The sequence below is a fragment of the Streptomyces sp. NBC_00258 genome (genome assembly GCF_036182465.1).
Taxonomy (GTDB): domain Bacteria; phylum Actinomycetota; class Actinomycetes; order Streptomycetales; family Streptomycetaceae; genus Streptomyces.
The window spans coordinates 8,841,269-8,898,939 of the sequence record NZ_CP108081.1 but is presented as its reverse complement, the minus strand read 5'-3'; the positions used below and the strand labels follow the sequence as shown (position 1 = coordinate 8,898,939).

Here is a 57,671-nt window from a genome sequence, read left to right as displayed (position 1 = left end):
ACGCGCCCGGTGCACTCGGGCCGACGCCCCGGGATCTGAACCAGATCCGTATTGACGGGTACGCCGCAGTAGGTAGGGAGTACTCCCCTCCGCACGGACGACAGTACCCCAATCACCAAGGAAAGGTAAAGAGATTAGTAAAAGAAGGACCAAAAGTGCTGGTCAGGCGACTTGAAGAACTCTTGGTAAAGCGTGTGCAGGGGCCTCAGCGGTTCCACGAGCGGCGGGCCGCCGCGACCTGGGTGAGGACGTGCTGGAGCACCTGGCTGCCCGGAGGCACGCGCGAGGGGTCGTAGGTCCACGCGTGCCCGACCCACGGGTCGGCGAGGTGGTCGTCGGGCACGGGTGTGAGCCGGAGCAGCGAGCGCCACAGCGGGTCGAGCAGCGGTCCGTAGGCGGTGGCGTCCTCCCGGTCGGCGACCAGCATGAGGTGGACGCCGACGGCCGGGCCCTCGTCCGCGAGATAGCGCAGCTGGGTCACCGCGCGGTCGTCGAAGCCGTGCGGGAAGTCGTTGACGATCAGCAGCTGCTCGGCCGGGTCGAGGTCGGGCGGCAAGGAGTCGGCCGCACCGCCGCGGATCGCCATCTGTACGAGATCGACGCGTTGCGTGAGCCGGCCCAGTACGTCGGTCACCCCTGCCGCGCCGACGGCGGGCGGGCCGTTGAGCACGCCGGTCTGTACGAGGGGCGCGAGGGACGAGGCGCCGGAGCCCGCCGGGTCGATGACATGCAGCGTGTACTCGCCCGCCGGATAGACGGCGAGGAGCCGGGCCGCGATCGCCACCGCGGTGTCCATGCCGAGGCGGCGCAGTTCGTCGGAGTCGGCGATCGAAGCGTCGGAGGATCCGGAGCGTCCGCTGTCGATCCACAGACCGCGCTCCAGCGGCAGCCGCACCAGCATCGGAATACTCAGGCCCGCGCTCTCGGGCAGGTGGAGGTCGCCCAGGCGCAGGGCCATGGGGATCTCCATCGGGACCCGGTAGCCGTGCCAGACAGGGTTGTCCCAGCGCGCGAAGGCGGGCGGCAGCGCGGGCTCGACGACCTCTGCCTCGGCGGTGAGCTGGGCGAGGTCGCGGTCGAGGGCCTCCCTGGCCCGGTCGATCAACTGGGAATGCTTGGCGCGGGCGGCCTCACGCGCCGCGTCGCCCTGTCCGCCGATGCGGCTGCGCGGGTCGGACAGGACCTTGTCGAGTTCCTGCTCCATACGCGACTCGGCGAAGTCGACCGCGCTGCGGTACGCGGCCGTGGCGCGGGCCAGGTCCTCGAACATGCCCCACACCTGGTTGTACAGGCGCTCCTCCATGGACCAGCCGGTCGCGTCGCCCGCGACGGGCTGCGCGGGCTGTCCCGGCCGGGCCGGGGGCGCTGTCGGCGGGGGCGGCGGAGGCGCGGCGGCCTGCCGTCCCGGGTGGCTGTAGTCGACGGGTCCGCCGGCTGCGGCACCGGCGGGCTGGGTGACGGCGGACGGGTCCGGCTGCGCGGGCCCTCCGGGGTGGCCGCCCTGCGGCGTCGTGTGTCCGGGAGCGCCGGACGCCGTGTGTCCCTGCCCTCCCGGGTGTCCGTGCTGCGGTGATACGTGGCCGGGGGCGCCCTGGGGCGTGGCTCCGCCCTGGTTCTGACCCAGCGCCGGGGTCGCGGCGTGCCGTGAGCGGTCGCCCTCCGAGGTCCGCGGCGGGGGTGCGGCGACCGAACGGGCGAGGCCCTGGGCGACCGCTTCGTTGATGCTGCCCGCGAGTTGGTGGGCCTGGGGCAGGCCCTGGTCGGCGAGGAGTTCGGCGAGGCCGCCCGCGTATCCCTGGCCGACGGCTCGGACCTTCCAGGCACCCTGCCTGCGGTAGAGCTCCAGTGCGACGACGGCCGACTCGGCGTCGAGCCCCGTGATCGTGTAGCTGGCGACCTCGGAGCCGTCGAGTCCGGTGACCGCGACGAAGGGCGCGGCGACGGAGCCGAACCTGACCGGCCCGCTGCCTCCGGACGGCAGCGCGAGCAGCACGCTGACCCGGTGCACGGACTCGGGCAGGGCGTCCAGGTCGCACGCGAGGCGGTGGTCGGCCGCCGCCTGCTTGGAGACCTCCAGGCCGGGCAGAGTGGGTGAGCCCGGATGGGCCACCCACTCGACACCGTGCACCGTGCCCTGTTCGTCGCTGAGCGTGGCCCCGGCCACGATCGGTTTTCCGGCCGACACCCGGATCTCAAGTCGGGCCTGGGGCAGCGGGTGGTTCTGCCCCCGGACCAGCTCAGCCGTCATCGCCTTCGTTCCCCCTATGTGCTCGTGCGCCGGGTGCCGGGTTGCCTACAGGTGCGGCAGGATCGCCGGCATCAGGTCCTGGAAGGTGCGGCCGTTGGCCGGCGTACCGAGAGCGGTCATCTGCCAGCCCGCGCCCGCGCGGTGGACCTTCGCCATGATCTGCGCCGTGTACTGGCCGCCGCCGGCCAGGGTGTAGCGGGCCAGCTCCTGGCCGTTGGTCTCGTCGACCAGACGGCAGAACGCGTCCTGCACCTCCTGGAAGGTCTGGCCCGTGAACGAGTTCACGGTGAAGACGATCTGGTCGATGTGGACCGGGATGCGCGCGAGGTCGACGAGGATCGCCTCGTCGTCGCCGCCCTGGCCCACGCCGCCGACGAGGTTGTCACCGGTGTGGCGCACGGAGCCGTCGTCGCTGACGAGGTGGCGGAAGAACACCACGTCGACCGGCTGCTTGTCCGCGAACAGCACGGCGGACGCGTCGAGGTCGATCTCACGGGTGCGAGAGCCGAACAGGCCACGTCGCGGAGCGGCCTGCCAGCCGAGCCCCATGCGGACCGCGGTCAGCGTGCCTCCGTCGTTCTTCTGCAGACTGATGGCCTGACCCTTGGTCATGTTGACCGTCACGCGCTGTTCCCCTCTCGAACTGTCCCCTGTTGCCGCAGAGTCCTGCGGTTGACCAGCAACCCTACGCAGAGCCACTGACAGCGCCGAACCCTGGTGCACACTTTGTGTCGGTCTTGCAACACAGCGCGCCACTCCGGGCGTCAGGCGATGCCCGCTTCCTTCATTTGTCGCAGCTCCTTCTTCATCTCCGAGACCTCGTCACGCAACCTCGCGGCGATCTCGAACTGCAGGTTCGCGGCGGCCGCGCGCATCCGCTGCGTCATCTCCTCGATCTGCTCGGCGAGTTCCGCCGCGGGCCGGTCGGTCGGGACGGACTCCTTGGCCTTGCCCTTGGCGGACTTGGCCCCCTTGGCGGCCTTCCCGCCGAGCGCGGGCACGGGTGCCTTGGCGCCCTTGCCGTCCGACGACTTGCGATAGCCCGAGCCGAGCAGTTGTTCCGTGTCGACGTCCTCGCGGGCGATCTGCGCCACGATGTCGTTGATCTTCTTGCGGAGCGGCTGCGGGTCGATGCCCCGCTCCGTGTTGTACGCGACCTGCTTCTCCCGGCGGCGGTTGGTCTCCTCGATGGCCTTCTCCATCGCCGGGGTGATCTTGTCGGCGTACATGTGGACCTGGCCGGACACGTTGCGGGCGGCGCGGCCGATGGTCTGGATCAGGGAGGTGCCGGAGCGCAGGAAGCCCTCCTTGTCGGCGTCGAGGATCGACACCAGGGAGACCTCGGGCAGGTCGAGGCCCTCCCTGAGGAGGTTGATGCCGACGAGGACGTCGAACTCGCCGGCCCGCAGCTCGCGCAGCAGCTCGACGCGGCGCAGGGTGTCGACGTCACTGTGCAGATAGCGGACCTGGATGCCCAGCTCGAGGAAGTAGTCGGTGAGGTCCTCGGCCATCTTCTTGGTGAGGGTGGTGACCAGGACGCGCTCGTCCTTCTCGGTGCGCTTGCGGATCTCGTGCACCAGGTCGTCGATCTGGCCCTCGGTGGGCTTGACGACGACCTCGGGGTCGATGAGGCCGGTGGGGCGGATGATCTGCTCGACGAAGCCGTCGCCGCGCGAGAGCTCGTACTTGCCCGGCGTCGCCGACAGGTAGACGGCCTGGTCGATGCGCTCCTGGAACTCCTCCCACTTCAGGGGGCGGTTGTCCAGGGCGGACGGCAGCCGGAAGCCGTGGTCGACGAGGGTGCGCTTGCGGGAGGCGTCGCCCTCGTACATCGCGCCGATCTGCGGGACCGTGACGTGCGACTCGTCGATGACGAGCAGGAAGTCGTCCGGGAAGTAGTCGATCAGCGTGTTCGGCGGGGAGCCGGGCTCGCGGCCGTCGAAGTGCATCGAGTAGTTCTCGACGCCCGAGCAGGAGCCGATCTGGCGGAGCATCTCCAGGTCGTACGTCGTGCGCATCCGCAGCCGCTGGGCCTCCAGGAGCTTGCCCTGCTTCTCCAGCTCCGAGAGGCGCTCGCCCAGTTCCTTCTCGATGTCGTTGGCGGCGCGCTCCAGGCGCTCGGGCCCCGCGACGTAGTGGGAGGCCGGGAAGACGTACAGCTGCTGGTCGTCGCTGATGATCTCGCCGGTGAGGGGGTGCAGCGTGGAGAGGGCCTCGATCTCGTCACCGAACATCTCGATGCGGACGGCCAGCTCTTCGTAGACCGGGAAGATCTCGATGGTGTCGCCACGGACGCGGAACGTGCCGCGGGTGAAGGCCAGGTCGTTGCGCGTGTACTGGATGTCGACGAAGCGGCGCAGGAGGTCGTCCCGGTCGATCTCGTCGCCGATCTTGAGGTTGACCATGCGGTCCACGTACTCCTGCGGCGTGCCCAGGCCGTAGATGCAGGAGACCGAGGCGACCACGACGACGTCCCGGCGGGTGAGCAGCGAGTTGGTCGCGGAGTGGCGCAGGCGCTCCACCTCCTCGTTGATCGAGGAGTCCTTCTCGATGTAGGTGTCCGACTGCGGGACGTACGCCTCGGGCTGGTAGTAGTCGTAGTACGAGACGAAGTACTCGACGGCGTTGTTCGGCAGCAGCTCGCGGAACTCGTTGGCCAGCTGGGCGGCCAGAGTCTTGTTCGGCGCCATCACGAGGGTGGGGCGCTGGAGCTTCTCGATCATCCACGCGGTGGTGGCGGACTTGCCGGTGCCGGTCGCGCCGAGGAGGACCACGTCCTTCTCACCTGCGCGGATACGCCGTTCGAGGTCGGCGATGGCAGCGGGCTGGTCGCCGCTGGGCTGGTAGGGGCTGACGACCTCGAAGGGCGCCACCGTGCGTTCGATCTTGGATACGGGCCGCATGGGTTCCACCGTACGACCCCGCACTGACAACGGGGTCGCGTCACCAGTTCTGCGGGGTGCGGGAACCGGGGCGCCTGGAGTTCCGGCGCTGGCCGGGCACGGGCCGACGGCCGGTGTGGCGGACGGTGTGGGCCGGGATGCCGGGCTTCTGCTCCGCGGGGCTCCAGTCGGGCTTGCCCATGACCATCAGTGGGTCGAACATCACGACGACACCGGCCAGCAGCAGGAAGGCCAGCGGGCCGATCATCAGGGGGGCCAGCAGGGCCGCGGGTGAGTCCCCGGGCGGGGTGCTGGCGGCGCTGTGCAGATGGACGTCGAGGGCGGCCATGCCGGTGTAGTGCATACCGCTGACGGCGAGGCCCATGACGAGACTCGCGCCCACGCTCCACAGGAAGCCGCGGACCTGACCCGCCGCCCACAGGGCCGCGATCGCGGCGACGACGGCTATGACGACCGAGGCGGAAACGGTGAAGGTGTTGTACTCGAGCTTCCCGTTGAGTCGCATTCCGGCCATACCCAGGTAGTGCATCGAGGCGATGCCGAGGCCGGTGATGGTGCCCCCGGTGAACAGGGCCGTTCCGGAGGCTCCCTTGTAGCCGACGATGAAGATCCCTATGCCGACCATGACGATCGCGACGCCGAGACTCGCGAACGTCGTCAGTTTGTCGTAGCGGACCGGGGTTTCCTGGACGGAGAAACCCATCATCGCGATGAAGTGCATGGTCCATATGCCGGAACCGATCGCCGCCGAACCGAGGGCGAGCCAGCCTGGCCGCCAGGAGCGGGTGACGAGCATCGATCTCGTGGTGCAGCGCAGGCCCAGCGCTCCACCGAGGCAGGCCATCAGGTACGCCGCCAGCGGCGTGACGAGTCCGTAGCTGAATCCGTCGACCGTGCCCTGCATGCGCGGTTGCCCTTCCGCCCTGTTGAGTCCCGGAAATTCGTGAGATGCCCCCGTCCCAGGACCGCCACGGCGGTCAGGGTTGACGGAGAGAGTATGACTCGCCCCGGAACGCTCGAACGATTTTCCGGCAAAGAATCACGGCCTTGCCCCACTTGTGCGGCACGCGTGATCGGACATGGGCAACTCCATTCAATCTGTGGCCATCCTGCACCCCCCTACTGTTGACCCTCTGCTGTCACTCTAGGACGGTCCGTGAACACAGACGCAAGGAGTACGCATGCACGCGCGCGCTGCCGCCGCCACGACCACCGCGCTCCTGGGAGCCGCTGTCCTTGTTCTTCCCGCATCCACCGCCCACGCCGCGCCGGACACCGACCGGACTGAGGTCATCGCCCACCGCGGCGCCTCGGCCTACGCTCCCGAGAACACCCTGGCCGCCATCGACAAGGCCGCCGACCTCGGGTTCCGCTGGGTCGAGAACGACGTCCAGCGCACCAAGGACGGCCAACTCGTGGTCATCCACGACGACAGCCTGAACCGCACGACCAACGTCGAGGAGGTCTTCCCCGGGCGGGCCCCCTGGAAGGTCAAGGACTTCACCGCCAAGGAGATCGCGCGCCTGGACGCGGGCAGCTGGTTCAGCTCCCGGTACGCGGGCGCGCGCGTACCGACCCTCAAGCAGTACATGAACCGGGTTTCACGCAATCACCAGAAACTCGTCCTGGAGATCAAGAATCCCGCGCTCTACCCGGGCATCGAGCGACAGACCCTCAAGGTCCTCAGCAACGAGGGCTGGCTGGGTCCGACCCACGTACGGAGCAAGCTGGTCGTGCAGAGTTTCAGCGCGGACAGCATTCGGGCCGTGCACACGCTGCGGCCCGACATCAAGACGGGCTTCCTGGGTACGCCGTCGATCGCGGAGCTGCCCGCGTACGCGCAGTTCGCCGACCAGATCAACTCGTCGCACACGACGATCTCCCTCAGCTACGTCACCGCGATCCACGCGCTCGCCGGACCGCACGGCAGGCCACTGGAGATCTTCACCTGGACCGTCGACACCGCGGAGGACACCCGGCGCGTCGCGGGCTTCGGTGTGGACGGCGTCATCACGAACAAGCCTGACGTGGTGCGCAAGGCGCTGAACGAGGGCTGACCCCGCCTTCACCAGCTCTCGCCGGTGGCACGGACGCTCGCATGCGTCCGTGCCACCGGCGTTGTCAGTGGTGCGCCGTACCGTGGAGCGCATGGACAGCCATGGGCAGAACGAGCAGCAGGTGGTGTGGGCCGTCGTCGACAGCGACATCGGTCCGCTGCTGCTGGCAGCGACCGGCGAAGGCCTGGTCAGCGTCGGTTTCCACGCCACGGACGCGGTGCGCGACAAGGCGCTCGACCGGCTCGCGTCCCGATTCGGCACCGAGCCCGTCGAGGCACCGGAGTCCCCGCTCCTGGCCGAGGCGATACGTCAGATGGCGGCGTACTTCGCGGGCGGGCGCAAGGACTTCGAGCTGCCGCTGGACTGGTCCCTGATCTCCGGCTTCAACCGCCAGGTGCTGCGCGAGCTGGCATCCGGCGTTCCGTTCGGGTCTGTGGTCGGGTACGGCGACCTGGCCCGGCGGGTCGGCCAGCCGGGTGCGGCCCAGGCCGTGGGCATGGCCATGGGCGCCAATCCGCTGCCGGTCGTCGTGCCGTGCCACCGGGTGGTGGAGAGTGACGGCGGCATCGGCGGGTTCGGGGGCGGCCTGGAGACCAAGCGGAAGCTGCTGGCGCTGGAAGGGGTGCTGCCGGAGCCGTTGTTCTGAGGGTGCCTCGGTGCTGATGATGCCTTCGGGCTGAAGCTGCCTCCGTGCCGAGGGGTGCCTCGAAGCGCTCGGCCGTGGGGTCGCTGTTGTCGTGAAGGTGTCCTGAGCTCAGGACCAGGGGGAGGATGCGCCGGTGACCACATCGATCACGCACGGGGATGTGTCCGAAACGGTGCGGTTCGCAGCGGCGGGCTGGGTAGGCGCGTTCAGTTGTACTGCCGCTGGGCGCTGCCGGTGACGGCCGTCGAGCGACCGGTCGCCGGACCTGTCGACGCGGAGGCACTGCCGGCCCTGCGTCGCCGGATATCCGCCGTTCTCGTCGCCAGTCAGATCCTCGGCGGGCTGGGTGTGGCCACCGGTATCGCGCTCGCGGTCGTACTGGCCCAGGAGGTCGCCGGCACCGAGTCGCTGGCCGGGCTGGCACCCACCGCGACGGTCACGGGGACGGCCGTGCTCTCCGTGCCGCTCGCCGCACTGATGACCGCGCGCGGCCGCCGGCCGGGGCTCGTGCTGGCGTACCTCATCGGAGCATTGGGCGCGGGGACCGTCATGGTCGGCGCGGCGATGAACAACTTTCCGCTGCTGCTGCTCGGCATGGCGGGCTTCGGCGCGGCCTCGTCCGCGAATCTGCAGGCGCGCTTCGCGGCAGCGGACCTGGCCGAGCCGGAGCGGCGGGCCCGCGCCATCTCGAACGTCGTGTGGGCCACGACGATCGGCGCGGTCCTCGGCCCCAACATCGCCGCGCCCGCCGGTCGCAGCGTCTCCGGACTCGGCATACCGGAGGCGGCGGGCCCCTTCCTCTGGGCGGCCGGAGTCTTCCTCATATCGGCGCTCCTGGTCGCGGTGCTGCTGCGGCCCGACCCGCTGCTCACCGCGCGTGCGCTGGCGCCGGTCGAGGATCAGGCCCCCGCCGCACGTTCCATACGGGCGGGGGCGGCCGCCGTCCGGGCGTCGCCGCGGGCCCGGCTGGCCCTCGTGACCGTGGCCGTCTCGCACACGGCGATGGTGTCGGTCATGTCGATGACACCGGTCGATCTCGGTCACCACGGCGCGAGCATCGATCTGATCGGGCTGGTCATCAGCATCCACATCGCGGGCATGTACGCGTTCTCGCCCGTCATGGGCCGGCTTTCCGACCGGCTCGGGCGGCCGGCGGTGATCGGCATCGCCGTGGGGCTGCTGGCCTGCGCGGCGCTGCTGGCCGGCACCGCGGGCGCCAGTCACACGCAGACCGCCGCCGGGCTCTTCCTGCTGGGTCTCGGCTGGTCGGCCGGTCTGGTCTCCGGCTCCGCGCTCCTGACGGACTCCGTGCCGCAACCCGCACGTGCCGCCGCACAGGGCCTGTCCGACCTGACCATGAACACCGCGGCGGGTCTCGGCGGGGCGGCGGCCGGCCTCGTCGTCGCCCAGGCGAGCTACGGCTGGCTGAATCTCGTGGCCGCCTGTCTGCTGCTGCCGCTCGGCGCGCTGGCGCTGTTCACCCGAGGCCGGCCCGCCACATCCTGACGAACCCACAGAGACCCGCGCGAAGGCTGGCCGGAACGGTGCGGCGGTAGCAGACTCCGCCATGCGCACAGCCACTGGCATCCGAAATCACGGGGCCGAAGGGACGGCGATCACGTATGAGCGGGAACAGGGCAGTCGCGTATCTCAAGCCGGGCGCGGTGGAAGTCAGGACCATCGACTACCCGACGCTCGAACTGCAGGACGGGCCAGGGGTGGCATCCGCGAACATCGGCCGCAAGTGCCGGCACGGAGTCATCCTCAAAGTGCTCGCCAGCAACATCTGTGGCAGCGACCAGCACATGGTGCGCGGCCGTACGACAGCGCCCGAAGGGCTCGTTCTCGGGCACGAAATCACCGGGGAGGTCGTGGAGCGAGGCCCGGACGTCGAGTTCGTCGAGGTCGGGGACATCGTCTCGGTGCCGTTCAACATCGCATGCGGACGGTGCCGCAACTGCAAGGAACGCAAGACCGGCATCTGTCTGAACGTCAACCCGGCCCGCCCCGGGGCGGCCTACGGCTATGTCGACATGGGCGGCTGGGTCGGCGGCCAGGCGGAGTACGCCATGGTCCCGTACGCGGACTTCAACCTGCTGCGGTTCCCGGACCGGGACCAGGCGCGCGAGAAGCTCCTCGATCTGACCATGCTGTCGGACATCTTCCCGACCGGGTTCCACGGCGCGGTGACCGCGGGTGCCGGGGTCGGCTCGACGGTGTACGTCGCCGGGGCGGGGCCGGTCGGTCTCGCGGCCGCGGCGTCGGCGCAGTTGCTGGGCGCCGCCGTCGTCATCGTCGGCGACCTGAACGACGAACGTCTCGCGCAGGCCAGGAGTTTCGGCTGCGAGACGGTCGACGTCAGCCGGGGCGACGTGGGCGAGCAGATCGACCAGCTCCTGGGTGAACCGGAGGTGGACGTGGCCGTGGACGCGGTCGGTTTCGAGGCGCGGGCCCACGGTCCCGACGCCCCTGAGGCTCCCGCCACGGTCCTCAACTCGCTGATGGGCATCACGCGCGCGGGTGGCGCGCTCGGCATTCCGGGCCTGTACGTAACGGACGACCCCGGCGGGATCGACCAGGACGCGCGTACCGGGACGCTGAAGGTACGGCTCGGTCTGGGGTGGGCGAAGAGCCACCGCTTCACGACCGGTCAGTGTCCGGTGATGCAGTACCACCGGGGGCTGATGAAGGCGATCCTTCACGAGCGGGTGCACATCGCCAAGGCCGTCAACGCGACGGTGATCGGTCTGGAGGACGCTCCGCGCGGTTACGCCGAGTTCGATCAGGGCGCCAGCCGCAAGTACGTTCTCGATCCGCATGGGGCACTGAACGGAGCGAGGCCTGTCTGAGCCCCGGAGGCCAAAAGGGTGTCCACGCGCGCGTGGACACCCTTGCTCGTGCCTGGAAGCTACTCGTACCTGAGAGCTAGTCGTAGTGCCGCGCCTCGAAGACGTTCCCGTCCGGGTCCCGGAAGTAGAAGCTCCGCCTGGCCTTTCCGCGGGCGCCGTACGCGTCGTGGGTGAAGTCCGAGAGGGGGACGGCACGCTCCTCCAGGCGGGCGCGGAGCGCGTCGAAGTCCTCGCCCGGGAGGGACAGGCATACGTGGTTGACCGGGTGACCCGCGCTGGCGGCCGCGTCGCGGACGACGTCCATGCGGGGGGCCATCGTCAGGGGCGCGAGGTCGAAGATGGTCTCCTCGTTGAGGCGCACGGAGGGGAAGGACACCTTCCCCGCGGCGAACTCGGTGACCCTGATGGGCTCAAGGCCCAGCGCCTTCTCGTAGAAGTCGGCCGAGGCCACGGGGTCGCGTACCCAGAGGACGACATGGTCGAGACGTGTCGAGTTGTCCGTCATGGCCCCAGGCTGCTGCCCCGTTGTGCTGGTCGCAAGGGTTTGGCCGGGCGCGTCACCCGCCAGGGATGAGGGAGAACCGACAGACAGGAGGCACGCGCGTGCTGGTGGTTTCCGAAGAGGTACGGGAGGCGCTCGCCGCGGGGCGGCCCGTGGTGGCACTGGAGTCCACGATCATCGCGCACGGGCTGCCGCGTCCGCGCAATCTCCAGGTGGCACTGGAGCTGGAGGACGCCGTACGCCGGGAGGGTGCCGTTCCCGCGACGATCGCCGTGCTCGACGGGAAGCCCCGCGTGGGTCTCGACAAGGAGCAGCTGGAGCGGGTCGCCAACGAGGACGGCATCCGCAAGCTCGGGCATCGCGATCTGCCGCTCGCGGTCGCCGCGGGGGTCAGCGGCGCGACCACGGTGTCGGCGACCGCGCTGCTGGCCGCGCAGGCGGGCGTACGGGTGTTCGCGACGGGCGGGCTCGGCGGCGTACACCGGGAGTGGACGGTGACGCAGGACGAGTCCGCCGATCTGGGGCTCCTGGCACGGACCCGGATCACGGTGGTGTGCGCGGGGGTGAAGTCGATCCTGGATGTGCCGGCGACCCTGCAGCGGCTGGAGACGCTGGGCGTCGCGGTCGCCGGATACGCGACAGCGCACTTCCCCGGCTTCTATCTGTCCGACTCGGGTCACCCGGTGGACTGGACCCTGGAGTCGCCCGGCGAGGTCGCGGCCGTCATGCGCGCGCAGGACGCGCTCGACGGACCCGAGTCGGCGCTGATCGTCGCCAACCCGGTGCCGGAGGCGGAGCAGCTCGATCCCGAGCTCCACGCGCGCGTGCTCGCCGACGCGCTGAACGCGTGCGAGGCGGAGGGCGTGAGCGGCCAGGCGGTGACCCCGTTCCTCCTCGGCTACCTGGTGCGCCACACCGAAGGGGCGTCGCTGAGCGCCAATCTGGCGGCGGTACGCGGCAACGTGCGGCTCGCGGGACGGATCGCGGCGGCCTGGGCAGGCGCGTGACCGGGGCGAGCGGCCCCGGCGGGGCTCTCCTGGTTGTCGGCGACGTCGTCACGGACGTCGTCGCCCGGCACCGCGGGCCGCTCGCGGCCGGCACCGACACGGCCGCCGTCGTCCGGACCGTGCCGGGCGGCGCGGGCGCCAACGTCGCGTGCTGGGCGGCCCGCCGGGACGGCACGGAGGTCCGGCTGCTCGGCAAGGTGGGCATGGACTCCGCCGCGTGGCACGAGCGCGAGCTGGCCACTTCGGGAGTGCGCCCTCTCCTGGTCATCGACCCCGAGGCGCCGACCGGGACGGTGGTCTGCCTGGTGGACATGGGCGCTTCGGCGGAGCGCACCTTCCTCACGGACAGCGGTGCGGCCCTGCGGCTCACGCCCGGCGACTGGTCGGAGTCACTGCTCGACGGTGTCGCCCGGCTGCATCTGTCGGGCTATCTGTTCTTCTCCGAGTCGTGCCGTGCGCTGGTGACGGTTGCGGTGGAGTCGGCACGCGCGCGCGGGGTGCCGGTGAGCGTGGATCCGGCGTCGGCGGGATTCCTCACGGAACTGGGCGTGGACCGCTTCCTCGCGCTCACCGAGGGCGTCGACGTCCTGCTGCCCAGCCGGGACGAGGCCTGTCTGTTGACCGGTCTGCCCGATCCGGCGGACGCGGCGGCCAAGTTGAGCCGCCACGTCCCGCTGGTGGTGGTCAAACAGGGCGGGGCGGGAGCCCTGGTCGCCCGGTCGGGGGAGGTCCGAGCCCGGGTTCCGGCGGTGGCCGCGACCCCGGTCGACACCACGGGTGCCGGGGACGCCTTCACCGGAGCCTTCCTGGCCGCGCTCCTCGCGGGCACCCGCCCGGAGGAAGCCGCCGCGGAGGGGTGCCGGGCCGGGGCACGGGCGGTGGAACAGGTGGGCGGGAGGCCGACGACGAACGCGTAGGCCTCCCGGGCCCGCGGGCCGCCACGATCCGCCCCGGGCAGACCCGATCGATCCTGATCCGCCCCGGTCAGAACGGATCGACCCGGATCCGCCCCGGGTCGGCTACTGAGGCGTGAGCGTCCGAGGCTCGCGGCGGCGAGGCACGAGCCCTTCGACCCTCGCAGTGCGCTGCGCTCTCGCCGCGCACTGCTACACCTTGCGCCCCCACGCCGAGATCAGCGGCGCCGTGGCCAGGTCCATCCCGCCCGCGGCCACGTTCGCCAGGTGCCGGTCGATGTCCTGGTCCGTGGCGAGGCCCGCGGCGACGAGGCGGTCGCGGACCTGACGGATCGTCGCGGACTCCAGGGCACCACAGGCCGGCGAGGTGATCGGGAAGTACGCGTCGGCCTCGACCTGCCGCAGCCCGGCCTCGCGGAGCAGACGCGGAAGCCGGCGCCCGTACGCGAGGTCGGCGCCGTGCTCGGTGAGAAGTTCACGGAACCCGTGGCGCAGCCGGTTGGCCAACTGCTGTTCGGGGCCGCGCTCGTCGGGGCAGGCCAGCGGCTGGAGCGCCGGGTCGGCGTCCTCGACCAGGAGCCGCCCGCCGGGCCGCAGCGCTCTGATCATCGAGTGCAACGCCCGCTCCCTGTCCGCCACATGGACCAGGACGAGCCGGGCGTGCACGAGATCGAAGCCCTCCCCCGGCGGTTCGTCCACACCCACGTCATGGACGCGCAGCTCGATGGGCGGGCGGACGGCCGAGGTGGCCCAGGAGGTGTCGACGTCGGTCGCGACGACCTTGCCGGTGGGGCCGACCTTCTTGGCGAGCCAGGACACCACGGACGTGCCGCCCGCGCCGACCTCCCAGCAGCGCCAGCCGGATCCGATGCCGAACCGTTCGATGTGCCGGAACGTCGTGGGGTCGAAGAGAGCGGCGAGGGCGTCGAAACGCTGCCCCGCCTCGGTCTGCCGGTTGTCGAGGAGATACCCGTCGGTTCGCGTCATGCGCCGATCATCCCAGTTGTCCCGCTTGTCCGTGATGGTCGACGCTCCCCTATGTCAGCGCGTCGCGCTCGGCATACCGGCAGCCGTCGACGCCTCGTCAGTACCGGCCGAGATGGTGAATCCGGAGCGGAATGCTCCGTTCCCACAGGCTTACCCGGCCGTCAAAACATCCTGGCAGACTGGCCGCGGCAAGGCGCAGAGTGCGGCGCGAGGAGATCCACGCTAGGAGATCCAGATGTCCATGGCAGGGAATCTGCGGAAGGTGACGGGCCTGAGCAAGGTCGGCGGCCTCCGCAGGGTGGCACGGCTGACACGACGGCGCGCCCGTGTCGACCTGAGCCATCCCGCCCGGTCTCCGCTGGGCACCGCGGTGGTGAACTGCGTGGCGTACGAAGAGGGGTCGAGGGTCCCGGCCGGCCGCGATCTGGTCGAGACGGTGCAGCGGGTCCGCAAGGCCGACGGCGGATTCGTCTGGCTCGGTCTGCACGAGCCGACGGAAGTGGAGTTCGCGGGCATCGCCGAGCTGTTCGACCTCCACCCGCTGGCGGTCGAGGACGCGGTGGACGCCCACCAGCGCCCGAAGCTGGAGCGGTACGGCGACACGCTGTTCGCGGTGTTCAAGACGGTCTGCTACGTCGATCACACCGAACTGACCGCGACCAGCGAGGTGGTGAACACCGGCGAGATCATGGTGTTCGTCGGCCAGGACTTCGTGGTCACCGTGCGACACGGCAGGCACGGTTCACTCGGCCCGCTGCGCGAGGAGCTGGAGGCCCGCCCCGAGCAGCTCGCCAAGGGCCCGGCCGCGGTGCTGCACGCGATCGCGGACCATGTGGTGGACGACTATCTGCACGTCACGGACTCGGTGCAGGAGGACATCGACCAGGTCGAGACGGACGTGTTCGCCGCGAACGGCGCGCGGGCCGACCCCGGGCGCATCTACCAGCTCAAGCGTGAACTCCTTGAGCTGAAGCGGGCGGTGGTCCCGCTGGGCCGTCCCATCATGGATCTCGCCACCCGGCCGATCCGGGTGATCGACCCGGAGATACAGACGTACTTCCGAGACGTCTCCGACCACCAGCTGCGGGCCGCCGAGCAGATAGCCGCGTTCGACGAACTGCTCAACTCGATTCTGCAGGCGCATCTCGCCCAGGTCAGCGTCGCGCAGAACGAGGACATGCGGAAGATCACGGCATGGGCGGCGCTGATCGCCGTGCCGACGATGGTCTGCGGGGTCTACGGCATGAACTTCGACTACATGCCGGAGCTGCACTGGAAGTTCGGCTACGGCCTGGCCGTCGGCGTGATCGCCATCGCGTGCTTCACGCTCTACAGGGGGTTCAAGCGCAACGGCTGGCTGTGACACCGCTCGTCCGGCGCGCGTGGCCGGACGAGCGCGTGTCCCGGTCGTGCCGTGGGGACCTCGGGGTCAGCGTGCCGCGCTCTTCGCGTAGACGCTCTCGGCCCAGCCCGCGAGTTGTTCGTCCGTCAGGTGCGCGGCCAGGTCGGCCTCGCTGATCATCCCGACCAGGCGCTTGTTCTCGATCACAGGAAGGCGGCGGATCTGGTGCCCCTGCATCTCGCCGAGTACGTCGCTCACGTCGGCGCCCGCGTCGATCCAGCGCGGCGTGCCCTTGGCCATCTCCCCGCGGTGATGCGTGCCGGGTCATGGCCCATGGCCACGCAGCCGATCACGATGTCCCGGTCCGTGAGGATGCCGCAGAGCCGTTCGTTCTCGTCACTGATGGGCAGCGCGCCCACATTGAGCTCACGCATCAGCTGGGCGGCACGGTCCAGCGTCTCGTGAGCGGGGATCCACTGGGCGCCGCGGTGCATGATGTCTCCGGCGGTGGTCATGTAGTACCTCCCGGTGCCGGACGGCCGGCGCGGCGCGGGGAGGCACCGCTAGTCCCGGCGCCCTACATTCTCGCCGGGTACGGGGAGATACGCACCCGGAAGTTCGCGGCTCCGGTCCGACATCCCGGCCCGCCGCTCCCGTTCACCCGCGCGGCATCATGGGCAGGGTGCGACTCGAAGCGATCACCTGGGACCGGCTCGGCGACCTCCTCGCCGAGCGCCTGCTCGATCTGAAGCCGGCCGACGGCAGCCCCTGGCCGCGTATCGCCTTCGACGGGGCTCCCGCCGCCCGGCCCGGTGATCTCGCCGAACTCGTCGCCGAGGCCCTGCGCCTGCGCGGCCGGTCCGCACTCGTCGTCGGCACGGAGGACTTCCTGCGGCCCGCCTCCCTCCGGTTCGAGTACGGCCACCAGGACGTCGAGGCGTACTACGGCGGCTGGTTCGACACCGGCGCCCTGTGGCGCGAGGTCTTCGGCCCGCTGGAAGCCGGCGGCGACGGCCGTGTACTGCCCGATCTCTGGGACCCGGCCACCGACCGGGCAACCCGTAGCCCGTACGTCCAACTCCCGCCTGGTGCCGTGCTGTTGCTGCACGGTCCACTGCTGCTGCACCACTGGTTCCCGTTCGACCTCACCGTCCACGTACGCCTCTCACCGGCCGCGCTGCGCCGGCGTACCCCCGAGATCGAGCACTGGACGCTTCCCGCGTACGAGCGCTACGAGAGCGAGACGGCGCCGGGCGATGCGGCCGACGTCCTGGTGCGCGCGGACGACCCGCGCCACCCGGCGTGGAACGGCTGACCCGGGCAGGGCTTCCGTCTCGCGATTCTCACCCGAAAGGCTTTTATATGCACGCGCATATAGTTAGGCTGGCGGCATGACGATCTCCTTCGACGACTCGGTCCGTGAACTCCTCGACGGCAAGAACTTCGCCAGCGTCGCCACTCTCGGCCCCAGTGGCGCTCCCCAGAACTCGGTGGTCTGGTTCAAACGCGAGGGCGACACCGTCCTCTTCTCCTCGACCGACGGCCGGCAGAAGATCCGCAACCTCCGGCGCGACCCCCGGATCAGCATCTCGGTCTACGACCTCGCCAACCCCTACACCTCGGTGGAGATCCGCGGCACCGCCGAGATCCTCCCCGACGAGGGCAAACGCCTCCCGCACGAGCTCTCGCACAAGTACCTCGGGATCGACCCTCCCGCGGAGAAGGACGACCAGGTCCGCGTGATCGTCCGTGTCGTCCCCGAGCGGATCGTCGGATTCTCGGCGTGAACCGGATTCTCGGCGTGACCTGGACGGGCCGCCTCGCCGGGCGGGAATGACCCAGCCATGACGACCACGACAACTCCCCCTCCCCGCACCGGGCTTCTCGTCGTCCAGCCGGTCAAGCGGCGGCACTGTGCCGAGTGCCGGGGCGGGCCTCTCTCGTTGCTGGTGCTGGAGGAGGGGACGCCTCGGTGTCTCGACTGTGCCGACCTCGGGCATCTGGTGTTTCTGCCGCGGGGGGACACGGCGTTGACGCGGAGGTCGCGGGAGGGGAGCGCGCTGTCGGCAGTGGTCGTACGGTTCGACCGGCGGCGGGGCCGGTACGAGCGGCAGGGCGTGCTCGTCGAGGAGGCGGCGCTCGCGCGGGCCGAGGAGCGGTGCCTGGCGGACGCGGAGGCGCGGCGGCGGCGCCGGGCCCGGGACGCGCGGCGGCGGGCCGCGGAGGATCTGCGGTTCACGGACGCGTTCGCGAAGGAGATCCGGCGGCTGTTTCCCGGTTGTCCGCACGATCGGGCGTGCGCGATCGCCGGGCACGCCTCGGTGCGGGGCAGCGGACGCGTGGGCCGTAGCGCCGCCGGGCGCGCCCTGTCCGAGGGTGCGGTGACGTCGGCGGTGCGCGCCGCGGTCCGGCACACGGACACCCCCTACGACCAGCTGTTGATGAGCGGCGTCCCGCGCCATGAGGCCCGGCGTCGGATCGCTCCCGCAGTCGAGACGACACTCGCGGGGTGGCGCGCGGGCGGGGCACCGTGGGGGTGAGCGGGCAGCACACGGAAACCGCTACCTCTTCCGACCACCGGCCACCCAGCGTCCAGCGCCCGCCACTGCCACTGCTGCCACCGCCACCAGCACCAGCACCAGCACGGGCACGGGCACGGGCACGGGCACCGAGTGTCCGCGATCACGCCCCCAGCCACTCACCCGAACAGCTCTCAGCCATACCCCGACTCTCCGGTCACCCCCTCCCCGGGGTCCGCCCGGGACCCCGTCCTGAGACGACCGGACATGCTCCCGAGCCCCTCGGCCATGGTCACCCTTCTCGTACGGGATTTCACTTGTGGTGACAGGGAGTGCCGGGCAGGATCTTTGGGTTCGGGGTCGTCCGGACCGGCGGTTCTGGGAGCGGTGCGCGAGTTGTTGCCCAAGGGTTTTGCTTACGCGGGAGTTGCCATGATCGAGGGACCGTACTTCGTCATCACCTTGGTGGGGGTGCTCGGCACCGGGCTGGTGGCCGGTGTTTTCTGTGGGTTCTCGACGTTCGTGATGAAGGGGCTCGCCGCGCTGCCGCCGGCGCAGGGAGTCGCCGCCATGCAGGCGATCAACGTGACCGCGCTGATGCCGGCGTTCATGTTCGTGTTCATAGGTTCTGCAGTGATGTGTGCCGTGCTCGCGGTGGTCACCTTCGTGCTGTGGCCCGACGAGGGCACGGTGGCGATGCTGCTGGGCAGTGCGCTGTATCTGTTCGGCTGTTTCGGGGTCACGATCGCGGCGAACGTCCCACGCAACAACAAGCTGGCCACGATGGAGGCCGGTACGCCGGAGGCCGTCGCGTACTGGCCCACGTATGTGAGCGAGTGGTCGATGTGGAACCACGTCCGCACGGTCGCGTCGGCCGCCGCGTCGATCTCGTACGTACTGGCGCTGACCTGAGGCGTACCCGGTCGCGCTCGTCGGTCCATGTGGCCGCGCCCCTCGGTGGATGTGCCCGCGCACGTCCGAGGCGGGCGCGGCCACGGCGTCGTATCGTGGCGGGAGGAGTCTGCCGATAGGCCCTCGGCCCGTCGCCCGGACGATGGCGTCCGAGACGGAGACCGCAGGGGCCCCGTTCACGTACGTGAGGGAGACGGCCGTGGCCGATCCCAAGGGTTTCCTCAATGCCTCCCGCGAGGAGTGGCCGCGGCGCCCCATCGGGGAGCGGGTCCACGACTGGGACGAGGTGTACGTCCCGGGGGCTCTGCTGCCGATCATCCGCACGCAGGCCGACCGCTGCATGGACTGCGGTGTCCCGTTCTGCCACGAGGCCTGTCCGCTGGGCAATCTGATCCCCGAATGGAACGACCTGGTCTCGCGCGAGGACTGGCGGGCGGCGAGCGACCGGCTGCACGCGACGAACAACTTTCCCGAGTTCACCGGCCGGTTGTGCCCCGCGCCGTGCGAGGCGGGCTGCGTCCTGGCGATCAACCAGCCGGCGGTCACCATCAAGAACGTCGAGGTCGCCATCGCCGACCGGGCCTGGGAGGACGGGTTCGCGCCGCCGCGGCCGCCGGACCGGCTGTCCGGCAGGACGGTCGCGGTGATCGGCTCGGGGCCCACCGGGCTCGCCGCGGCGCAGCAGCTGACCCGGGCCGGGCACACGGTCGCCGTGTACGAGCGGGACGACCGGATCGGCGGGCTGATGCGGTACGGGATCCCCGAGTTCAAGATGGAGAAGCGGCATTTGGAACGGCGGGTCGCCCAGATGCGGGCGGAGGGAACGAAGTTCCGTACGTCGACAGCCGTCGGCCGGAACGTCGGGGCGGCCGAGTTGCGGGCCAGGTACGACGCGGTCGTCCTTGCCGTGGGTGCCACGGCCTGGCGTGAACTGCCGGTTCCCGGGCGGGAGTTGAGCGGCATCCATCAGGCGATGGAGTATCTGCCGCTGGCCAACCGGGTGTGCGAGGGGGATCTGGAGTCGTCACCGCTGTCGGCGGCGGGCAGGCATGTCGTGATCGTCGGCGGTGGTGACACGGGTGCCGACTGTCTGGGTACGGCGGTACGCGAGGGCGCGAGGTCCGTGACGCAGCTGGACATCTACGCGCAGCCGGGCGTGGAGCGCGACGAGGACGCCGACCCGTGGCCGGTGTACCCGAAGATCTACCGGCTGTCGGCGGCGCACGAGGAGGCCCGGGACCTGGAGACGGCGCCCGCGGCGGACGCGGACGCGCGGCTCTTCGCGGCGTCGACGCTCCGTTTCACCGGTGATGCGGCCGGTCGGGTGCGTTCGCTGCATCTCGTCGAGGTCGACGCGGAGCGCCGCCCGCGCCCCGGGAGCGGGCGGGTGCTCCCCGCAGACCTCGTGCTGCTCGCTCTCGGTTTCTCCGGGCCCGACCGCTCCGACGGCCTCGTCGATCAGCTCGGACTCGCGCTCGATCCCCGTGGCACGATCACCCGCGACGCGGACTTCGCGACGAACGTACCCGGCGTGTACGCCGCGGGGGATGCCGCGCGCGGCCAGTCCCTGATCGTGTGGGCGATCGCCGAGGGGCGGGCGGTGGCGGCGGCGGTGGACCGCCATCTGACGGGCACCTCTCAGCTGCCGGCGCCGATCGGGCCGTACGACCGCCCGATGACCGCGTAGCCACCGCGCAACCGGCGCCGCCGCTCATGCCCGCTGCTCGCCCCAGTTGCTCGGGCCCGCTCGCACCCGCCGCCCGCCGCTCGGCTCCCCCTCGTCAGCGTTCGTCCGTCCCCGCCATCTTCGCCGTCGCCAGGGCGACCCGGTTCCAGGTGTTGATCGCGAAGATCAGTGCCAGCACCTGAGCCAGTTCCTTTTCGTCGAACCGGGCAGCGGCCTCGGCGTAGACGTCGGCCGGGACGCCGCCGTCGGCGACAAGGGTCACCGCCTCCGTCAGAGCGAGGGCCGCGCGCTCCTTCTCGGTGAAGAAGTGCGGGGCCTCGCGCCACACGGCGACCATGTGCAGCCGGTCCTCGGACTCGCCGGCCTTGCGCGCGTCATTGGTGTGCATGTGGAGGCAGTACGCGCAGTGGTTGAGGTGCGAGGCGCGGATCTGGATCAGTTCGACGAGGGCCGGGTCGAGCCCCTCGCGGGCCGCGATGTCGAAGCCGACGAGGGCGCGGAACGCCTTGGGAGCGGCCTTCGCGAAGTTGATCCGGGCGTTGTCGGCCACTGCCGTCCCCTCCGAGGTCCTGGTGCCGGCGTGCGCCGCGTCTGCCGTCGTGTTCGTCGTCGTGTTCGTCGTCATGTGCGTCGTGTTCGTCGTCATGACTATGAATCTACGAGCCGGAAAGACCCCCTGTAGGGTGCATTTCTATGACAGATTCATGGGTCAATTCGGCGGAGCGCATCGGGGCCGACCTGCATCTGGAACTGTCAGGTCCGGGTGGCCGCCGCGCAGCTCTGATCCGCGCCCTGCGCGAGGCGGTCCGCAGCGGGCGCCTCGCCCCGGGCACCCGTCTCCCTCCGTACCGCTCGCTCGCCGCCGACCTGGGCGTGGCCCGCAACACGGTCGCCGACGCGTACGCCGAGCTCGTGGCCGAGGGCTGGCTGACCGCGCGGCAGGGTTCGGGCACCCTGGTCGCCGAGCGGGCCGAGCCGCTGGGCGCGCACGCGCGCGTACCCAAAAAGGCACCCCCACGCGCGCGTGGACCGCGCCACGACCTGCGGCAGGGCACGCCGGACGCTTCGTCGTTCCCGCGCGCCGCGTGGCTTGCCTCATACCGGCGGGCTCTGCGGCAGGCCCCCAACGAGGTGTTCGGGCCCGGTGATCCCGCCGGCCGGATCGAACTGCGGGTGGCGCTCACGGAGTACCTGGCACGCGCGCGTGGCGTCCGTACGGAGCCGGGGCGGATCGTGATCTGCTCGGGCTTCGCGCACGCCCTGCGGCTGCTGTTCCCCACGGTGCTGCGGGGCCCGCTGGCCGTCGAGTCGTACGGCCTCGCCTTCCACCGCGAGTTGCTGACGGCGGCGGGCGTACGGACCGTCCCCCTGCCGCTCGACGAGGACGGGGCCCAGGTCGACGGTCTGGGCAGGGAGCGGGCCGTACTGCTCACGCCCGCGCACCAGTTCCCGACCGGTGGACCGCTGCATCCCGCGCGGCGGGCCGCCGTGATCGACTGGGCACGCGCGCGTGGAGGGGTGATTCTGGAGGACGACTACGACGGCGAATTCCGCTACGACCGCAAGCCCGTGGGGGCCGTACAGGGCCTGGACCCGGAGCGGGTCGTCCACATCGGCTCGGTCAGCAAGAGCCTGTCGCCCGCGTTGCGGCTGGGCTGGATGGTCCTTCCGGAGCGGTACGTCGAGGGGGTCCTGGAGGTCAAGGGCGAGCGGGAGGCGTGGGCGAGCGTCCTGGACCAGCTGACGCTCGCGGACTTCGTCGCCTCGGGGTCGTACGACCGTCATGTGCGGCGGATGCGCCAGCGGTACCGGAGGCGGCGGGACCGGCTGGTCGACGCGCTCGCCGTGCACGCGCCGCATGTCGAGGTCACCGGGATCGCGGCCGGGCTCCACGCGGTGCTGCGGCTGCCGCCCGGAAGCGAGCAGTCCGCGGTGAAGGCCGCCGTGTGGCAGGGCCTCGCGCTGGACGGGCTCGCGGAGTTCCGGCACCCGGAGGCGGTCATGGCCGCGCCGGACGGTCTGGTCGTGGGCTACGCGACGCCTTCGGAGCATGCGTACGGGGCCGCGCTCGATGCGTTGTGCGCGGCGCTGCCGCCACCGTGAGTACTGGGTGAGGAGTGAGGCCACGGTCGTCGACCTGCGGGCCGAGGACCTGAGCGCCTCCCAGCCGGCCGGGCCGGGCAGGGCGGGTCTCGATGCCGTACGGCTGCCGATCCGGGACGGACAGACCCCGACGCCGCACCAGGTACGACGCTTCCTGAGCGTCGTGGGCGCGGCCCCGGGGCCGGTGTTCGTGCACTGTGGGGCGGGTGTGGGCCGTACGGGGACGATGGCCGAGGCGTATCTCGTGCAGGCCGGGCAGGAGTCCCCGTCGGCGGCGGTCCGGCGCAATCTCGCGGTCGGACCGCCTTCGATAGAGCAGATCTGTTACGCGCTGAGCCTCGGCCAGGACCGCGCCGAGCAGCCGCCTTTCCCGATCGTGGCGGTGAGCCGGCTGGTGGACGCGCCTCGGCGCATGTGGTCCTGGTGGTGAATCGACTGGGTCACTGGATCAACTGAATGCCAAGGTAGGAAGCACGTGGGACAAGTGGAGGCGGATCAAGGAACGGCCGGTCGGCGGCCTCAGGAGAGCAGGAAGTCGGCCTCCCCCGCCTTGGCTCCCTGGATGAACGCGGTCATCTCGCCGGGGGTGTAGATGAGGGCGGGCCCGTCCGGATCCGCCGACTGACGGACCGCGATCCGGCCGTCGGAGAGCTTCATCGCCTCCAGGCAGTTGCCGCCGTTGCCACCGCTCCACGGCTTGTGCCAGCCCTCGCTGCCCAGTTCCCTGGCGGGCATGCCGTTGTAGATCCGCGCGTTGCGTATCCGGGTCTTGATGCGATCCATTCACAGCTCCTTGCGGAGATCCAACAGGATCTCCTTCGTGCGATGTGCCGTGGCGGCCTGCGCCGCCATGCGGTCCATGACCTCGAGATGGGTTGCCACCTCGGTACGTCCGTCCAGGTAGACGGCGCCGGTCAGGTACTCGCTGTAGACCATGTCCGGAAGTTCGGGCATGGCAAAGCGGAACAGCACGAAGGGCCCGTACGTGCCCGCGTGCGGCCCCGAGGAGAAGGGGGCGATCTGCAGTGTCACGTTGGGCAGCTTCGTGGCCTCGAGCAGCCTGTCGATCTGGGCGCGCATGACCTCGGGGCCGCCGACGGGGCGGCGCACGGCGGTCTCGTCCATCACGGCCCAGAACCGGGGCGCGCCCTCGCGCGTCAGCAGCTCCTGGCGTTGCATGCGCAGCGCCACATGGCGCTCGATGTCCTCGGGTCTGGTCTGGCCGATGGCGCCGGATTCCATGACGCCACGCGCGTACTCCTCGGTCTGCAGCACTCCTGGAACGAAGTGGGGTTCGTACGAGCGGATGAGGACGGCCGCGCCCTCCAGGCTCACGTACATCGAGAACCAGCCCGGCAGGATGTCGTGGAAGCGCTGCCACCAGCCCGGCTGGTTCGCCTCCTCGGCCAGGGCGACGAAGGCCTCGGCCTCTTCGTCGGAGACGCCGTACGACTTCAGCAGGAGCTGGAGGTACGGGATTTTGAGCGCTACCTCGGCCATCTCCATGCGGCGGACGGTGGCGGAGGTGACGCGCAGGATGCGCGCTGCCTCCTCGCGCTTGAGCCCCGCGCGTTCCCGCAGGTCAAGCAGGCGCCGTCCGAGGACGACCTGCCCGACCGTCGGCGCGGACCGCGGCTCGCTCACGTCCACCTCCACTTTGTCCGGACAGCCCGGGCGGCGCCCGTTCGGGCCCCTGAACGGGTACCCAACTGACGCCGCGCCACGTGCTGTTGCGAGCAGTGTGCCACGGCCATAGGACGCGGAACACTGCACTCTGCAATTTTCAGAGTGACACTTGCCAAGTGTTCACGACGGGGAGATAGTGGCAAGCGTGATTCCGTCCGCGCCGTTAGGAACAGACGCAGCCGAAGACCGGTCCGGTCTCGGTGCCGCCGCTGGGGCTTGCCCCGAGACGGCCGCCGAGCGCCGGTTCCGCTTCGAGCTGGCCGCTCATCCGGGCTCCGCAGCACAGGCCCGGCATCTGACGCGTGCCCGGCTCTCGGGCTGGTCGGTCTGTGAGGACACGTGCGACACGGCGGAGCTCGTCGTCTCCGAACTGGTCACCAACGCCATAGTGCACACGGCGAGCCGCCATGTGGTGTGCGAGCTGCACGACGGCGGTGACCTGGTACGGATAGCCGTCCGTGACGAGGGATGTGCGCCGGGTGAGCCCCACCCGTCGCCACAGCGTCCCGAGGAGGAGCACGGGAGGGGACTGCTTCTCGTCGCGGCGATGTGCACAGCCTGGGGCGCCCAGGAGACCGGTCCCGGACTGCTGGTCTGGGCCGAACTGCCGCGCTCGGCGAACAACGGCGCCGAGCCGCGGTCGGACCTGGGCTGGAGTGCGAGGAGCCGGCCGGCCCCAGCCGGCTCCTCGCCGACCGGGGAACACGCGCACGCGAAGCCGAACGGCTCGCAGCCGCCCCCGGCCGGGCACGACTGGTAGTGACCTGAATCGTTCCAGTCGGCTTCCCGGCTGGTGCGGCGACAGCCGTTTCCGGATGGTTCGGAAAAATTGGAGAACGGACGGGGGCTGAATGGGTGTGAGGGCGATGTCGGCCGGTGCGCCACGGGTGCTGAACCTGGACACGCTGGTCCGCCTGGAGCGCGGCCTGCGGACGACGTCCGGGACCGGCCCTTCGCGGCGGCTGACCGTGCCGGAGGGCATGCGGGCGCCGCTGGGCTGTGACGCGGTGGCCATGCCCGCGAGACTCGGCCCGCTGCTGATGCCTCGCCTGCCGCGCGTCGGCTGTGTGTACGCCGACAGCACGCACTGGTGGTGGCTCGTGCCCTCCGACTCCGACGTCGCCCTGGAGTGGCCGGCGCCCGCGCACTACGCCACGGGGGCGCTCGTACCCGCCTCGCCAGGCCTCCCCGGACTCATCCACAAACCTGGCGGCACGCTTCCCTACACACCGCCGATCCCGCTCTATCTGGCGCTGTGCCGGTTGACGGGGACTCCCCCGGCCTGGACGAGGCCGGTCAGCGCGTGAGCGCTCCGCCGGGGTGCGCTGCATTCGTCTGCGGTTAGTCGTGGGCTGGTCGCGCCCCGCGGCGGAGCCGCTCATGTCACAGCCCCGCGCCCCTTCGGGGCGCGCCCCCACAGCGCGCGGCCGTAAGCGCCCGGGCGTGCTCCGGTTACGCCGTGGCGGACCGGGCGCGCGCCCTGCCCGATGGCGTCCCGCGCCGCGATAGTGGCCGTTCGTCCACGATCGGGGGAGGTCACCGGTGGGACCGGCGGAATCTGCGGGATCTGCGAAGAAGACCGGGCGGAGAAGCACTAAGAAGACCGGGCCGACGGGATCCGTGAAGGCGGGGTCCGCGAAGACGGGATCCGTGAACGGGAAACCCGGCGCGGCCGAGCCCGGGCCGTCCGGGCCCGAGCCGTCCGGGCCCGAGCCGTCCGAGTCCGAGCGGCTGCTCTTCGGCGGCCCGTTGCGCTACGACATGGGCTGGTCGCAGCACTCCGACGCGTTTCTGGAGCTGAACTTCCGGGCCATGGTGACGCGGCTGCCCACGCTGCTGGGCTCAAGTTTCCGGCTCGCCTGGCAGGCGGACCGGCGGGCGGCACGGATCGTGGTGGGTGCGGAGGTGGTCCGCGGCCTGGCCCAGGCGGTGAGCCTGCTGGCCGTCAACAGCGTCCTGGGGCGCCTGATGGCGACCGGCCCCGTGGAGGACCGGCTGCGCGACGCGGTGCCCGCGCTCGTCGTCGTCGCCGTCGTGATGCTGGTCGCCGCACTGCTGCGAGCCGCCTCGACATACGCCACGGGCCGCCTCGAACCGAAGGTCGAGCGCGTCGCGACGGAGCTGTATCTGGAGCGGGCGGCGGCCGTCGAGCTGTCCGCGATCGAGGACGAGGCCTTCCACAAGCTGCTGGACACGGCACAGTACGGCGCCTCGTCCGCCCGGCGAATGATCAGGATCGCCACGCGCGTGGTGAACGCGGGGATCTCGCTGATCGCGGCGGCCGGCGTTCTGACGGTGCTGCACGTGGCACTGCTGCCGCTGCTGGTGACGATGACGCTGCCGAGCGCGTGGAGCGCGCTGACCATGGCGCGGCGCCGCTACACGTCGTTCCACGCCTGGGTGCAGCACGCCCGGGCCGGCCAGCTGATCAGCGGTCTGCTCACCGAGCCCGCCGCGGCACCCGAGATCCGCGTCCACGGGGTCGGCCCCTTCCTGCTGCGGCACTTCCGCGCGATGTCGGAGTCCGCCGAGGCGGAACAGGCCCGGCTGGCCCGACTGGGGGCACGGACCGGACTGATCGCGGCCGCCTGGACGGGCCTCGCGACCGTGGCGACGTACGCGACGCTCGGCGGACTGCTGCTGGCCGGTGCGATGGCGCTGTCCGTGGCGGGCACGGCGGTGATCGCGATCCGTACGGGCTCCGGGAATCTCGACACGCTCGTCCTGGAGGTCAACAGCCTCCATGAGGAAGCCCTGTTCGTCGGGGATCTTCAACGTCTGTACGTGGAGGCGGCCGAGCGCGCGATCCCGGTGGGCGGGGAGCCGCTGCCCGAGGAGCCGTGCGAGATCCGCTTCGAGAACGTCACGTTCACCTATCCGGGCAGTGCGGCCCGCCCCGCGCTCTCCGACCTGACGCTCAGCGTGCCGCTCGGCAAGATCGTGGCGCTGGTCGGGGAGAACGGCTCCGGGAAGACCACTCTGGTCAAGCTGTTGTCGGGCCTGTACGCGCCGCAGCGGGGCCGGATCCTGTGGGACGGCGTGGACGCGGCGACCGTCGACCGGCACCAACTCGCCGAGCGCATCGCGATGGTGGCGCAGGACTTCAAGAGGTGGCCGTTCACCGCCCGGGTGAACGTCGCGATCGGCCGGACGTCCGCGCCGCTCACCGACGAGCGGCTGCGCACGTCCGTCATCGAGGCGGGTGCCGAGGAAGTGGTGGCCGATCTGCCGCGCGGCATGGACACGCTGCTGGCCCGTATGTTCAGCGGCGGCCACGAGTTGTCGGGCGGCCAGTGGCAGCGGCTCGGTATCGCGCGGGCGGCATACCGCAGGGGCGCGATCCTGGTCGTGGACGAGCCGACCGCGGCTCTCGACGCCCGTGCCGAGCTGGAGGTCTTCGAGAAGATCCGGGCCCTCGCGGGTACCGGTCAGACGGTCATCCTCATCACACACCGCCTCGCGTCGGTGCGCCACGCCGACCTGGTACACGTCCTCGACCAGGGCCGGCTCGTGGAGTCGGGCACTCCGGACGAGCTGCTGTCCTCGGGTGGGGTCTACGCCGAGCTGTACTCGCTCCAGGCGGAGCAGTTCGCCCCCAAGGTGCCGGCGCCCAAGGCCGGATGAAGGGTCGGCTGAAGATCGCTGCGCCTCACGCCGGGTGAGGCCCTCGGCCGCGGCGGCCGGCCCGGCTCACTCGGCGAGTTCCCGCACGACCACCAGGAAGGCGTCCGTCGACAGATCCATCACGACCTCGACGTGCTGCCCCTCAAGGCGGCGCGCCTGCGCGAACTCCTCGGCCGGCCACGAACCACGCGGCCCACCGGCGGGAAAGCGCTCCAGCACCGTTCGCCCGTTCACCACGTTGCACCTCCATGTAGCGCTGCTCTCCCGAGACCTCTTGAGAGCCCTTGAAGAGTTAAACGCCAAACATGGGGTGGACGTCTCGCGAAGTGACGTTACTGAGACGTAGCTGACACGCGGTCATCACACCTTGTGAAACACCTCTCAGGCCGTACCGGCCCTCTGTACGGCCCTTCGCCTGGCCATTTGCAGGCTTTTCGCGTGGCATTTGTGCCACGGCCGGACCCGGTCCCCGTCCGGCCCGATTCAGTCCTCGTACTCGTCGTGGTACCGGATGCGCTCGCTGCCCGCGGGCGCGCCCAGTGCCGACGCGCGCCCCTGCGGCTGCTCCCACTCCTCCTGCCGGCCGAGGGCGGTGAGGTCCAGGAGACTCGTGGTGGAGCCCAGTCCGTCGAGTCCGCGCTCGTACGTCGAGTACGTGTGGAAGATCCGCTCACGGTCGCGGAGGAAACAGCTCAGCCCGGGCCGTTCGTACGGATCGTGGCTCTGGCCGCCGGCGCTGCTGTCGTGGCCCTCGAACGACACCTGGAAGTCGTGGTTGAAGTCGTTGCCGAACGACGAGTACCAGGGCACCGTCCAGCCCATCCGCGCCTTGAAGGGCAGGATCTTCGTGTACGGCGCCCTGGAGACCACCGCGAACTCGGTTCCCCGAGCGTGCAGATGCGCGAGGTGCCCGATCTGGTCGACGAACCCCGAGCAGCTGCGGCAGCCCGCGTCCCACTCGGGCGCGAACATGAAGTGGTAGACGACGAGTTGATCTCGCCCTTCGAAGAGGTCGAACAGCGTCGCCTTGCCGTCCCCGCCCTCGAAGACGTACTCCTTGTCGATCTCGACCATGGGCAGTCGCCGTCGCTCGGCGTTCAGCGCGTCACGCGCGCGGGTCGCTGCTTTCTCCCTGACCAGCAGTTCCTCGCGTGCGCCGCGCCACTCGTCGCGCGACACGATCCGCGGAAGCGTCATTGGCCCCTCCTCCGGTGCGGTGCTTTCCCTGGGTGGACCGGAGGGAGGAGCGGAACTCATCGGTGGGGCACGGAATTTCTTTGTTCAGTGCCTCAGTACGTCACCGGAAGCGTGAGCAGGCCCCGGGCTCGGAGGGACGGTCGCCACCGGAGGTCGCCCGGGTCGCCGTCGAGTTGCAGGTCGGGGAGGCGTTCCAGGAGGGCGGCCAGGGCGATCTCCGTCTCCAGTCGGGCCAGTGGCGCGCCGAGGCAGTAGTGGATGCCGTGTCCGAGCGCGAGATGTCCGGTGGCGTCGCGCCCGAGGTCGAACCGGTCGGCGTGCGGGAAGCGGCGGGGGTCGCGGTTGGCGGCGGCCAGGGACAGCAGGACCGTCTCGCCCGCCGGGACGGTGACGTCGCCGATCGTCACGTCCTCCCGCGGGAAGCGGCGGATGGCCAGCAGGGCGGGTCCGTCGTAGCGGACGAACTCCTCGACGGCGGCCGGGAGCCGGGTGGGGTCCGCGCGGAGAGCGGCCAGTTGGCCGGGGTGCTGGAGCAACGCGAGGACCGCGGTGCCGATGAGCTGCACCGTGTTCTCGTATCCCGCGAAGAGGATGAGGAAGGCGAGCGACATCAACTCGTCCTCGGTGAGCCGGCTGTTCCCCGCGCTGTCGCTCTCGTCCCTGACCGCGATGAGGTCGGAGAGCAGGTCGTCGGCGGGCTCTTTCCGCTTGTCCGCGAGGAGTTGGGTGAAGAAGCCGAGCATCGCCACGACGGCCTCTCTGGCGGCCTGCGGCCTGGCCGGGTCCGGCGCGACGAGCACATCCGTCCAGGCCCGGAAGTCGCGGCGGTGCTCGTGCGGCACGCCGAGCAGGTCGCAGATGACGGTGATGGGAAGCGGCGCGGCATAGGCGGCGATCAGGTCCGTACCGCCGTGCGGACCACCGTTCGTACCCAGTGCGTCGAGGAGCCGGTCGGCGGTCCGCCTGATGGGGGCGCGCAGTTGCTCGACGCGGCGCGTTGTGAAAGCCCGGCCGACCAGGCGGCGGATGCGGGTGTGGTCGGGCGGGTCCATGTTGAGAAGGTTCGCGTCCAGGGCGGGCGGCAGAGCAAATCCCTTGTACCCACCGGGCAGCGCATGCCGCTTGTCCAGCGAGAGAAGCGGATCCGCCAGGGCCTCGCGTACGTCGTCGTAGCGCGTGACCAGCCAGGCGGGGCTGCCGTCGGGGCCGGTGACGCGGTGCACGGGTGCGGTGTCGCGCAGCCGGTCGTAGACGGCGTACGGGTGAGTGAGGAGGCCGTCGGTGAGGAGGTCCTGGTCAGTGGACATGGGACCACCCTAAGCGCCCCTTTAAGGGGCGCGGGGAACTGCGCGCCCAGCCCCCGCCGGCCCGCAGCAGAACGAACCGCACACCCGGCGGAGCGCTCACGTGTCGTAGTCCTGGATCCGCTTGCCGTGGCTCCGGTCGATCAGGGCGGGCATCCGCTCGTTCATCTCCCGCACGATCGCGGGCACATCGAGCGTGAGCAGCTCGCGGTCGCGCATGACCACCCGCCCGTCGACGATCGTCGTGCGTACGTCGCCGGAGCGGGCGCTGTGCACGAGGGTGGCGGCGAGGTCGTGCACGGGCTGGGTGTGCGGACCGCTCACGTCGACGAGGATGATGTCGGCCCGGCGGCCCGGCGCGAGACTGCCGATCTCCTCGCCGAGGCCGACCGCCCGCGCGCTCTGCAGCGTCGCGTGGTGCAGGGCCTGTCGGGAGGTCAGCCAGCGCGGGTCGCTCTCGGTGAACTTCTGCACCAGCGCCGTGAGTGCCATGGACTCCCACACGTCCAGGGAGCTGTTGGACGCGGCCCCGTCCGTGGCGAGGCCCACGGGGATGCCGAGTTCGCGCAGGGCGCGTACAGGAGTGGTGGTGGGCCAGGCGAACTTGAGGTAGCCCCGGGGTGCGCTGGCCACGGCGATCCGGCCCGTGGCGCGGGCGAGTACGGGCAGGTCGCGCTCCATGATTCCGGTGCCGTGCGCGATGAGCAGATCGACGTCGAGGAGCCCGGCGTCGGCCAGCACCTCGATGGGTGTGCGGCCGTGGCGGGCGAGGCTGGTGTCGGCCTGGTCGCGGTTCTCGGAGGCGTGGATGTGCACCAACAGGCCGTGTTCTTTGGCAAGTTGGGCGGTGGCGGCGAGGTCGGTGTCCTCGACGGTGTACGGGGCGTGCGGGGCGAGCGAGGTGGTGATGCGGCCGTCGGCGGTGTCGCGGTGACGGAGGGCGAAGTCCAGCGACTGCTCGCGTCCCTCGGCGCCCTGGGAGGAGAAGAAGGCCTGTCCGAGGTTGGCGCGCATCCCGCTCTCGACGGTCACCGCGGCGACCGTGTCCATCGAGAAGTAGTGGTCCGCGAAGCAGGTGACACCGCCCCGGATCATCTCGGCGCAGGCGAGCCGCGCGCCCAACTCCACGTCCTTCTCCTGGAGGTTGGACTCGATGGGCCAGGCGAAGTCGTTGAACCACTCCTCGATGGGCAGGTCCTCCGCGATACCGCGCAGCGTGACCATCGGTGCGTGCGTATGGCAGTTGACGAGGCCGGGCATCGCGACCTGGCCATGGGCGTCGATGCGCACGGTGTGCTCCGCGGCGGGGACGTCGACGTCGACCGGCCCGGCCGTGACGCTCTCGATGCGGCCACCCCGTACGACGATGGTGGCGTCCTCGACGAAGCCGATCTGTTCTTGATCGTCGTGCACGAGGGCGGTGCAGCGGGTGATGATGAGATCGGCAGGGAGATCGGCAGGGAGATCGGCTGGGACATCGGCCGGGGTCTTCGTGCCGGGCGGGTGGGCCTGATCACCGGCCGAAGTGTTGGTCGTCGCGTCGGGCGTGGGCTCGGGCGAGGTCATCACGCCACGGTACGACGGGATCGTGCCGTCGGGTGACGTGAACCGCGCATCCTGTCCGGGCCCTGTCGCCCCGGCGGTTTCCCGCGCACGCTGGCCTCACCATTCGACGGGCGGCGCCCCTTGGACGGCGCGTCCGGGAAGGAGCCCGGCATGCTCCTCGGCACCTGGAACCTGGAGAACCTGTACCGGCCCGGCGGCGCGTTCGGACCGCGCAGCGAGGCCGCGTACAAGGCGAAGCTCACGGCTCTGGCCTCGGTCGTCACGGAACTCGACCCCACGTTGCTCGGCGTACAGGAGGTCGGTGATCCGGAGGCGCTGGCGGACCTGGCCGGGATGCTGGACGGCGACTGGCACATCGCGCTCTCGGAGCATCCGGACAGCCGCGGCATCAGGGTCGGCTTCCTCAGCCGCCCGGAACCGCGGACGATCACCGACACGAACGCCTTCCCCGCACCGCTGCGACCGGTTCAGGGTGACGACGACGGCGAACCGGTGTCCAGGACGGGCCGCGGCTTCCTGGCCACGGAGATCACCGTGCAGGGGATGACCCTGACCGTGGCGGTCTGCCATCTCAAGTCGAAGCTGCTGACGTTCCCGGGCGGGCGGTTCCAGCCGCGGAACGAGGGCGAGCGGGCCCGCTACGGCGCGTACGCCCTGTACCGGCGGGCCGCCGAGGCCACGACGCTGCGTGCCGTCGCCGACGACCTCCTCGACGGCAGGGGCAAGGAGCGGAACGTGGCCGTGCTCGGCGACCTCAACGACGAGGTCGTGGCCGCCACGACCCAGATCCTGCAGGGCCCGCCGGGTTCGGAGATCGGCACGCCGGGTTTCGAACGGCCCGACAAGGGCGACGCGGCCCGGCTCTGGAACATCGCGCCCCTCATTCCCGAGGAGCAGCGTTTCTCCCGCGTCCACTCCGGCCGTCCCGAACTGATCGACCACATACTGGTCAGCCGGCTGCTGCTCGACCATGTGACCGCGGCGGGGACGGGGACGCCGGTGCGGGAGACCCCGCTGCCGTCGGTCGACGAGAACCCGGGGGCACGGCGGGACGTGGCAGGGTCGGACCATGCGCCGGTGTGGGTGCGGGTTGAACCCTGAGAACTCTGGGAGGAGCCCTGAGGGAAGGCAGCCTGAGGGGAGCCCTGGCAGGTTCGCCGCTCAGGCGCTCAGGAGGTCGGCCGGCGGGTCCGCGAGGCCGGCACGCTCGCGCTGCTCCACGAGTTCGTCGAGGAGGGTGGCGAGGCGCTCGGTGTGCCGCGGAGTGAGCCGGCCCGTGTCGTCGAGGTGGACGGCGCAGGCGGTGGTGGTGTCGACGAGGCGTTCGAGGGTGGCGGCGACCTCGTCGGTGCCTTCGGTGTGCCGGGCCAGGGTGGGCAGTTCGGCGGCGGCACGGTCGATGGCGGCTCGGGCCTCGGCCAGCTTCCGGTAGGCCTCGCGGCGCAGCGCCCAGCGGGCAGCCCGGTCGTCGGCGCCGCTCAGCACGTGGGTGAGATACGCGTGGGCGGCGTCGGTGGCGGAGGTGAGGCGGGCCTTCACGTTCCCGCCGCGCTGTCCCGGAGCCGGCAAATGGCCCACGATCAGCACGATCGCGCAGGCCAGCAGCGTCTCGCCGATACGGCTCCAGGAGGCTTCCGGCTCCCCGCCGACCATGACGAGGGCGAGCACGAGGACGGTGACGACGGCGGTCTGCGCGGCGAAGTGCCTGGTGGCGACGGGTATCAGGGCACCACTGATCGCCACGAGCGCCACGAGCCCTTCCGGCCGGGGCAGCACGGCCGCGAACCCCGCGAAGACGAGGGCACCCAGGACGGTGCCGGCGGCCCGGTTGAGCACGCGCGAGACGAGCGGCCCGAGGTCCGGCTTCACGAGGAAGACGGCGGTGGCCGGCAGCCAGTACCAGTGCACGTGGTGCAGGGCCTGTGCGACGGCCGCGCTGGCGCCGTAGCAGAGGGCGACGCGGAAGCCGTACTCACGGCCGCCCGCGCCGGTGACGGTGCGGAGCAGGGGCTTGGCGCGGAAGGGTCGTAGGCGCGGTCCCTTGTGGGCGGTCTGGCGGGCGCCGCGGTCGAGGGGGTTGGTGCCGGTGTTGCTGTGGAGGGCGGCGCCGTGCTTGTCGGCGGCGTTCTTGCCGTCAATGTGCATGCTGCCGGGCTTCTTGCCGCCGCGGTCGAAGGTCTCGGCGGCGTGCAGAAGTGCGTCGTCGAGGGCGCGCAGTCCCGGTACGGACCGGGCGGGCGCGGGCAGCGGCCCGCAGGGCTCACCGGTCCGTACGGCGACGGCGAGCCGTCGCGGACCCTCCGCCGTACGGGCGGGCAGTGCGTCCCCGGCCCAGGCCAGCGCGGTCGCGGCCTCGGCGAGCGGGAGCGCGGCGGCGTACTGCGCCCGCAGCCGCCGCTCGGCGGAGGAACTGGCGTACCGCCGCAGTCGCGGTCCCGCGAGCGCGTCCTGCGCATGATCGAGCGCGGCGGTGAGGGCGGCCCGCCGGGCCCCGGCCTGCTCGCCGCCGGCAGCGGCGAGCAACTCGGCGATGGCGTCGTAGACGTCCGCGACAGCCACGCGCTCCCCGTCGAACCGGAAGTCATGGGCGAGGGCACCGGGCGTGGGCAGCACGAGCCGCAGCACGATCAGCCAGCCGGCGCCGGCAAGGAAGAACAGCGCTCGCTGCCATCCAGGTTCGGGCAGTGGCATCCCGGCCCCGATGGCCGCGGCGACCAGCAGCTGCGTACCGGCGCCGGAGGACACGGGCCCCACGGCGCTCACGGCCCCGGCGAGCAGCCCGAGCACGGTGAGTATCAAGGTCAGCGGAACGGCTCCGAGGCCCTCCCCCGCATACGTACCGACGACGAGCCCCGCGGCCCCCGCGAGCCCGGGCACCCCGATGCGGTGCACGGCGGTCCGCCGGCTCCCGGGCCTGTCGTTGATCCCGGCGAGCATGGCTCCCAGGGCGGCCATGACCCCGACGGACTCCTGCCCGACGAGCACGGCCGCGAGCAGCAATGGCCCGGCGGCGAGCGCCCCGCGCACGACGGCATTCCACGGCACGGGCCCCCTTTGCGCACGCAGCGCATGCGTGAGCCAGGGAGGCAGGGCAACGGAGAAGGGTCGCGGCACGGGCACGGGGCTCCTGTCGGGACGAGGGCGGTTGCGGGGTGGCATGCCTTCGGGCGACGTCGGCCTGGGCGGTGGTGTTTACGGTAGGTCGGGTTCCTGGAGAGTAAGGGACCTATGCGTTTCGTGGGTGTGACGATTGTCGTGATGGCCGCGTTCTTTATGTACGCAATCGGGGGCGGGCGCGGTCCACGACTTCAGGGGCGAGCCCGGTGTACGTCGTCGAGGGGCGGCCCGGGGCGGTCCCGTCCGCGCCGAACGGGAGCGGGCTCGGAGGCGTAGCCGGCCTCCGAGCCCTGTGATGCCGCCCATGTCGCACGCCGGCACGCTTGAGAACTCAGGTCAGTGTTATGTCGCCGCGTCCTGCCTTTGGACCACCGCACATCGAGCTGTGCGGGCCGGACTTGAACCGGCATTTCGACGCCCGGAGCCTGAGTCCGGTCGATCCGGCGATCGGCGGCGAATGCTGAGTCTGGAGCAATAGTCTGAGATTGATCGCGGTCTGCCTCTGCCAATTGGGCTACCGCGGCGCGATGGGCGCCTCGTACGAGTTGTACGAGTGCCGTGTTGGTGCCGCGGGGAGGACTCGAACCTCCACTGGAACCGCGCAGTCACGACAAGCTTCAGTTTCAGCTTGCGCTCCTCGCGCACCCCGGTCGCAGTGGACCGGGGAGTCTTCGAGGCTACCCGAACAGGTAGCCGAACACGGCGTCTCCGACGCGCTGGTCGGTGACGTCGGCGCCGTTCGCCTCTTCCCGGGCGAACTTGACGGCCTGCTGCAACTTCTCGACGCGGTCGAGCAGTTCGTTGACGCGCCGCGCGGGAAGGGCACCGGAGAACTTCACCGTCGTCCAGTACCCGACGGGGATGTCCTCGTAGTACACCTCGACCTGCGCCGGATGCTTTTCGGTCGCCTCCGCCTTCACGTGGTTGCGCGGGACCTTCTTCGTACGCAGCGTCCTGACCGGCTCGGTCTTCCACGCATCGGTCGAGGGGTCCTGCACCCACGACTCGGAGGCGTCGAGCATGGGCAGCTTCCGCACGAAGGTGTTGAGATCGGTGAGCTGCTTCTCCAGGAAGAGCAGATAGGACACCGGAACGTCGGCGACGAGCACCCGCCCGTCGACCTTGACGTCCGCGCGGGCCGTGCAGTTGGCCCAGTCCTTGGTGGCGGTCACGTCGAACAGCCGCGTCAGCGTGGCCGCGGTGTCCCGCAGCACATCCTCGGCCTGCACCTGCACCCGAGTCGACTCGGGCGGCAACTGCTCACCCTCCTCGTCCTTGGGCTGATACGTACGCGAGATACCGGCCAGCAACGCCGGCTTCTGCAGCCCGTGATGAGCAGCCGTCAGGTCCTGATGAGACTTGGACTTGATGCCCTTCTCGACCGCGATGATCTGATTGAGTTTCGCCACGTCGGTGACGGTAGCAGTGTCAACTGGGGGTTTTCGAAGGGTTATTCGGCGACGGCGAGTGCTTCCGTGCGCCTTTGTGCGCCCTCCTGATGCCTGCCCTCCCCACCTACGTTCCCTTGTCATGAACTGGCGGAAGATCTGGCCTTACTGGGGACTGGTCACCCTCGTCGTCGCCATCACGGCTTGGCTGACCTCCGACATCGGCCCTGCCGGTCTGACCGCCCTCTTCGCGCTGAGTCTCCTGTGGTTCCTGGTGCAGGCTCCGGTCCCTTGCGGCGCCCCCATCCGCAAGGAGGGGCAGACATGCCGGAAGAACGCCCACGGTCTGCTGCGTGGCTGCAGCATCGAGCAGCACAAGTGGCAACGCCTGCGCACCCTTGTCGTACACCCAGGGCTTCGGCAAACGAGGCGCGAACTCTTCCCAGACCGCAAGACCGGCCTGGCCAGCCTCGGAGCCATCGTCGCGCTGGTCTGCACGCTGACGACCACGGTGTTGGCGGTGCTGGGCAAAGGGAGCGCCTGAGCATGGGGACGTCGACGCGGTGGCGGGGACCGGGCGGCACTCGCGGCGGAGACACCAGTACGGGCAAACGCTGGACGGCTCTGGGCGGGCGTCTCGGCCGACTCAAGGAAGGGCAGAAGGCTCGTACCGAAGCCGCGGCGGATGCCTGCCTCGCGACTCTCCGGGACACCATGCACGACGATCCGAACGCGTTCGGCCTGTCGTCCGCGTGGCAGCGCGCCGGCGAGCATGTCGTCGAAGTGATGGACCAGTTGGGCGAGTACGGCTCTGAGTCGCTGACGGCCGCACCTCACCTCGCCTTCGCCGATCCGGCTATGTCGTTCGTCGCCGAATTCAGCCGCCGCGTGGCGGGAGACGGGACAACCCTCGTCGATGCGGCAGTGCGCCGAGCCGCTGCTCGGTGCGCCCAACGATTCGTCGCCGAATACCCCGAAGCCGCGCAGCCCACGGGGCGCGGGCTCTCCGGCGACCTTCTGTGTCTGCTGTACCGGTGGCTCTTCGCCGACCTCGTGACCGAGTTTCTGCACTGCTTCGTAGCCGAGCACATAAAGCTCGCCATCCCTGTTCTGCCTATCTTCGATCCGAGCGGCACGATCACCGACCTGATCACGGAACGAATGCTGGAACTCGTGCCGGATCCCTGCGAGGAAGCCGCCTACCTGGAAGCTCCCCTCCCGCTCCCCCAGGTGGCACAAGCACTCGTCCCCGGCACCGTCGGCAAGGTGCTGAACCTGGCCGTGCAACTACCCGGCACATCGGAGGTGACCACATGAGCAGCGCCGAGCCATACCGCTTCTGGTGGCGGTCCTACGACGGCGAGAAGCCCAGAACTGCGGGATGGCATGCGATCGGCGCGGCAGGATTCCGGGAGCGGGAAGAGCGCATTACCGGTCACCAGTATCTCGATGCGGCGGCACCGGACTGGGCGGACGACCTGCTCAGGCTTGCACGGGCGGCCTTCCTCGCCGACAAACTCGCTTCTCGTGAAAAGGTCCTCGACCGCTGGACCCGTCGATTCTCGCTCTCCCTTCCAGTGAGCGATCCGCTCCGCTGGACCGGGACGTCCGCCGGGCTTGCCTCGGCGCTCCTCCAGATGCTCACCGGCGACCACTGGGACATACGGCCGCGAGCGCTGCGCGCAGCGTCATCACAACCGCCGATTCCACTGGGCGATGACTGGCGGGCCACGGAAGTAGCCCTGTTCTCGGGCGGTCTCGACTCGCTGAGCTGGGCGGCACAACGCGCCGGCGCCCCGGCCGGTCTGCTGCTCCTGGTCACCTTCGCGGAGCCCCAGCTCGAATCCTTACAGCATGGCGTTCTCCAGACAGTGGAAAAGCTGGCCCGGGATTCGGGCCGCGTGATCAAGCACGCCAATCTGCGGCAGGTTCCAGGAGGCCGCGACGGACGCTCGGTGGAGACGTCATCACGCTCGCGAGGCCTGCTCTACTCGGCTACCGCTGTGCGGGCAGCCGCCGCGAGCAACATCCCGGTCGTCTATGTCCCCGAGAACGGACAGCTCGCACTCAACCCACCGCTTACCGCGGCTCGCTCCTCCGCTCTGTCGACCCGTTCCGTTCACCCATGGACGCTGCACCTACTCAACCGTCTCATTCGCTCCATCTCAGGTGCCGAAGGCACTGTCACAGTGACGAACCCCCTGGCCCACCTCACCAAGGGGGAAGTATGCAAAGCGGCGGTCCACGCCGGCGGTCTCCTCCCTGCCGATCTGGAGGCGACATTGAGCTGTGGCGCCCCACCCAGGCGACGCCAGAACCGCCCCCACGACAACTGCGGCGTCTGCTACCCGTGCCTCGTACGCCGCTCAGGCCTGCTGTACGCGAACGGAGCGGACGCCACCGACTACGAGGCATCCCCCACCTCCCCTCGCCTGCCCCGCAAGCGCACCCGCGACTTTCACGCCCTGCGCCGCTGGCTGGAGACGCCCTACGGGCCCCTCGACCTGATCGCGGACCAGCCCCTCCCTCCCGGGACCGAGGCCGCGCCGTGGCTGGACGTGATCGACCGTGGCCGGACCGAGCTGCGCGCTCTCGTACGAGCGATGTGATCCGCGCCGGACAGGGGTCGCGCTCCACACCGTGATCAGCGACGAGTCGTCTTGACGCGAGCCCTCGTCCTCTGGACCGATTTGATCCGACCCATCCTCCGCCTCCACTCACACCCGTTACGATCTGAGCTTGGGCATTTGCCGCCCGAGCAGCAATAAAGCGGCGGCGGCGAAACAGCTCAAATCAACACGAATCTTGAAGCGGGGATGTGCGCATGCGGGACGGCCGGTGGGTCACGGTCACCGAATCCGAGTTCCAGCATGAGCGCCGGGGCCTGGAGGCCATTCGCGAGAAGCTGGCGACCGCGAACAACGATCCGTGGCGTGCCTGGACGAACTTCACCTTCACCGCCCACACCGGCCATGTCCGGGAGGTGGACCTTCTGGTGATCGCCCCCGGCGGGGTGTATCTGATCGAGCTGAAGGACTGGCACGGCTCGATCGAGTCCCGTAACGGCACCTGGCTGCAGACCCAGCCCGGCGGACGGCAGATCTCCCACGGCAACCCGCTGCACCTGGCGAACAAGAAGGCCAAGGAGCTGGCCTCCCTCCTGGCGCAGAACGGTGAGCGGGTCTGGGTCTCGGAGTCGGTCTGTTTCACCGACTCCTCCCTCAGGAACCGGCTTCCCGCCCACGACCAGCACGGCGTCTTCACCGTGGACAAGATCGTCGCGATGCTGAAGGAGCCTCCTCGTGACGAGCGGCGGCGCATCGACGCCCCGAAATCCCGGGCGATCAAGGGGGCCCTGGAGCGAGTCGGCATCGCGCGCAGTGACGCCGAGTACAAGGTCGGCCCGTATCTGCTGCACCGGAAGTCGTTCGACTCGGGGCCGACCTGGGCGGACTATCTGGCCCGGCACAGTGAGCTGCCGGAGGCCGCCCGTATCCGGGTCTATCTGCGGGAGCGGGGCTCGGACGCCGAGCTGCGGGCGTCGGTGGAGCGGGCCGCACGGCGCGAGGCCGCGGTGTTGCGGCGCTTCAGGCACCCCGGTGTCGTCCAGCTGAAGCAGTACGACCCGTCCGGGCACTCTGCGGGCCCGGCGCTGATCTTCGACTTCGATCCGCGGACTCTGCGCCTGGACGAGTACCTGGCCCAGTACGGCGAGAAGCTGGACATCCTCAGCCGCATGGCATTGGTGCGCCAGTTGGCCGAGACGGTGCGTTCGGGCCACGGCAGGCGGATCTACCACCGCACGCTGGCCGCCCGCGCGATCCACGTGATGCCGCGTGCCCGCGGCCACGCGGCGGGAGGCGCGGACGGTGAGGAGTCGGGCTGGCTCAGTCCGTATCTGCAGATCTCGGATTGGCAGGTCGCGGTGCAGCGCGGCTCCGAACAGAGCGGGCAGGCCGGTGGCGAGCGACTCGCCCCGACCACCTTCTCGCGCGCGGGAGCACACCTCGCGGAGGGCGCGGACCCGTATCTCGCCCCGGAACTCACCGCGTTGAAGGCCGACCCGGTAGCCCTGGACGTGTACGGCCTCGGGGTGCTCACCTATCTCCTGGCCACCGGCAAGGCGCCGGCTGCCAGCCAGGCCGAGTTGCTGGCCCGCTACGAGGCGGGCGAGGGACTGCGTCCCAGCGCGGTGGTGGACGGTCTGTCCGAGTACATCGACGAGCTGGTGCAGGCGGCGACCGCGTACACCGTCTCCGACCGGCTGTCCTCCGTCGACGACTTCCTGGAGATGCTGGAGGTCGTCGAGGACACGCTGACCGAGCCCGCCCCGGCGGAGCCCGTTCGCCCTGCCGAGCCCGAGAAGGACCCGCTGGAGGCGGTCGCGGGCGACGTACTGGCGGGCCGCTGGGAGGTCAGACGCCGTCTCGGCACGGGTTCGACGAGCCGCGCGTTCCTGGTGCGGGACCTGACGGCCGGGCCGGAGGTCCGGTTCGCGAAGACGCTCGCCGTGCTGAAGGTCGCGCTGTCGGACAGTCGCGGCAAGGTGCTGGAGCGGGAGGCCGAGGTAATGGGGCGCCTGCGTCCCGACTCCCGGATCATCCGGCTCGTCGAGCCGGAGCCGGTACGCATCGGGCCCCGACAGGTCCTCATCCTGGAGTACGTCGGCGACGAGCGGGAGGCCGACGCCGAGCCCTCCGCGCCCGGCACCACGAAGAGCAGGCGCCGGGAGGAGACGGTCTCCCGGCAACTGCGGGAGTTCGGCCGGCTGTCCGTGGACCAACTGGAGGCGTACGGCGACTACTTGTTCGGCGCGGTGGACTTCCTGGAGGGCGAGGGCGTCTGGCACCGTGACATCAAGCCGGACAACATCGCGATCCGTATCCGCCCGAACCGCACGCGCGAACTGGTCCTGATCGACTTCTCGCTGGCCGGTTACCCGGTGAAGGAGACCCAGGCGGGGACGGACGGCTACCTGGACCCGTTCATCGGCACGCTCACCCACCGCTCGGTGTACGACGCCCACGCGGAGCGTTACGCACTGGGGGTCACCCTCCACGAGATGGCGTCGCGCGAGCTGCCGATGTGGGGCGACGGCAAGGTGTCCCCACGCCAGACCGACGCGGAGAAGGAGCCGTACCCGAGGATCGCGGCCGACGCCTTCGACTCGGCGGTACGGGACGGACTTGTCGCGTTCTTCCAGAAGGCGTTGCATCGGGACGCGTCGGAGCGGTTCAGCGACCTGAAGCCGATGCGGGACGCCTGGAAGAAGATCTTCCTGGCGATGGACGAGGCGAAGCCCTCGTCACGGCGTTCCCGGTCTGTGGCGGCTGCCGCCACGGAGGCCGAGGCGGCTCACGCCCCGGACGCGCCCATCGCGGAGGCCGAGGAGGAGAGCGCCGAACAGCAGCGCGACCGGCAGGCGGCGCAGGCCGACCGCACCACGCCCATCTCGGCGGCCGGCCTGAGCCCGGCGGCGGAGTCGTTCGTGTACGGGCTCCAGGTGAACACGGTCGGCGAACTGCTCGCCTACAGCCAGCGCCAGCTCGTCAACGCCCCCGGCCTCGGCTCGAAGACCCGCGGCGAAGTCCTGGGTCGTATCAAGGAGTGGCGGGAGCGACTGGCCGAGAAGCCCGCAGCGCCGCTCACGCCGGAGGGCCGCAAGGAGGCCAAGGAGGAGCTGTCCGCGACGGAGGCCACCATCGCGCGGGTGGTGGCCGCGAACGGCGGCGCGGGCCGGCTACCGGAGCGCGCGCTGCGCACGGTCAGCCTGGACACGCTGGCGACTCTCTTCGTCCCGGAGTTGAAGAAGGACGGTTCCAACCGCAACGAGTGCGAGATGGTGCGGCTGCTGCTGCGGCTGCCCGACGAGCGCGGCGCACTGCCCGACATCGGCGTCTGGCCGAAGCAGAAGGACGTGGCGACCGCCCTTGGCCTGTCGGCGGGCCGCATCCCGCAGATGCTCAAGACCCAGCGCACCCGCTGGAAGAAGCACCCGGCCGTACGAGCCCTGCGCGCCGAAGTCCTCGATGTGCTCGGCGACTTGGGCCGGGTCGCCTCGGCCGCGGAGATTGCGGACGCGCTCGCCGTACGACGCGGCACTCGCCTCCAGGAGCGCGAGCAGCGCCGCGCCCTGGCACTGGCGGCCGTACGGGCCGTGGTGGAGGTCGAGCAACTCCACCCGGACGAGGCCGAGTTCCAGCACGCGGCGAACCGGGACGCGGCCGACGAGGGCATGGGCGCGGGTCTGCTCGCCCTGGAGGTCGGCGAGGACGACGCCCCCGAGACGCCCTCCGCGCCGGGCCTGCTGGACTACGCACAGAGCCTGGGCAAGGTCGCGGACCGGCTGGCGAAGCTGGACACGCTGCCGACCGCGGCGACCGTCCTCGGCGAGCTGGGCGCGATCGCCCCGCCGAGCGGGGTCATGGACTGGGACGACCGCCGCATGGTGGAGGTGGCCGCGGCAGCTTCCCGCAACGCCGCCGCGACCCCGCGCCTGGAGATCTACCCCCGCAACCTCCCCCTCGTACGGGCCCTGCGGCTGACCCAGGCCGGTCTGGTACGCCCCATCCCGGGCGTGGCCGATGCCCGGCAGCCAGGCCTGACGGGCAAGGAGGTGCACGAGCGGGTACGTGCACGCTTCCCGGAGCTGCTCGACAAGAACGGCGGCCACTCCCTCCCGACGGGCGGGCCACTGACCCGCGCGCTCCAGGAGGCCGGGTTCGAGCTGCACCTGTCCACGCGCGAGGACACCCGGACCCTGCGCTATCTGCCCCGGCAGACGGACGGCGGCTCCAGCTACCTGTCCTCGGGCGCCGGCCGCCAGCCGACCGGCATGCTCACCACCGCACACCGCTACTCCGACGACCCGCAGCTCGCGGGTGCGGTGGCGGCGGAGGAGCGGCTGACGGGTTCGGCCCGCCGGGACGGCTTCCGGGTCCTGACCGTCCGGACGGGTCTGTCACGGGATGCGGTACGGGAATTGACGGGCGACCGCTTCGACGCGGGCGCGGTGTCGGTGACCGAGCTGTTCCTCACGGCGCTGCACGAACTGGTCGACGCGCGGGTCAAGCCGACGTGGGAAACAATCCTGCGGGCGGATGTGGCGGAGCCCGGGTCGAAGGCGGCGATGAAGTTCGCGGAGTATGCGCGTACGGCTTGGGGGGCGGTGGAGCCTCGGGTGAGTGAGCTGTTGGCTGATGGGGGTGGGGTTGGCGTTGGCTCTGGCTCGCGGGCGCCTGTGTTGCTGACGGACGCAGGGGTGTTCGCGCGGTACGACGCGATGGGCGTCCTTGAACGGTTGGCGGAGCAGGCACGGGGTGGCGGTCGCGGGCTGTGGGTGCTGTGCCCGCAGAGCGACCCGGCGCGGCCTCCTCGGTTGGGGACGACGGCGGTGCCGTATCAGGCGGGGCTGGGTGAGTGGATAGTTCTGCCGGACTCGTGGGTGGCGAATGCCCATCGGGGTGGGGTGGCCGGGGTTTCGGGTGGGACTGGGCGCGGGCTGTGAGCTGTGGGCTGAGCGTCGGCGATGTGACTGTTTTTCAGGTTCGGGTTCGGGTGCGACGGGAGACGTGACCAAGTGATCGACCGCAAGGCGTTGTTGGCGGACCTCATCAAGCAGGTCAAGGCGGTCGAAGTGGACCTCGGCAAGCAGGTCAAGGCGGTGACCGAGGTCGGGGAACGGTTGCGTGCGGAGTACGACCAGGCGCGCAAGCTGGGCCGTACGGCGGCGACGTGGAACGCGTGGCTTGACGAGCGGGTCACACAGGTCGCGGTGGCGTGGGTCCTGGGCACGGTGTTCGTACGGTTCTGCGAGGACAACCGGCTGATCCCCGAGCCGTACCTCACGGGTGCGGAGCCGGAGCGACTTGCCCTCGCGGAGGCGCGGTACGCGCAGTATGTGGAGGATGACGAGGACCCGACGTTCCGGGGTTGGCTGGAGCGGGCGTTCCGGGATCTGGGCGCTGGGCAGGCTGGCAAGCTGCTGTTCGAGGAGCGGCACAACCCGTTGTTCCAGATCCCCGTGTCGCACGACGGGGCGCGGGCGCTGGTGGAGTTCTGGCGCGAGCGGGACGAGGCGGGTGAGTCGTTGGTGCATGACTTCACCGACCCGCTGAGCGCGGATGGTACGGAGGGTTGGGACACGCGGTTCCTGGGCGACCTGTACCAGGACCTGTCGGAGGCCGCTCGGAAGACGTACGCGCTGCTCCAGACGCCGGAGTTCGTGGAGGAGTTCATCCTCGACCGGACGATGGACCCGGTGGTGCGGGAGCTGGGCGGGCGGTTCGGCGAACTGAAGATGATCGACCCGACGTGTGGGTCGGGGCACTTTGTGTTGGGTGCGTTCCGGCGGATGGTTCGGCTATGGACGGAGCGGCAGCCGGGGCGGGATGCGCATGAGAGGGTGCGGGATGCGCTGAACTCTGTGCACGGGGTTGACATCAACCCGTTCGCGGTGGCTATTGCGCGGTTCCGATTGCTGGTTGCGGCGATGGCGGCCTCTGGGGTGCGGACGCTGGCGGAGGCGTCGCGGTACGACTGGCCCATTCATCTGGCGGTGGGTGACTCGCTTATTAAGGCTCGGCAGCTTGAACTGACGCTGGGGGGCGAGGAGGCGGGGGATCCGCTGGCGGAGTTCTCGTATGCGACGGAGGACGTGCACGAGTATCCGGGGATCCTGGAGCAGGGGCGGTATGACGTGGTGGTGGGGAATCCGCCCTACATCACGGTCAAGGACAAGACGCTGAACGCGTTGTATCGAGAGCTTTACGCGTCCTGCTCGGGCAAGTACGCCTTGTCGGTTCCCTTCGCTGAACGCTTCTTCCAGCTCGCAAAGGTTGGAGAACCTGACGGTCGCGGGTACGGCATGGTCGGCCAAATCACGGCAAACTCCTTCATGAAGAGGGAGTTCGGGGCAAAGCTGATTGAGGAGTACTTCGCGCACAAGATCGAGCTCACCGAGGTGATCGACACTTCGGGCACTTACATCCCAGGGCACGGAACACCGACAGTGATCCTCGTGGGGCGGCGCCGGTCCGGCAACAATCGCACGGGGAAGATTCGTACCGTCCGTAGCATCCAAGGCGAGCCATCAGCTCCCATCGACCCAGCAGATGGGCTGGTCTGGAAGGCTATCGTCAACCAAATCGACCAACCAGGCTCGTTGAGCTCGTGGGTATCGGTGGACGATCTCGAACGCGAGCGGTACTTTGGTAAGCAGCCCTGGGTCCTAACGGACGGCGGCCTTGAGCTGGTCGAACAGATCGAAGAGCACAAGGTGATGCGCCTGCGCCAGACGCTGGCACTGGACATCGGGTTCGGCGGTATCACCGCCGAGGATGACGCATTCTTCTTCCCCAGTGCGTCATCCGCCCGACGTCGGCAGATCGAGCGGACGATCCCCATGGTCACGGGTGACACAGTTCGCGACTACTGCATCACACCTGAGATCGCCAGCATTTGGCCATACGACACCCAGTTCGAGGCCGTGCACAGTGACGCGATCCCGGCAACCATGCGGGCGATGTGGCCCAACCGACGCACTTTGCAACGACGCAAGCGTTTCGGGAGGTTCATCGACACGATCCCAACGATCAAATGGTACGAGTACGGAGAGTTGTACCGCGAGAAGCTGCGAACACCACATTCGATCACTTTTGGATTCGTGGCGACCCATAATCACTTCGCACTTGATCGCGGCGAAAAAGTATTCAAACAATCCGCCCCGCTAATCAAGCTTCCCCAGAGCGCAAGTGAGCGCGATCACCTAAGCTTTCTCGGACTACTCAACAGCTCCACATCCTGTTTCTGGCTCAAGATGATGAGTCACGACAAGGGAAGTCAAGGAGTGAACGAGGGCTTCAAGTCGCAAGACTGGGAGCGTTTCTACGAGTTTACTGGTACCAAACTCCAGCAATTTCCCATCCCTCCCGTACATCCCACTGCTCTCAGCGTCACCATGGACGCACTCGCCCAAGAACTCGCAGCTGCTACCCCCCACGCTCTAGCCACCCCCCAAACCCCCACCTCCACAGCCCTCCGTACGGCCCGCACCAAGTGGCTCTCCATCCGTGCCCAAATGATCGCCCTCCAAGAGGAACTCGACTGGCAGGTCTACTCCCTCTACAACCTGCACCCCGAAGACCTCCGCGCCCCCGAGTCCGAAGTCCCCGAACTCGCCCTCGGTGAGCGGGCCTTCGAGATCGTGCTCGCTCGCCGGGTCGAGAAGGGGGAAGCATCCGACGAGTGGTTCAAGAGGCACGGGTCCACACCCATCACCACGCTCCCCAACCACTGGTCGGAGGCCTACAAGGCCACCGTCCAGAAGCGCATCGACGCCATCGAGTCCTCGCGCGCCATCGGCATGGTTGAGCGCCCCGAGTACAAGCGCCGCTGGGCGACCGAGGGTTGGGAAGCTCTCCAGGACAAGGCCCTGCGCTCCTGGCTGCTCGACCGGATCGAGAACCGCGACCTGTGGTTCCAGGACGGACAGCCGACCCTGCTCACCCGGCACCAGCTCACCGCCGAGCTCTCCCTCGACGAGGACTTCGTCTCCGTCGCCGAGTTGTACGAGCCCCGCAAGGAACTCGCGACCGTCGTCGAGGACCTCCTCGCCAACGAGCACGTGCCCTTCCTCCCCGCACTCCGCTACAAGCCCGCCGGTCTCAAGAAGCGCGCCGACTGGGAACACGTCTGGGACCTCCAGCGACAGGAAGACGCTGCCCCGGACGAGCCCGCGAAGCGCAAGATCCGGGACTCGATCCCCGTACCGCCGAAGTACACCTCGGCCGACTTCCTCAAGCCGTCCTACTGGCGCGCCCGCGGCAAGCTGGACGTACCCAAGGAGCGGTTCATCTCCTACGCGACCGGCGCCATCTCGGGCACCCCGGACCTGTTCGGCTGGGCGGGCTGGGACCACCGGGAGCAGGCCCAGGCCCTCAGTACGTACTTCACCAACCATGACGGCCTCTCCACCGAGGAGATCACTCCACTCCTCGCAGGTCTCCTCGAACTCCAGCCCTGGCTCACCCAGTGGCACGACGAGTTCGACCCCCTGTACGGCGGCTCCCCCGCCGCCTTCTTCGCGGGCTACCGCGCGACCAAGCAGGGCGAACACGGCCTGAGCGACGACGACTTGCGCACCTGGCGCCCCGCCCCGGCCACCCGTCGAGGCCGGCGCCCAGCCAACAGCTGATCACCCCGGCACGCCCTCCCCGCCCGCCTGCGCGGAGGGCGCGCCGTCGTCCCGTACGGTCAACGGCTCGGCCGCGTGTACCCGTAGCGCCGGGCCCTCGTCCAGCCCCAACACGATGGCGGGCCCACCCGCCGCGTACCGCTCACTGCGTACGCTGCGGACCGCCCGCCACTCGCCCCACGCCCGCACGGACTGCCCTGGCCGGACCATCACGGCAGCGACCTCCCTCACGTCGGGCGCGGCCACGATGTCCGGCGCCTTCAGCTCCACCCAAACTGTCTTCCCAATCCCGCCCGCACGCTCCTCAATACCCCACCGGTGAGCCAGCGCCTCCACGAGCAACAGCCCGCGCCCACGGGTCTCCTCCTCGCCCGGCGCCCGCACTTCAGGCCTGCCCGCCCCCGCGTCGCTGACCTCCAGCCGCAGCAGCCCGTCCTCCAGCGAGCGAGCGATCCGTACGCCCACCTGCCGATCACTTGGCACTGGCACGCGCAGCGCATTGGTCACCAGCTCCGACAGCACCAACTCCGCGGTCTCCAGGGCGACTTGCCCGACGCCCCATTCCCCGAGCACGGCGTGCGCCACCGCCCGCGTTCTGGGAACGCTCCGGCGACAACGGGAAAGCCGGAAGGTGACTTCGTTCGGCGCGGCCATGGCAGCTCCCAAAGGGTCGGTACTCGTCCGGAGCCCTTACAGAGAGGGGTAGTTGCACCATGGGACTCCGATGTCCACCGCCTGTAGGATCTATGCGCACCACGCGAATCTGCAACGTTGCCAACTAGAATCACCGCAATTTTCCCTCTTCCGAGTTAACCCCGGCCCTGTCGTATCCAGCGCTCTGCTAAAGCTGTTGCCATGCTTACGAAGAGCACCACCCCGAACCCGTCGACAGTCCTCGGGCGCCAACTCGGTGATGAGCTACGCCGGTTGCGAGAGAACGCAGGGCTGACAACCAACCAGGCAGCCGAGGCCCTCGACTGCACCAAGGGCAAGATCAGCCGCATTGAGAACGGGCGGGTTGCAGTACGGCTTCCGGACCTGACAGCGATGCTGCACGCCTACGAAGTGACAGACCCGGAAATCCGCGAGCGCCTCAGCGCCCTGGCCCGCAAGGCCAACCGTCGTCGCCGGCAAGGATGGTGGAACCAGTACGGCTCAGTGCTCGCCGACACTTATCGCGACTACATCGCCTTGGAAGCCATGGCGGGAACGATCCGTACGTTCCAGGCGCAGCTTGTCCCTGGCCTGCTCCAGACTCCCGAGTACATCCGTGCCGTGACAGTGGCTTCGCGGCAGTGGCAGAGCGCAGACGAGATCGAGAAGTTCGTCCAGGTGCGCCTCGCCCGCCAGGAGCGGCTCACAGGCGATTCCCCGTTGCACCTCTGGGCGGTCGTGTCGGAGGCAGTACTCCTCCAACAGGTCGGCGGGCCACAGGTCATGAACGCACAATTGGAACACCTCCTCGTCGCAGCCGAGCAGCCCAACGTGACCATGCAGGTCATGCCTTTCTCCCGCGGAGCCCACGCGAGTATGTTCGGACCATACGTAGTACTGGGTTTCCCTGATGAGGCAGCGCTCGACGTGGTGCTGGCGGACAACCCGACCGGCTCCATGTGGCTGGAGCGGGAGGCAGAAGTCGCCCGGTACCAGGACCTGTTCGACGCCGCTCGCACGTCCGCACTCTCCCCGGTGGAGTCCCAGGCCGTCATTCGACGCAGGGCCGAGGAGCACAGGACATGAACAGCGGACGCCGCAGCACGCCGGATCTGTCGGGCGCGAAGTGGCGCAGCAGCAGCTACAGCGGCGGCAACAACGAGTGCGTCGAGGCAGCCACCAACCTCCCCACCCACCTCCCCATCCGCGACAGCAAGCGCCCCACAGGCCCCACGATCGCCTTCAGCCACGACGCCTGGCGCACCTTCATCGCCCACCTGGACTGAACCGGACCACACCACAGCAGTGCCCCACTCCTCAGCACGCCCCCGCATGCTCACGTAGAGCAGTCAATAAGTTACTCACATTCTCCATACTATGGTTCACTTGAGTATGTTCAGCACGAGCGCAACCCGAGGTGCCCCATGCCAGGCTTCGTAGGCCGCAAATCCGAGCTTGCAGCACTCGACCGCCACCTGACCTGGGTCGGGGACGGCCGAGGCGACCAGCGCGGCAGAGCCCTACTACTGCGCGGCCGACGCCGGGTCGGGAAGTCTCGCCTCGTCGACCTCTTCTGTGAACGCGCAGGCGTCCCGTACGTCGTGCATCAGGCCACCCGGGGCGAGGACGCGCAGCGGGAACGCGCCCGGTTCCTCGGCGAGGTCCGCCACTCCTCCCTGCCCGAGACCACCCTCCTGGCCGGCGTCACCACCGTCGCCGACTGGGACACCGCCCTGCGCCAGCTCGCCGCGGTCCTCCCAGACGACTCCCCCAGCATCGTCGTGCTGGACGAGCTGCCCTGGATGCTCGAAGGCGACCCGGTTCTGGAAGGCACCCTGCAGACCGTGTGGGACCGCGTACTGAGCCGCAAGCCCGTGCTGCTCGTGCTGATCGGCAGCGACCTCGCCATGATGGAGCAGCTCTCCGCCTACGGCCGCCCCTTCCACCAACGAGGGGTCGAGATGGTGCTGTCGGCCCTCTCGCCGTACGAGGTCATGGCAATGACCGGACTGCCTGCGGCGGACGCCTTCGATGCCCACCTGATCACCGGCGGTCTGCCCCTCATCTGTCAGGAGTGGCGGGACGGGGAGAGCCGCGGTGACTTCCTGGCCCGCGCTCTCGACGACCCCACCTCCCCGCTGCTCGTCTCCGGCGAGCGTGTACTGGCCGCCGAGTTCCCCACCGCCCTTCAGGCCAGACATGTGCTGTCCGTGATCGGGAGTGGTGAGCGGACCTTCGGGACCATCGCCGCGAAGGCCGGGTCCGCCGACCGGCCGCTCCCGCCCGGTTCGCTCAACCCTGCGCTGCGTACCCTCACCGACAAGCGGCTCGTCGCCGTCGACACCCCGTTGTCCGTCCGCCCCGGAGACCGGGACCGCCGATACCGCGTCGCAGACCCCTACCTCCGCTTCTGGCTCGCCTTCCTGGAACGGGGAATCTCCGAGGTCGAGCGCGGGCGTGGGCGCCTGGTGGCCGAGACGGTCGAGCGCGGCTGGACCTCCTGGCGCGGGCGGGCGATCGAACCCGTGGTGCGGGAGTCGCTGGCCCGGCTGCTCCCCGACGAGACGTGGCCCGAGGTGCGGGAGGTGGGCGGCTGGTGGCCCCGTACGAACAATCCCGAGGTGGATCTCGTGGGAGCCGACCGGGCACCCGCCCGCGGCATCGGTTTCGTAGGCTCGATCAAGTGGCACGAGAACGGCTCCTTCGACCGCCGCGCACTGGCCGCGCTCGCCCGGGACGCTCTCGTCGTCCCCGGGGCGGACGAGGACACTCCGTTGATCGCCGTGTCCCGGTCCGGGTTCACGGTGGACGGGCTCTCGGCGACGTACGGGCCCGAGCAGCTCATAGAGGCCTGGGGTTCCGGCGCATGAGCTCCCTCCCCCATGTCATATGCACCCGATACGATCGAGAACCGTCCGCAACCGTGTGAACAGTCGCGGACGGCATTCCCGGGACGGCGTGGGCGGGGAGCGTCACGCGCGGTCCTGGTCGACGGGGGACGCACCGCGCTGCCCGGTGGACGCAGATGCATGCAGGACACGGAAATCAGGAGACGCGAGACAGAGATGGCCCCGACCGCCGCCACGGCCCCCCTCCTCCGCGATGTCATCGACATCAAGACATCCATCTCGACCTCCGACTTCGTCCTGAAGCTCGCCGAGGCGGTCTCCGAGGAGGGTGCGGCCCGCGCGCTCAAGGACTACGTCGTCACCGAGCGGTTGCTGGAGAACTTCGACGACTCCCTCGGACTCATCAAGGCCGCCCTCGACGGGCACACATCGAAGGCCGCCTATCTGCACGGCTCGTTCGGTTCCGGTAAGTCGCACTTCATGGCCGTACTGCATGCTCTGCTCAGGGGTGACCAGGCGGCACGCGCGCGCACCGACTTCGACCCGGTGCTGGGCAAGCACGAGTGGCTAAACACCGAGCACAAGCAGTTCCTGCTCGTGCCGTACCACATGCTCGGTGCGAAGTCCCTGGAGCAGCGAGTCCTCGGCGGATACGTCAGCCATGTCAGGAAGCTGCATCCTGAGGCGCCGACGCCGCAGGTGTACCGGACGGACTCGCTGTTCGAGGACATCCGCTCGCATCGGCTCCGTATGGGCGACGAGAAGTTCATCGAGGGCCTCGGCGGAGCCGGTTCCGCGGACAGTGCGGGTGTCGCCATCGATGAGGACGACGACTGGGGCGACGAGTTCGAGTGGACCTCTGCGCTCCTCGACACCGCGCTCGCCGCCGAGGAACTCGACGGCGGCGAGGTCAACCTGGACCTGGTCAACCCGAGCACTCCCGCCGAGTTGCGCGCCAAACTGGTGCACGATGCCGCCGCGACATGGTTCCCGGGCTTCGCCAAGAACGCCGCCGAGGACGAGCACGGGTTCATCTCGCTGGACGCCGGCCTCGCCGTGATCGCGGAGCACGCGAAGTCGCTCCGCTACGACGGACTGATCCTCTTCATGGACGAGCTGATCCTGTGGCTCGCCAACCGCATCCACGACCAGCGCTTCGTCTCCCGCGAAGCGGACAAGATCACCAACTTTGTGGAGGGCGCCGACTCGCGACGGGCCATCCCCATCGTGTCGTTCATCGCCCGCCAGCGAGATCTGCGCGAGCTGGTCGGCGAGGAGACCTCAGGCGCGGCCGAGACCGCGATCCAGGACAGCCTGAACCTGGCCTCCGGACGCTTCGACAAGATCACGCTGGAGGACCGGAATCTTCCACAGATCGCGCATGCCCGTCTCCTCTCGCCGAAGAACGAGGAGGCCGCCGCTCAGCTGGAGGCGGCGTTCACCAGGATCAAGCGGGTCGGGCCGAGGGTCTGGGACGTACTGCTCGGCTCGGACGAGGGGACGACCGGCGCGGACGAGGCGTCGTTCCGGCTGACGTACCCCTTCTCGCCCGCCTTCATGGACACCCTCGTCCACATCTCGTCCGCGCTGCAGCGCTCCCGTACCGGTCTGAAGCTGATGGGCCAGCTGCTCGCCGACCACCGCGACGAGGCGACGCTGGACCAGCTGATCCCGCTCGGTGACCTCTACCCCGTCATCGCAGACGGCGGCGACAGGCCGTTCGTGGACAGCCTGAAGGTGGAGTTCCAGGCCGCGGACAAGCTGTACCGCACCAAGCTGCGACCGCACCTCCTGGCGACGTACGAGGTCACCGAGGAGGACGTCGAGCGCTACCGGCACCGGCGGGAGACCGTCACCGACCAGCAGCTCGCCAACCGGTGCAAGGGCTTCGTCGGCGACAACCGGCTGATGTGCACCCTGCTGCTGTCCGCACTCGCCCCGAGCGTTCCCTCGCTGCGGGACCTGACGATCCAGCGGCTCGGCGCACTCAACCACGGCTCGGTCGTCTCCCCGATCCCCGGCGCCGAGGTCGGCGTCATCAAGGCGAAGGTCGGCGAGTGGGCGGCACGCTTCCCCGAGATCAAGGAGACCGGCACCGGCACCAGGCCGGGCGTACGGCTCGAACTGGCCGGGGTGGACGTGGACTCGGTCCTCGCCAACGCCGACGTCAATAACAACCACTCCAACCGCCGCAACCTCGCCAAACGGCTGCTGGCCGAGGAACTGGGACTCGAACTGCAGGAACGCCTGGTCGCCGACGAGCTCAACCTCGTCTGGCGCGGCTCGAACCGGACGGTGGAGGTCGTATTCGGCAACATCGCCGACCCGGACAGCCTGCCCGACCACGAGTTCTCCCCCAGCCAGGAAGGCTTGTGGCGGGTCGTCATCGACCTGCCGTACGACGAGGGCGAGTACGGGCCCCGCGACGACGCCAACCGTATGCAGACCCTGCGCGAGCTGCCCGGCGCACGGCCCCGGACCGTGGGATGGATCCCCACCCACCTGTCGGCGGCCCGCTTCCAGGACTTCCAGCGGCTCGTCGTCATCTACTACGCGCTCGCCGACGAGCGGCGCTTCGACACCGTGTACGCCCAGCACCTCAACGCCGACAACCGCGCGCGGGCCAAGCAGCTCCTCGAAGGGCAGCGCAGCGCCCTCACCAAGGCGGTGCAGGCCGCCTTCAAGCAGGCGTACGGGCTGGCGGAGAAGAAGCCCGGCGACGTCGACGTGTCCTTCACCGAGCACTTCGACCCACTGCCCGACGTCCCCGACCTCCGCGTATCCATCGGTCAGTCGCTACGCGACGGGGTCCGGCATGTGGCGGGCAAGCTGCTCGCCCACCAGTTCCCCGCCCACCCGGACCTGGACCCGGAGGGCAACGGGACCGCGGTGAAGCCCAGCGATGTGCGGACCGTCTTCAAGAACTTCAAGGCCGCGGTGGAGTCCGGCGACCGGCAGACCGAGGTCGACGGCAAGGAACGGGCGGTGATGCGCCGGATCGCGGCGCCACTCGGGCTCGGCCGGCAGACCGAGGCGTACTTCCGGCCCTCCACGCGCTGGGTGGACCACTTCGCCCTCCAGATCCGTACCGAGGGCGGCCCCGGCGACCTGAGCGTCGGCAGGCTCACCGAATGGCTGGACCGGCCCGAGCCGATGGGCCTCGAACCGCTCCTCGCCCACCTGATCGTCGCCGCGTACGCCGAGATGGACGACCGGGTCTGGGTGCGAGGCGGCGCGCTGCTCGACCCTGCGCCCGAACTCTCGGCGATCAAGCCGCAGGACGCGCTGCGCTCGCAGCCGCTGCCGGACGTGCCGGCCTGGGAGGAAGCCGGACGGCGGTACTGGGACATCTTCGGCGAGCAGCCGCCGAAGCTGCGCCGCGGCCCGATGGTCAGCCAGTTCGCGCGGCAGATCACCAGTCAGGCGCGTGCCTTCCAGCCGCACGCGGCCGACCTGGTCGCGCAGTTGGAGAAGCACTCCCCGCTGCTCGGTCTGGACGGGGCCGACGAGTCCGGCAGGCTCGCGCTGGCCCGGCGCTCGCGCGACCTGCTCGACGAACTTCTCGGCCTCGACCGGGGCGCGGCGGGCGGCACGGCGGCGGCCAAGCAAATCATCACCGCCTTCGCCGCCTTCGATCTGCGGGAGGTGCCCGCCGGCCGCTACGGCGCGTCGATCAAGCAGGCGGACGCCGTCGCCAAGTCGCTGGTGACGGCCGCCTGGGACATGCTGAAGCTGGCTCCCAGCTACGGGCCCCAGGGCGAGGCCGTCCTTGAGGCGTTGCGGGGAGCGGCTCGCGCCGACCAGCGCACGCTGAACCTCAAGGACGCGTTGCAGGACGCCCGGCGCTCCATCGTGGCGGTCATCGAGCGCAGCCAGGCGGCTGCCGCGCCTGCCCGGCCGAGGCCCGCTCCGGAGACCGAGGCGGTGGCCGGGCCGCTCACCACTCCCGAGGCGGTGCGCCTGAGCACCGACAGCAGCCATCCGCCCGTCCCCACCACGCACCCCATCCCCAGTCCCGGCGGCCCGGCCCGCCCGCGCCGCTCCGGCAGCGGACGGACCACCGCCTCCCGGGTGCTCACCGAACTCCGGGCGGAACTGGCCGCGTTGGCGGAGTCCGAGCCCGACGCGACCATCGAGATCAGCTGGCGGGTCGTGGAATGAGGCGTGCGCAGTGAATACGGCAACCACGGCGTCCGCGACGGCCGCTACGGCGACCACGAGCGCGGTGCGTCTCAACACCGCCACCATCATCCAGTACCTGGCTTCGCAGTCCGGCCTGTCGGGAGGCAAGCGGCGGGCCGTCCTGCTGCGCGCCGCGCCTTCCTGGGACGGCCCCGCCGAGCTGGCCCGGGGCGAGCAGGGGCAAGCGCTGATTGCGGTCGCCCCCTCGCCGCTCGCCGTGTACGAACTGGTGCTGGGCCACCTCCCGCCCACGGCCACCGGGCCCGAGGTGCTGGTGGTACTGACCGACCGTGAGGAGGCGGAGCTCGGTCCCGACCTGCTGGCCAAGGTGCACAAGCAGCGGGTCAACACCGTCGACATCTGGGACGTCGTACGCGAGGCGTTCGGCGCGATCGACACCGACCGTCGGCTGTTCGACGAGAACTGGGCCGCGGAGGCGCTCCTCGACGCCACGCCGCCGGGCCGCTGGCCGCAGCTGGCGGGCGGACTGCTGTCCCGGAGCAAGGCGCTCTCCGCCCTGACACTGCGGCGGCTCGGCATCGGACGGTACGACCCCGACCGTGACTCGGGAGACCTGGCAGCGTCGGCAGGCGACGACGTGCTCGACGTACCCACCCTGTTGCGCTGGTCCCTCGCCCCCGGCGGGCCCGGCCGCTACCTCGCACTGCGGGCACCCGAGCGAGCGGGGCTCGCACGGTTCCTCGCCGAGAAGGACCAGGCCGGCCCCACCGGACGGGCGCTGCTCGCCCTGGTCGACGCCGAACACGGGCCGGACGCCGTGGCGTTCGGTCTCCTCTGTGCCGCGCTTTGGGGCCATGCCGACGCGGCGGCCGACCCCGAGGTCTATCGCGCACGCGGGCGGGCCGAGCGCTGGTTCGGCGAGGAGCTGCCCGCGCGGGGCGAAGCCCTGGACACCCACGCGGCGGCCTTCGGTCGATCCTGCGAGGAGTTCGTGTCGGGGCTGCTGCTGAGCGGCCGTTCCGAACTCGACGAGTCCGCGGCGACCGCGCGTCGGCTCACCGGTTTCGTACTCGACCGTGCGGCCGCCCTTGCCCGACAGTTCGGCGCGGGACAAGCCGCCCGGACAAGTCCGTTGCTGGCAGCGGGCCTTGAGGAACGGTTCGCCGCCGTCGGCCGGGCGCTGCTGGGCGACGACCCGGCGCTGACCGCGCAGTCGGTGAAGTCGCTCAGCCACCATCGGCTCGCCCCGGAAGGCTACGCGCACACGCGTATCGAGCGAGCCCGCATGGCCCAGCGGCTCTCGCAGTGGCTCGCGACAGGACCGGTGGCCGAGAGCGCGAACGTGGCGGCCGGAGTCGCACGGCATGCCACCGAGACCGGCTGGGTGGACATGGCACTGGAGCACATCGAGGCAGGAGGCGACCCCGATCCCACGCTGAAGGCCGCCTACGACAGCATCTGCGCCTCGGTGCGGGCCCACCGTCGCGACATCGACCGGCATTTCGCCCGCTCCCTCGCCGCCTGGACGGCCGACGAGAACGACCGTGGAGCGATGCTGACGGTGGAGACCTTCCTCCCCGACATCGTCGCCCCGGTCGTGAAGGCCGGGGAGCGCCGCGTTCTGCTCCTCGTCCTCGACGGGATGAGCGCGGCGATCGCCGCCGAGCTGGGCGAGAAGCTGCGCGAGCACTGGGCCGAGTACGACCCGCTGCCGAAGGCGAAGGACGCCCCGCAGCGTCGGGCGATGGCCGCGTTGCTGCCCACCGTCACAGCCGTGTCGCGTACCTCTCTGTTCGCCGCCCGTCCGATGACGGGCACACAGGCCGACGAGAAGAAGCTGTTCCCCGCGCACCCCTTCTGGGGCGGGCAGGATGTCGCGGTCTTCCACAAGGACGACCTGCGTGGAGAGAGCGGCGGCGACCCGTTCGGACCCGAGCTGCACGAGGCACTCGCCGGCGACCGCACGCATGTCGCCGTGGTCCTCAACACCATTGACGACCGGCTCGGCAAGGAGCAGAAGCTCGGAGACGGCGCCTGGCGGCTCTCCGACATCGGGGGACTGCCGGAACTGCTGCGGTTCGCCGCGACCCAGGGCCGGGCCGTCTTCCTCACCAGCGATCACGGACACGTCGTCGACCGGCGCGGCACCAGAGTCGAGGCCGACGGCGTGCAATCCGCCCGGCACCGGTTGCCGGGAGGCGCGCTCTCAGAGACGGAGGTCGAGCTCTCCGGCCGACGGGTGCTCGCTCCCGATCCGGGCGGCTCCGTCGTCG

The 57,671-nt window shown here is 70.1% G+C and carries 44 protein-coding genes and 1 pseudogene (1 of these 45 cut by a window edge); 28 read left to right on the top strand and 17 right to left on the bottom strand.

Translation table 11 applies throughout. The features are described from left to right. Nucleotides 1-205: 205 nt before the first annotated feature. The 4 genes from OG718_RS39630 to OG718_RS39615 form a co-directional block, all read right to left on the bottom strand. Nucleotides 206-2,248, bottom strand: a complete 2,043-nt coding sequence (locus OG718_RS39630) for a TerD family protein (RefSeq protein WP_328846472.1) — start codon at nt 2,246-2,248, stop codon at nt 206-208. A gap of 45 nt (nt 2,249-2,293) precedes the next feature. After that, nucleotides 2,294-2,872 (bottom strand): TerD family protein, encoded by a 579-nt coding sequence (locus OG718_RS39625; protein ID WP_055615261.1) that lies wholly within the window; start codon nt 2,870-2,872, stop codon nt 2,294-2,296. 140 nt (nt 2,873-3,012) lie between these two features. After that, entirely contained in the window at nt 3,013-5,151 is a 2,139-nt protein-coding gene (uvrB, locus tag OG718_RS39620) for an excinuclease ABC subunit UvrB (protein ID WP_143637520.1), read from the bottom strand. Nucleotides 5,152-5,191: 40 nt separating this feature from the next. Continuing rightward, complete coding sequence (locus OG718_RS39615; RefSeq protein ID WP_143637522.1) at nt 5,192-6,055, bottom strand: MHYT domain-containing protein; 864 nt, start codon at nt 6,053-6,055, stop codon at nt 5,192-5,194. A 277-nt stretch (nt 6,056-6,332) separates the two neighbouring features. On the opposite strand from OG718_RS39615, the gene OG718_RS39610 reads away from it, so the two are divergent. From OG718_RS39610 to fdhA, 4 genes are all read left to right on the top strand, one after another. Next, nucleotides 6,333-7,208 (top strand): glycerophosphodiester phosphodiesterase, encoded by an 876-nt coding sequence (locus OG718_RS39610; RefSeq protein WP_328846471.1) that lies wholly within the window; start codon nt 6,333-6,335, stop codon nt 7,206-7,208. A gap of 91 nt (nt 7,209-7,299) precedes the next feature. Beyond that, nucleotides 7,300-7,854 carry a methylated-DNA--[protein]-cysteine S-methyltransferase gene (locus OG718_RS39605; RefSeq protein ID WP_328846470.1) on the top strand — a complete coding sequence of 185 codons (555 nt, stop codon included), beginning with the start codon at nt 7,300-7,302 and terminating at the stop codon, nt 7,852-7,854. Nucleotides 7,855-8,088: 234 nt separating this feature from the next. Next, nucleotides 8,089-9,360 (top strand): MFS transporter, encoded by a 1,272-nt coding sequence (locus OG718_RS39600; RefSeq protein WP_328846469.1) that lies wholly within the window; start codon nt 8,089-8,091, stop codon nt 9,358-9,360. Between the two features lie 116 nt (nt 9,361-9,476). Then, nucleotides 9,477-10,703, top strand: coding sequence for a formaldehyde dehydrogenase, glutathione-independent (gene fdhA, locus OG718_RS39595; protein WP_143637530.1), 1,227 nt, complete (start codon nt 9,477-9,479; stop codon nt 10,701-10,703). Nucleotides 10,704-10,779: 76 nt separating this feature from the next. Here the strand turns inward: fdhA and OG718_RS39590 are convergent, their stop codons facing one another. Then, on the bottom strand, nt 10,780-11,208 hold the full coding sequence (locus OG718_RS39590) for a VOC family protein (RefSeq protein WP_143637531.1): 429 nt from the start codon (nt 11,206-11,208) through the stop codon (nt 10,780-10,782). Between the two features lie 98 nt (nt 11,209-11,306). Between OG718_RS39590 and OG718_RS39585 the strand changes: the two genes are divergently transcribed. Together OG718_RS39585 and OG718_RS39580 are read left to right on the top strand one after the other, a co-directional pair. Beyond that, nucleotides 11,307-12,212, top strand: a complete 906-nt coding sequence (locus OG718_RS39585; RefSeq protein WP_143637535.1) for a pseudouridine-5'-phosphate glycosidase — start codon at nt 11,307-11,309, stop codon at nt 12,210-12,212. Then, on the top strand, nt 12,209-13,129 hold the full coding sequence (locus tag OG718_RS39580; RefSeq protein WP_143637537.1) for a carbohydrate kinase family protein: 921 nt from the start codon (nt 12,209-12,211) through the stop codon (nt 13,127-13,129). Before OG718_RS39585 ends, OG718_RS39580 begins: the two co-directional genes overlap by 4 nt. Nucleotides 13,130-13,318: 189 nt before the next feature. Here the strand turns inward: OG718_RS39580 and OG718_RS39575 are convergent, their stop codons facing one another. After that, on the bottom strand, nt 13,319-14,113 hold the full coding sequence (locus OG718_RS39575) for a methyltransferase domain-containing protein (protein WP_143637540.1): 795 nt from the start codon (nt 14,111-14,113) through the stop codon (nt 13,319-13,321). A gap of 235 nt (nt 14,114-14,348) precedes the next feature. Between OG718_RS39575 and OG718_RS39570 the strand changes: the two genes are divergently transcribed. Continuing rightward, nucleotides 14,349-15,476 (top strand): magnesium and cobalt transport protein CorA, encoded by a 1,128-nt coding sequence (locus tag OG718_RS39570; protein WP_143637542.1) that lies wholly within the window; start codon nt 14,349-14,351, stop codon nt 15,474-15,476. A gap of 66 nt (nt 15,477-15,542) precedes the next feature. On the opposite strand, the pseudogene OG718_RS39565 reads toward OG718_RS39570, so the two are convergent. Beyond that, nucleotides 15,543-15,970: pseudogene (locus OG718_RS39565) on the bottom strand (CBS domain-containing protein). 158 nt (nt 15,971-16,128) lie between these two features. Between OG718_RS39565 and OG718_RS39560 the strand changes: the two are divergent. From OG718_RS39560 to OG718_RS39540, 5 genes are all read left to right on the top strand, one after another. Then, nucleotides 16,129-16,770, top strand: coding sequence for a uridine kinase (locus tag OG718_RS39560; protein WP_328846468.1), 642 nt, complete (start codon nt 16,129-16,131; stop codon nt 16,768-16,770). A 76-nt stretch (nt 16,771-16,846) separates the two neighbouring features. Beyond that, entirely contained in the window at nt 16,847-17,242 is a 396-nt protein-coding gene (locus tag OG718_RS39555; protein ID WP_328846467.1) for a PPOX class F420-dependent oxidoreductase, read from the top strand. A 57-nt stretch (nt 17,243-17,299) separates the two neighbouring features. Further along, nucleotides 17,300-17,995 (top strand): DUF2293 domain-containing protein, encoded by a 696-nt coding sequence (locus OG718_RS39550; protein ID WP_328846466.1) that lies wholly within the window; start codon nt 17,300-17,302, stop codon nt 17,993-17,995. A 411-nt stretch (nt 17,996-18,406) separates the two neighbouring features. Beyond that, entirely contained in the window at nt 18,407-18,886 is a 480-nt protein-coding gene (locus OG718_RS39545) for an anthrone oxygenase family protein (RefSeq protein WP_328846465.1), read from the top strand. A gap of 199 nt (nt 18,887-19,085) precedes the next feature. Then, on the top strand, nt 19,086-20,573 hold the full coding sequence (locus tag OG718_RS39540; protein WP_328846464.1) for a glutamate synthase subunit beta: 1,488 nt from the start codon (nt 19,086-19,088) through the stop codon (nt 20,571-20,573). 94 nt (nt 20,574-20,667) lie between these two features. Here OG718_RS39540 and OG718_RS39535 read toward each other — a convergent pair whose 3' ends face one another. Continuing rightward, nucleotides 20,668-21,219 carry a carboxymuconolactone decarboxylase family protein gene (locus OG718_RS39535; protein WP_186001177.1) on the bottom strand — a complete coding sequence of 184 codons (552 nt, stop codon included), beginning with the start codon at nt 21,217-21,219 and terminating at the stop codon, nt 20,668-20,670. A gap of 47 nt (nt 21,220-21,266) precedes the next feature. Between OG718_RS39535 and pdxR the strand changes: the two genes are divergently transcribed. Next, nucleotides 21,267-22,676: a MocR-like pyridoxine biosynthesis transcription factor PdxR gene (pdxR, locus tag OG718_RS39530; RefSeq protein ID WP_328846463.1), complete on the top strand. Its 1,410-nt coding sequence runs from the start codon at nt 21,267-21,269 to the stop codon at nt 22,674-22,676. 7 nt (nt 22,677-22,683) lie between these two features. Continuing rightward, nucleotides 22,684-23,106, top strand: a complete 423-nt coding sequence (locus tag OG718_RS39525; protein WP_328846462.1) for a fused DSP-PTPase phosphatase/NAD kinase-like protein — start codon at nt 22,684-22,686, stop codon at nt 23,104-23,106. A gap of 89 nt (nt 23,107-23,195) precedes the next feature. Here OG718_RS39525 and OG718_RS39520 read toward each other — a convergent pair whose 3' ends face one another. Both OG718_RS39520 and OG718_RS39515 read right to left on the bottom strand, forming a co-directional pair. After that, complete coding sequence (locus OG718_RS39520) at nt 23,196-23,459, bottom strand: DUF397 domain-containing protein (RefSeq protein WP_055616070.1); 264 nt, start codon at nt 23,457-23,459, stop codon at nt 23,196-23,198. Beyond that, the gene (locus tag OG718_RS39515; protein WP_143637567.1) at nt 23,460-24,320 is read right to left on the bottom strand and encodes a helix-turn-helix domain-containing protein; all 861 of its coding nucleotides are present in this window, start codon (nt 24,318-24,320) and stop codon (nt 23,460-23,462) included. 178 nt (nt 24,321-24,498) lie between these two features. On the opposite strand from OG718_RS39515, the gene OG718_RS39510 reads away from it, so the two are divergent. From OG718_RS39510 to OG718_RS39500, 3 genes are all read left to right on the top strand, one after another. Beyond that, the gene (locus OG718_RS39510) at nt 24,499-25,122 is read left to right on the top strand and encodes an ATP-binding protein (protein ID WP_143637570.1); all 624 of its coding nucleotides are present in this window, start codon (nt 24,499-24,501) and stop codon (nt 25,120-25,122) included. A 106-nt stretch (nt 25,123-25,228) separates the two neighbouring features. Then, nucleotides 25,229-25,669 carry a hypothetical protein gene (locus OG718_RS39505; protein WP_328846461.1) on the top strand — a complete coding sequence of 147 codons (441 nt, stop codon included), beginning with the start codon at nt 25,229-25,231 and terminating at the stop codon, nt 25,667-25,669. 454 nt (nt 25,670-26,123) lie between these two features. Further along, nucleotides 26,124-27,986 carry an ABC transporter ATP-binding protein gene (locus OG718_RS39500; RefSeq protein WP_328847910.1) on the top strand — a complete coding sequence of 621 codons (1,863 nt, stop codon included), beginning with the start codon at nt 26,124-26,126 and terminating at the stop codon, nt 27,984-27,986. A 66-nt stretch (nt 27,987-28,052) separates the two neighbouring features. Here OG718_RS39500 and OG718_RS39495 read toward each other — a convergent pair whose 3' ends face one another. From OG718_RS39495 to OG718_RS39480, 4 genes are all read right to left on the bottom strand, one after another. Then, nucleotides 28,053-28,223: a hypothetical protein gene (locus OG718_RS39495; protein WP_186001198.1), complete on the bottom strand. Its 171-nt coding sequence runs from the start codon at nt 28,221-28,223 to the stop codon at nt 28,053-28,055. A gap of 246 nt (nt 28,224-28,469) precedes the next feature. Continuing rightward, nucleotides 28,470-29,183 (bottom strand): DUF899 domain-containing protein, encoded by a 714-nt coding sequence (locus OG718_RS39490; RefSeq protein ID WP_143637576.1) that lies wholly within the window; start codon nt 29,181-29,183, stop codon nt 28,470-28,472. A gap of 92 nt (nt 29,184-29,275) precedes the next feature. Beyond that, nucleotides 29,276-30,490 (bottom strand): cytochrome P450 family protein, encoded by a 1,215-nt coding sequence (locus OG718_RS39485; RefSeq protein ID WP_328846460.1) that lies wholly within the window; start codon nt 30,488-30,490, stop codon nt 29,276-29,278. A gap of 96 nt (nt 30,491-30,586) precedes the next feature. Next, on the bottom strand, nt 30,587-32,053 hold the full coding sequence (locus OG718_RS39480) for an amidohydrolase (protein ID WP_328846459.1): 1,467 nt from the start codon (nt 32,051-32,053) through the stop codon (nt 30,587-30,589). Between the two features lie 150 nt (nt 32,054-32,203). On the opposite strand from OG718_RS39480, the gene OG718_RS39475 reads away from it, so the two are divergent. Further along, a complete protein-coding gene (locus tag OG718_RS39475) occupies nt 32,204-33,154 on the top strand; it encodes an endonuclease/exonuclease/phosphatase family protein (RefSeq protein WP_328846458.1) in 951 nt (316 codons plus the stop codon). Nucleotides 33,155-33,214: 60 nt separating this feature from the next. Here the strand turns inward: OG718_RS39475 and OG718_RS39470 are convergent, their stop codons facing one another. Beyond that, nucleotides 33,215-35,212: an FUSC family protein gene (locus OG718_RS39470; protein ID WP_328846457.1), complete on the bottom strand. Its 1,998-nt coding sequence runs from the start codon at nt 35,210-35,212 to the stop codon at nt 33,215-33,217. Nucleotides 35,213-35,847: 635 nt separating this feature from the next. Next, nucleotides 35,848-36,579, bottom strand: a complete 732-nt coding sequence (locus OG718_RS39465) for a DUF7873 family protein (protein WP_328846456.1) — start codon at nt 36,577-36,579, stop codon at nt 35,848-35,850. A gap of 121 nt (nt 36,580-36,700) precedes the next feature. Here OG718_RS39465 and OG718_RS39460 point away from each other — a divergent pair, with 121 nt between their 5' ends. From OG718_RS39460 to pglX, 5 genes are all read left to right on the top strand, one after another. Beyond that, on the top strand, nt 36,701-37,102 hold the full coding sequence (locus OG718_RS39460; protein ID WP_328846455.1) for a hypothetical protein: 402 nt from the start codon (nt 36,701-36,703) through the stop codon (nt 37,100-37,102). Between the two features lie 170 nt (nt 37,103-37,272). Beyond that, on the top strand, nt 37,273-37,875 hold the full coding sequence (locus OG718_RS39455; RefSeq protein ID WP_328846454.1) for a hypothetical protein: 603 nt from the start codon (nt 37,273-37,275) through the stop codon (nt 37,873-37,875). Next, entirely contained in the window at nt 37,872-39,167 is a 1,296-nt protein-coding gene (locus OG718_RS39450) for a 7-cyano-7-deazaguanine synthase (protein WP_328846453.1), read from the top strand. The genes OG718_RS39455 and OG718_RS39450 overlap by 4 nt, the downstream gene beginning before the upstream one ends. Before the next feature lie 215 nt (nt 39,168-39,382). Beyond that, nucleotides 39,383-44,065, top strand: a complete 4,683-nt coding sequence (gene pglW, locus OG718_RS39445) for a BREX system serine/threonine kinase PglW (protein WP_328846452.1) — start codon at nt 39,383-39,385, stop codon at nt 44,063-44,065. Between the two features lie 72 nt (nt 44,066-44,137). Beyond that, on the top strand, nt 44,138-47,752 hold the full coding sequence (gene pglX, locus OG718_RS39440; protein WP_328846451.1) for a BREX-2 system adenine-specific DNA-methyltransferase PglX: 3,615 nt from the start codon (nt 44,138-44,140) through the stop codon (nt 47,750-47,752). Here pglX and OG718_RS39435 read toward each other — a convergent pair whose 3' ends face one another. Next, a complete protein-coding gene (locus OG718_RS39435; protein ID WP_328846450.1) occupies nt 47,753-48,406 on the bottom strand; it encodes an ATP-binding protein in 654 nt (217 codons plus the stop codon). Nucleotides 48,407-48,607: 201 nt separating this feature from the next. Between OG718_RS39435 and OG718_RS39430 the strand changes: the two genes are divergently transcribed. The 5 genes from OG718_RS39430 to pglZ all read left to right on the top strand — a co-directional run. Then, entirely contained in the window at nt 48,608-49,492 is an 885-nt protein-coding gene (locus OG718_RS39430; protein ID WP_328846449.1) for a helix-turn-helix domain-containing protein, read from the top strand. After that, nucleotides 49,489-49,692 (top strand): DUF397 domain-containing protein, encoded by a 204-nt coding sequence (locus OG718_RS39425; protein WP_328846448.1) that lies wholly within the window; start codon nt 49,489-49,491, stop codon nt 49,690-49,692. Before OG718_RS39430 ends, OG718_RS39425 begins: the two co-directional genes overlap by 4 nt. Nucleotides 49,693-49,830: 138 nt before the next feature. Continuing rightward, entirely contained in the window at nt 49,831-51,276 is a 1,446-nt protein-coding gene (locus OG718_RS39420; RefSeq protein WP_328846447.1) for an ATP-binding protein, read from the top strand. A 159-nt stretch (nt 51,277-51,435) separates the two neighbouring features. After that, nucleotides 51,436-55,416, top strand: a complete 3,981-nt coding sequence (pglY, locus tag OG718_RS39415) for a BREX-2 system ATPase PglY (protein WP_328846446.1) — start codon at nt 51,436-51,438, stop codon at nt 55,414-55,416. A 10-nt stretch (nt 55,417-55,426) separates the two neighbouring features. Further along, on the top strand, nt 55,427-57,671 hold the 5' portion of the coding sequence (gene pglZ, locus OG718_RS39410) for a BREX-2 system phosphatase PglZ (RefSeq protein WP_328846445.1). Its footprint extends 665 nt past the window's final position; the window shows 2,245 of its 2,910 coding nt (coding positions 1-2,245); the start codon lies at nt 55,427-55,429; its stop codon lies beyond the right edge, outside the window.

Bases quoted from the DNA above. Each gene is read 5' to 3' on its own strand.
- uvrB (WP_143637520.1), bottom strand. From the start codon at position 5,151: ATGCGGCCCGTATCCAAGATCGAACGCACGGTGGCGCCCTTCGAGGTC.
- OG718_RS39420 (WP_328846447.1), top strand. From the start codon at position 49,831: ATGCCAGGCTTCGTAGGCCGCAAATCCGAGCTTGCAGCACTCGACCGC.
- OG718_RS39435 (WP_328846450.1), bottom strand. From the start codon at position 48,406: ATGGCCGCGCCGAACGAAGTCACCTTCCGGCTTTCCCGTTGTCGCCGG.
- OG718_RS39630 (WP_328846472.1), bottom strand. From the start codon at position 2,248: ATGACGGCTGAGCTGGTCCGGGGGCAGAACCACCCGCTGCCCCAGGCC.
- OG718_RS39500 (WP_328847910.1), top strand. From the start codon at position 26,124: ATGGGCTGGTCGCAGCACTCCGACGCGTTTCTGGAGCTGAACTTCCGG.
- OG718_RS39470 (WP_328846457.1), bottom strand. From the start codon at position 35,212: ATGCCACCCCGCAACCGCCCTCGTCCCGACAGGAGCCCCGTGCCCGTG.
- OG718_RS39425 (WP_328846448.1), top strand. From the start codon at position 49,489: ATGAACAGCGGACGCCGCAGCACGCCGGATCTGTCGGGCGCGAAGTGG.
- OG718_RS39610 (WP_328846471.1), top strand. From the start codon at position 6,333: ATGCACGCGCGCGCTGCCGCCGCCACGACCACCGCGCTCCTGGGAGCC.
- OG718_RS39560 (WP_328846468.1), top strand. From the start codon at position 16,129: ATGGGCAGGGTGCGACTCGAAGCGATCACCTGGGACCGGCTCGGCGAC.
- pglW (WP_328846452.1), top strand. From the start codon at position 39,383: ATGCGGGACGGCCGGTGGGTCACGGTCACCGAATCCGAGTTCCAGCAT.
- OG718_RS39520 (WP_055616070.1), bottom strand. From the start codon at position 23,459: ATGGATCGCATCAAGACCCGGATACGCAACGCGCGGATCTACAACGGC.
- OG718_RS39505 (WP_328846461.1), top strand. From the start codon at position 25,229: ATGTCGGCCGGTGCGCCACGGGTGCTGAACCTGGACACGCTGGTCCGC.
- OG718_RS39450 (WP_328846453.1), top strand. From the start codon at position 37,872: ATGAGCAGCGCCGAGCCATACCGCTTCTGGTGGCGGTCCTACGACGGC.
- OG718_RS39555 (WP_328846467.1), top strand. From the start codon at position 16,847: ATGACGATCTCCTTCGACGACTCGGTCCGTGAACTCCTCGACGGCAAG.
- OG718_RS39535 (WP_186001177.1), bottom strand. From the start codon at position 21,219: ATGACGACGAACACGACGCACATGACGACGAACACGACGACGAACACG.
- OG718_RS39545 (WP_328846465.1), top strand. From the start codon at position 18,407: ATGATCGAGGGACCGTACTTCGTCATCACCTTGGTGGGGGTGCTCGGC.
- pdxR (WP_328846463.1), top strand. From the start codon at position 21,267: ATGACAGATTCATGGGTCAATTCGGCGGAGCGCATCGGGGCCGACCTG.
- OG718_RS39605 (WP_328846470.1), top strand. From the start codon at position 7,300: ATGGACAGCCATGGGCAGAACGAGCAGCAGGTGGTGTGGGCCGTCGTC.
- pglY (WP_328846446.1), top strand. From the start codon at position 51,436: ATGCAGGACACGGAAATCAGGAGACGCGAGACAGAGATGGCCCCGACC.
- OG718_RS39485 (WP_328846460.1), bottom strand. From the start codon at position 30,490: ATGTCCACTGACCAGGACCTCCTCACCGACGGCCTCCTCACTCACCCG.
- OG718_RS39430 (WP_328846449.1), top strand. From the start codon at position 48,608: ATGCTTACGAAGAGCACCACCCCGAACCCGTCGACAGTCCTCGGGCGC.
- OG718_RS39455 (WP_328846454.1), top strand. From the start codon at position 37,273: ATGCACGACGATCCGAACGCGTTCGGCCTGTCGTCCGCGTGGCAGCGC.
- fdhA (WP_143637530.1), top strand. From the start codon at position 9,477: ATGAGCGGGAACAGGGCAGTCGCGTATCTCAAGCCGGGCGCGGTGGAA.
- OG718_RS39570 (WP_143637542.1), top strand. From the start codon at position 14,349: ATGTCCATGGCAGGGAATCTGCGGAAGGTGACGGGCCTGAGCAAGGTC.
- OG718_RS39575 (WP_143637540.1), bottom strand. From the start codon at position 14,113: ATGACGCGAACCGACGGGTATCTCCTCGACAACCGGCAGACCGAGGCG.
- OG718_RS39480 (WP_328846459.1), bottom strand. From the start codon at position 32,053: ATGACCTCGCCCGAGCCCACGCCCGACGCGACGACCAACACTTCGGCC.
- OG718_RS39550 (WP_328846466.1), top strand. From the start codon at position 17,300: ATGACGACCACGACAACTCCCCCTCCCCGCACCGGGCTTCTCGTCGTC.
- OG718_RS39460 (WP_328846455.1), top strand. From the start codon at position 36,701: ATGAACTGGCGGAAGATCTGGCCTTACTGGGGACTGGTCACCCTCGTC.
- OG718_RS39615 (WP_143637522.1), bottom strand. From the start codon at position 6,055: ATGCAGGGCACGGTCGACGGATTCAGCTACGGACTCGTCACGCCGCTG.
- OG718_RS39475 (WP_328846458.1), top strand. From the start codon at position 32,204: ATGCTCCTCGGCACCTGGAACCTGGAGAACCTGTACCGGCCCGGCGGC.
- OG718_RS39490 (WP_143637576.1), bottom strand. From the start codon at position 29,183: ATGACGCTTCCGCGGATCGTGTCGCGCGACGAGTGGCGCGGCGCACGC.
- OG718_RS39590 (WP_143637531.1), bottom strand. From the start codon at position 11,208: ATGACGGACAACTCGACACGTCTCGACCATGTCGTCCTCTGGGTACGC.